General features: G+C 68.6%; 40 protein-coding genes (1 of these 40 cut by a window edge). 26 read left to right on the forward strand and 14 right to left on the reverse strand.

Features of this window, described 5'->3' with window-relative positions:
* Positions 1-2,433 carry the 3' portion of a glycoside hydrolase gene (locus tag ITJ57_RS15315; protein WP_194670911.1) on the forward strand. 1,470 nt of this gene lie to the left of the window's left edge, so the window shows 2,433 of its 3,903 coding nt (coding positions 1,471-3,903); its start codon lies off the left edge, out of view; its stop codon occupies positions 2,431-2,433.
* A 450-nt stretch (positions 2,434-2,883) separates the two neighbouring features.
* On the opposite strand, the gene ITJ57_RS15320 is transcribed toward ITJ57_RS15315, so the two are convergent.
* The 7 genes from ITJ57_RS15320 to ITJ57_RS15350 form a co-directional block, all read right to left on the reverse strand.
* Complete coding sequence (locus ITJ57_RS15320) at positions 2,884-3,153, reverse strand: HPr family phosphocarrier protein (RefSeq protein ID WP_194670912.1); 270 nt, start codon at positions 3,151-3,153, stop codon at positions 2,884-2,886.
* Between the two features lie 85 nt (positions 3,154-3,238).
* Entirely contained in the window at positions 3,239-5,296 is a 2,058-nt protein-coding gene (locus ITJ57_RS15325; protein WP_194670913.1) for a fructose-specific PTS transporter subunit EIIC, read from the reverse strand.
* Positions 5,297-5,354: 58 nt separating this feature from the next.
* Positions 5,355-6,380 carry a 1-phosphofructokinase family hexose kinase gene (locus ITJ57_RS15330; RefSeq protein ID WP_194670914.1) on the reverse strand — a complete coding sequence of 342 codons (1,026 nt, stop codon included), beginning with the start codon at positions 6,378-6,380 and terminating at the stop codon, positions 5,355-5,357.
* Positions 6,377-7,165: a DeoR/GlpR family DNA-binding transcription regulator gene (locus ITJ57_RS15335; RefSeq protein ID WP_194670915.1), complete on the reverse strand. Its 789-nt coding sequence runs from the start codon at positions 7,163-7,165 to the stop codon at positions 6,377-6,379. The genes ITJ57_RS15330 and ITJ57_RS15335 overlap by 4 nt, the downstream gene beginning before the upstream one ends.
* 284 nt (positions 7,166-7,449) lie before the next feature.
* Positions 7,450-8,493 (reverse strand): HTTM domain-containing protein, encoded by a 1,044-nt coding sequence (locus tag ITJ57_RS15340; protein ID WP_194670916.1) that lies wholly within the window; start codon positions 8,491-8,493, stop codon positions 7,450-7,452.
* Positions 8,490-9,347 carry a DUF5819 family protein gene (locus tag ITJ57_RS15345; RefSeq protein ID WP_194670917.1) on the reverse strand — a complete coding sequence of 286 codons (858 nt, stop codon included), beginning with the start codon at positions 9,345-9,347 and terminating at the stop codon, positions 8,490-8,492. Before ITJ57_RS15345 ends, ITJ57_RS15340 begins: the two co-directional genes overlap by 4 nt.
* Positions 9,348-9,677: 330 nt before the next feature.
* Complete coding sequence (locus ITJ57_RS15350; RefSeq protein ID WP_194670918.1) at positions 9,678-18,362, reverse strand: hypothetical protein; 8,685 nt, start codon at positions 18,360-18,362, stop codon at positions 9,678-9,680.
* Positions 18,363-18,771: 409 nt separating this feature from the next.
* On the opposite strand from ITJ57_RS15350, the gene ITJ57_RS19860 reads away from it, so the two are divergent.
* The 5 genes from ITJ57_RS19860 (at position 18,772) to ITJ57_RS15375 (ending at position 25,011) form a co-directional block, all read left to right on the forward strand.
* Positions 18,772-21,639, forward strand: coding sequence for a LuxR C-terminal-related transcriptional regulator (locus ITJ57_RS19860; protein WP_194670919.1), 2,868 nt, complete (start codon positions 18,772-18,774; stop codon positions 21,637-21,639).
* A gap of 204 nt (positions 21,640-21,843) precedes the next feature.
* Positions 21,844-22,488 carry a SipW-dependent-type signal peptide-containing protein gene (locus tag ITJ57_RS15360; protein WP_194670920.1) on the forward strand — a complete coding sequence of 215 codons (645 nt, stop codon included), beginning with the start codon at positions 21,844-21,846 and terminating at the stop codon, positions 22,486-22,488.
* Positions 22,489-22,508: 20 nt separating this feature from the next.
* Positions 22,509-23,156 carry a hypothetical protein gene (locus ITJ57_RS15365; protein WP_194670921.1) on the forward strand — a complete coding sequence of 216 codons (648 nt, stop codon included), beginning with the start codon at positions 22,509-22,511 and terminating at the stop codon, positions 23,154-23,156.
* Between the two features lie 10 nt (positions 23,157-23,166).
* Positions 23,167-24,462: a signal peptidase I gene (locus ITJ57_RS15370; RefSeq protein ID WP_370582448.1), complete on the forward strand. Its 1,296-nt coding sequence runs from the start codon at positions 23,167-23,169 to the stop codon at positions 24,460-24,462.
* A 3-nt stretch (positions 24,463-24,465) separates the two neighbouring features.
* Positions 24,466-25,011 (forward strand): hypothetical protein, encoded by a 546-nt coding sequence (locus tag ITJ57_RS15375; protein WP_194670922.1) that lies wholly within the window; start codon positions 24,466-24,468, stop codon positions 25,009-25,011.
* A gap of 119 nt (positions 25,012-25,130) precedes the next feature.
* Here the strand turns inward: ITJ57_RS15375 and ITJ57_RS15380 are convergent, their stop codons facing one another.
* The gene (locus ITJ57_RS15380; protein ID WP_194670923.1) at positions 25,131-26,129 is read right to left on the reverse strand and encodes a LacI family DNA-binding transcriptional regulator; all 999 of its coding nucleotides are present in this window, start codon (positions 26,127-26,129) and stop codon (positions 25,131-25,133) included.
* A 221-nt stretch (positions 26,130-26,350) separates the two neighbouring features.
* Here ITJ57_RS15380 and ITJ57_RS15385 point away from each other — a divergent pair, with 221 nt between their 5' ends.
* The 5 genes from ITJ57_RS15385 to ITJ57_RS15405 all read left to right on the forward strand — a co-directional run bounded on the left by ITJ57_RS15385 (position 26,351) and on the right by ITJ57_RS15405 (position 33,142).
* On the forward strand, positions 26,351-27,292 hold the full coding sequence (locus tag ITJ57_RS15385; RefSeq protein WP_194670924.1) for a carbohydrate ABC transporter permease: 942 nt from the start codon (positions 26,351-26,353) through the stop codon (positions 27,290-27,292).
* Complete coding sequence (locus tag ITJ57_RS15390; RefSeq protein ID WP_194670925.1) at positions 27,285-28,220, forward strand: carbohydrate ABC transporter permease; 936 nt, start codon at positions 27,285-27,287, stop codon at positions 28,218-28,220. Before ITJ57_RS15385 ends, ITJ57_RS15390 begins: the two co-directional genes overlap by 8 nt.
* A 154-nt stretch (positions 28,221-28,374) precedes the next feature.
* Complete coding sequence (locus tag ITJ57_RS15395; RefSeq protein ID WP_194670926.1) at positions 28,375-29,706, forward strand: ABC transporter substrate-binding protein; 1,332 nt, start codon at positions 28,375-28,377, stop codon at positions 29,704-29,706.
* 33 nt (positions 29,707-29,739) lie between these two features.
* Positions 29,740-31,068, forward strand: coding sequence for an ABC transporter substrate-binding protein (locus ITJ57_RS15400; protein ID WP_194670927.1), 1,329 nt, complete (start codon positions 29,740-29,742; stop codon positions 31,066-31,068).
* 319 nt (positions 31,069-31,387) lie between these two features.
* The gene (locus ITJ57_RS15405) at positions 31,388-33,142 is read left to right on the forward strand and encodes a glycoside hydrolase family 2 protein (protein ID WP_228507508.1); all 1,755 of its coding nucleotides are present in this window, start codon (positions 31,388-31,390) and stop codon (positions 33,140-33,142) included.
* Positions 33,143-33,454: 312 nt separating this feature from the next.
* On the opposite strand, the gene ITJ57_RS15410 is transcribed toward ITJ57_RS15405, so the two are convergent.
* Positions 33,455-34,315, reverse strand: coding sequence for a CPBP family intramembrane glutamic endopeptidase (locus ITJ57_RS15410; protein WP_194670929.1), 861 nt, complete (start codon positions 34,313-34,315; stop codon positions 33,455-33,457).
* On the reverse strand, positions 34,312-34,734 hold the full coding sequence (locus ITJ57_RS15415; protein ID WP_194670930.1) for a hypothetical protein: 423 nt from the start codon (positions 34,732-34,734) through the stop codon (positions 34,312-34,314). Before ITJ57_RS15415 ends, ITJ57_RS15410 begins: the two co-directional genes overlap by 4 nt.
* Before the next feature lie 301 nt (positions 34,735-35,035).
* On the opposite strand from ITJ57_RS15415, the gene ITJ57_RS15420 reads away from it, so the two are divergent.
* Complete coding sequence (locus ITJ57_RS15420; RefSeq protein ID WP_194670931.1) at positions 35,036-35,215, forward strand: hypothetical protein; 180 nt, start codon at positions 35,036-35,038, stop codon at positions 35,213-35,215.
* A gap of 72 nt (positions 35,216-35,287) precedes the next feature.
* Here ITJ57_RS15420 and ITJ57_RS15425 read toward each other — a convergent pair whose 3' ends face one another.
* The 3 genes from ITJ57_RS15425 to ITJ57_RS19865 all read right to left on the reverse strand — a co-directional run bounded on the left by ITJ57_RS15425 (position 35,288) and on the right by ITJ57_RS19865 (position 38,630).
* Positions 35,288-35,836 (reverse strand): hypothetical protein, encoded by a 549-nt coding sequence (locus tag ITJ57_RS15425; RefSeq protein WP_194670932.1) that lies wholly within the window; start codon positions 35,834-35,836, stop codon positions 35,288-35,290.
* Between the two features lie 146 nt (positions 35,837-35,982).
* The gene (locus ITJ57_RS15430; protein WP_194670933.1) at positions 35,983-37,332 is read right to left on the reverse strand and encodes a DUF4012 domain-containing protein; all 1,350 of its coding nucleotides are present in this window, start codon (positions 37,330-37,332) and stop codon (positions 35,983-35,985) included.
* 551 nt (positions 37,333-37,883) lie between these two features.
* A complete protein-coding gene (locus ITJ57_RS19865) occupies positions 37,884-38,630 on the reverse strand; it encodes a CPBP family intramembrane glutamic endopeptidase (RefSeq protein ID WP_194670934.1) in 747 nt (248 codons plus the stop codon).
* Positions 38,631-38,781: 151 nt separating this feature from the next.
* On the opposite strand from ITJ57_RS19865, the gene ITJ57_RS15440 reads away from it, so the two are divergent.
* The 8 genes from ITJ57_RS15440 to ITJ57_RS15475 all read left to right on the forward strand — a co-directional run bounded on the left by ITJ57_RS15440 (position 38,782) and on the right by ITJ57_RS15475 (position 47,527).
* Complete coding sequence (locus ITJ57_RS15440; RefSeq protein ID WP_194670935.1) at positions 38,782-40,164, forward strand: polysaccharide biosynthesis tyrosine autokinase; 1,383 nt, start codon at positions 38,782-38,784, stop codon at positions 40,162-40,164.
* Positions 40,161-40,763 carry a low molecular weight phosphatase family protein gene (locus tag ITJ57_RS15445; RefSeq protein WP_194670936.1) on the forward strand — a complete coding sequence of 201 codons (603 nt, stop codon included), beginning with the start codon at positions 40,161-40,163 and terminating at the stop codon, positions 40,761-40,763. Before ITJ57_RS15440 ends, ITJ57_RS15445 begins: the two co-directional genes overlap by 4 nt.
* On the forward strand, positions 40,760-41,746 hold the full coding sequence (locus ITJ57_RS15450) for a hypothetical protein (protein WP_194670937.1): 987 nt from the start codon (positions 40,760-40,762) through the stop codon (positions 41,744-41,746). Before ITJ57_RS15445 ends, ITJ57_RS15450 begins: the two co-directional genes overlap by 4 nt.
* Positions 41,747-41,924: 178 nt before the next feature.
* Positions 41,925-43,433, forward strand: coding sequence for a sugar transferase (locus tag ITJ57_RS15455; protein ID WP_194670938.1), 1,509 nt, complete (start codon positions 41,925-41,927; stop codon positions 43,431-43,433).
* Entirely contained in the window at positions 43,433-44,578 is a 1,146-nt protein-coding gene (locus tag ITJ57_RS15460; protein WP_194670939.1) for a glycosyltransferase, read from the forward strand. Before ITJ57_RS15455 ends, ITJ57_RS15460 begins: the two co-directional genes overlap by 1 nt.
* Positions 44,575-45,528: a glycosyltransferase family 1 protein gene (locus ITJ57_RS15465; RefSeq protein WP_194670940.1), complete on the forward strand. Its 954-nt coding sequence runs from the start codon at positions 44,575-44,577 to the stop codon at positions 45,526-45,528. The genes ITJ57_RS15460 and ITJ57_RS15465 overlap by 4 nt, the downstream gene beginning before the upstream one ends.
* Positions 45,528-46,427: a glycosyltransferase family 2 protein gene (locus tag ITJ57_RS15470; RefSeq protein ID WP_194670941.1), complete on the forward strand. Its 900-nt coding sequence runs from the start codon at positions 45,528-45,530 to the stop codon at positions 46,425-46,427. Before ITJ57_RS15465 ends, ITJ57_RS15470 begins: the two co-directional genes overlap by 1 nt.
* Positions 46,424-47,527 (forward strand): glycosyltransferase, encoded by a 1,104-nt coding sequence (locus ITJ57_RS15475; RefSeq protein ID WP_194670942.1) that lies wholly within the window; start codon positions 46,424-46,426, stop codon positions 47,525-47,527. Before ITJ57_RS15470 ends, ITJ57_RS15475 begins: the two co-directional genes overlap by 4 nt.
* A gap of 73 nt (positions 47,528-47,600) precedes the next feature.
* Here the strand turns inward: ITJ57_RS15475 and ITJ57_RS15480 are convergent, their stop codons facing one another.
* Positions 47,601-48,983 carry a hypothetical protein gene (locus ITJ57_RS15480; RefSeq protein ID WP_194670943.1) on the reverse strand — a complete coding sequence of 461 codons (1,383 nt, stop codon included), beginning with the start codon at positions 48,981-48,983 and terminating at the stop codon, positions 47,601-47,603.
* A gap of 257 nt (positions 48,984-49,240) precedes the next feature.
* Between ITJ57_RS15480 and ITJ57_RS15485 the strand changes: the two genes are divergently transcribed.
* From ITJ57_RS15485 to ITJ57_RS15510, 6 genes are all read left to right on the forward strand, one after another.
* Positions 49,241-50,311: a glycosyltransferase gene (locus ITJ57_RS15485; protein WP_194670944.1), complete on the forward strand. Its 1,071-nt coding sequence runs from the start codon at positions 49,241-49,243 to the stop codon at positions 50,309-50,311.
* A complete protein-coding gene (locus ITJ57_RS15490) occupies positions 50,308-51,570 on the forward strand; it encodes a hypothetical protein (RefSeq protein WP_194670945.1) in 1,263 nt (420 codons plus the stop codon). Before ITJ57_RS15485 ends, ITJ57_RS15490 begins: the two co-directional genes overlap by 4 nt.
* Before the next feature lie 287 nt (positions 51,571-51,857).
* Positions 51,858-52,829, forward strand: coding sequence for a hypothetical protein (locus ITJ57_RS15495; protein ID WP_194670946.1), 972 nt, complete (start codon positions 51,858-51,860; stop codon positions 52,827-52,829).
* 73 nt (positions 52,830-52,902) lie between these two features.
* Positions 52,903-54,096: an acyltransferase gene (locus ITJ57_RS15500; protein ID WP_194670947.1), complete on the forward strand. Its 1,194-nt coding sequence runs from the start codon at positions 52,903-52,905 to the stop codon at positions 54,094-54,096.
* Positions 54,097-54,680: 584 nt separating this feature from the next.
* Entirely contained in the window at positions 54,681-55,751 is a 1,071-nt protein-coding gene (locus tag ITJ57_RS15505) for an acyltransferase family protein (protein WP_370582503.1), read from the forward strand.
* A gap of 144 nt (positions 55,752-55,895) precedes the next feature.
* The gene (locus tag ITJ57_RS15510; RefSeq protein WP_194670948.1) at positions 55,896-57,659 is read left to right on the forward strand and encodes an alkaline phosphatase family protein; all 1,764 of its coding nucleotides are present in this window, start codon (positions 55,896-55,898) and stop codon (positions 57,657-57,659) included.
* The last annotated feature ends 12 nt before the right edge of the window (positions 57,660-57,671 follow it).

Consider the following 57,671-nt stretch of genomic DNA (forward strand, 5'->3'; position numbering starts at 1 on the left):
CCGTCGACCTCGGCTCGGACGATCACCATCGACCTGTCCAAGTTCGCCAGCATCGCACCCGGCGCCACCGTCACTCCCGTGGTCACCACCGAGTCCCCCGCGGACGACGTCACCGCGAACGCCCTCGTGCAGGGCGCGGCCGTCGCGATCGACCCCGTCACCAAGCAGGCGACGTTGACCGTCCCCGCGAAGTCGGTCACCACCTTCCTCGTCGACGGCGCCACCGGTGTCGCTGCGGACGCCGCACCGTTCCAGGACGGACACGGCTACCAGCTCGTCGGGAAGCAGAGCGCGAAGGCGTTCACCGCGTCCAACTCCACGGGTACGGTCCCGGCCGGCACGATCGCGCCTCGCGCGTCCGACGCCGCCACCGGCGCCGCCCAGGTCTGGACCGCCGAACTCCTGTCCGGCGGGGGCACCAGCACCGCCCGGTACGCGATGCGCAGCGGTTCGGGCGCGCTCCTCGCCGCGAGCTCGGCCGGGACGTCCCTGGCGACCGCGACCCGGGAACAGGCCGCGACCGACCCGTCCCTGCAGTGGATCCCCACGACGACGAACGGCGCCGAGTGGAGCCTCGTGAACGCGGGCACCAGTCAGGCACTCGAGGTCGGCGGACAGTCGACCACGACGGGCGCTGCCGTCGGTGTCTACCAGTCGAACAACGGCGCGAACCAGACCTGGGCCTTCGTCGACATCGCGCTCACCGGCGTCCAGCCGGTCGTGGCGCAGACCATCGCCGGTGTGCCTGCCGCGCTGCCGAACACCGTCGTCCCGCTCTACGGCACCGTGCAGGGCTCGCCCGTCCCGGTCACCTGGGACACCTCGGCCGTGGATTGGAACACCCCCGGCACGATCGTCGTGACCGGGTCCGGCACTGACGGGTGGGGAACGGCCTTCACCGCGCAGGCGACCGTCGACATCGGCGGGTTCACCACCACGGAGCCCGTCTCGCTGACCGTCGCGGCCGGCACGCCGGCGAGCGCCGTGATCGACGCCGTCCCGGCCACCGTCCCCGCGCAGATCGGGGCGAGCGTCAACCGCTTCGACGCCGCGGTGACGTGGGTTGTCGACGCGTTGACCGACGAGGACTTCGCCGAACCCGGCGTGGTCCGGGTGACGGGCACCGCGGTCTCCAACGACCCGGCGGCCGCACCGATCGACGCCCTCCTGTCGGTCATCGTGACGGCTCCCGGCGAGCGCAACATCGCTCCCGACCCGACGACCGTCGCGAGTGCGACGTCGATGGAGTCGGGCTACCCGGCGAGCAACACGAAGAACGGCGTACGCACCGACAAGGGGTGGTCGAACTGGCGGTCGTCGGACAAGCCGGCGGGCGACACCCTCAGCTATGAGCTGGGTTCCGCGCAGACGGTCGAGCACGTGACCTTCTACGCCTACAAGGACGGTGGGACGAACAGCTGGCCGAGTGCGCTGACGGTGCAGTACCGCGACGCCGACGGGACATGGATCGATGCGCCGGGCGGAGCGGTCACCGTGCCGGTTCCTGCCGGCGGGACGGCACCGGTCGTCGACGTCGACCTCGGCGGCGTGTCGACCTCGGCCGTGCGCGTCGTCATGACGGCGTACCCGAACACGCACCTCGTCGTCTCGGAGGTGGAGATCTACGCGCTCGCGCCGTCGGTCGCCACCGAAGCCGGCCTCGCGGCCCTGCGGGTGAACGGCACACCGGTCGAGGGCTTCGACGCAAGCGTGCTCGAGTACGAGGTGCCGCTGGCCGGCTCCGCGGATCCCGTGATCGACGCGATCCCGGCCGACCGCGACGCGACGGTCACGATCGAACCGCTCGCCGCTGCTCCGGCTGCGGCGGCCCGTGCTGCGGCTGACGCGAGCGACGGTGTCGTCATCACGGTGACGGCGGCCGACGGCGCGACCACGCAGACGACGACGATCACCTTCGCCAGGACGGCGGTCGCGACCGCGACGTTGGCGAGCGTGGCGCGCGAAGGGGTCGCGACGACCGCGGCGGTCGTCCTCGACCCGGAGGACGCCACCGTGGTCTACGCGTGGCTGCTCGACGGCGAGGTGCTGGACGGGGCCGACACGGCGACGTTCACCCCGCCCGTCGGCAGCGCCGGTGCCGCGCTCTCAGTGCGGGTGACGGTCTCGGCCGACGGCTTCGCACCCGTCGAGACGACGTCCGCACCGGCGACCGTCCTGGCCGCCGTGGTGGACCCGGGAACCGATCCCGGCACCGACCCGGGGACGAACCCCGGGACCGGGCCCGGCACGGGTTCCGGCGGCACGGTCGGGAGCGGTGACGGCACGAGCTCGCCCTCGGGTGGTTCGGCCGCGGGCGCCGACTCGCTGTCCCGCACGGGCGTCGACGTGTCGACCGTCGGGCTCGTCGCGCTGCTCCTCGGCCTCGTCGGCTTCGGCTCCGTGCTCGTCGCGCGACGCCGACGCTCGGCCTAGCCGACCGCACCTCGACAGGCTCGGTGACCGGACCCCCTCTGGTCCCTGAGCCTGTCGAAGGGATGCAAACGACAGAACCCGCACTTCGACAAGCTCAGTGACCAGAACGGCTCCCGCGGAGAACCCCGGTCCCTGAGCCTGTCGAAGGGCACCCGACCGACACCGCACTTCGACAAGCTCAGCGACCAGAATGATCCCCGCGGAGAACCCCGGTCCCTGAGCCTGTCGAAGGGCACCCGACCGACACCGCACTTCGACAAGCTCAGTGGCCAGAATGATCCCCGCGGAGAACCCCGGTCCCTGAGCCTGTCGAGGGGCACCCGACGAACACCGCACTTCGACAGGCTCAGTGACCGGACCCTCCGGCCCCTGAGCCTGTCGAAGGGCAGCAACGACGGAACCCCGCCACCCGAGCTGACTCGGGTGGCGGGGTTCCGTCGTCGCAGGTGACTACTCGGCGTCGAGGTCCGTCTCGAGGAGGCCGGCAAGCTCAGCGAGCGCCTCGTCGGCATTCTCGCCCTCGGCACGGAGGGTGACGACGTCACCGTTCGTGGCACCGAGGCTCATGATCGTGAGGATGCTCGAGGCGTCGAGCGGCCCGGAGTCACCGAGCTCGATCGTGACGGGCACCGGCTGGCGCTTGACCGTCTCGATGAAGAGCTTGGCGGGGCGGGCGTGCAGCCCGACGCGGCTGGCGATGGTGGCTTGGCGTTCGGCCATGGTGATGCTCCTTCTCAGGTTCGATGTCGAGTGGATGGGCCTGACCAGTGGATCAGGTCCGGCTGTGGATCAGGCCCGGAGTGGGTCAGACGGTGGCCGGGCGGACGGTCGCCTGCTCGGTGCCGACGGCGGGGGTTGCGGTGTCCGCACCCTCCACCGGGCGGCGGCGGGCGAACCGCTTGAGCAGGACGACGGCGACCGCGGTGATGACGGTGCCGACGAGGACCGACACGGCGAACATCGCGAAGTTGCCGATCGCGAAGAACACGAACACGCCACCGTGCGGTGCCTGTGAGGTGACGCCCGTCGCCATGATGAGCGCACCGGTGGCGGCACCACCGAGGATCGATGCCGGGATGACGCGGAACAGGTCGGCGGCGGCGAACGGGATCGCACCCTCGCTGATGAACGCGGCACCGAGCAGCCAGGCGGCCTTGCCGTTCTCCCGCTCGACGGCGGTGAACGAACGACGGCTGAGGACGGTCGAGGCGAGTGCCATCGCGAGCGGCGGCACCATACCGGCGGCCATGACGGCGGCCATGATCTGCCACGGCGCCTGGTTGGCGAGCGTGCCCGCACCGAGACCAGCGACGGCGAAGGAGTACGCGACCTTGTTGACGGGGCCACCGAGGTCGAACGCCATCATCGTGCCGAGGATGACACCGAGGAGGATCGCGGAGACACCGGTGAGGCTGGACAGCCATGTGTTGAGGCCGCCCATGAGCGCGGCGATCGGGCCGCCGAGGACGAGGATCATCAGGCCGGAGGCGACGATCGAGCCGATCAGCGGGATGATCACGACCGGCATGAGTCCACGCAACCAGCGCGGCACGTTCAGACGACCGAGGCCGTAGGCGACACCACCGGCGAGCAGGCCGCCGACGAGACCGCCGAGGAAGCCGGCACTCATGAGGAGCGCGACGGCACCGGCGACGAACCCGGGCGCGATGCCCGGTCGGTCGGCGATCGCGTAGGCGATGTACCCGGCGAGGGCCGGGACGAGGAAGGCCATCGAGGCGTTGCCGATGGAGAACGCGACGGCTCCGAGGTAGGTGCCGAGGCCGCCCGCCGGGAGGTTCGCGAGGCTGTTCTCGACGATGATCTTGCCGGCGTTCTCGGTGATGTTGTATCCGCCGAGGAGGAAGCCGAGGGCGATGAGCAGACCGCCACCCGCGACGAACGGGATCATGTAGCTGACGCCCGTGAGGAGCCAACGCTTGATCGACTGACCGACGTTCGCGTCCTTCTTGTCGGACGTCGAGGCGGAGGCCTCGCCCGCCGCAGCAGCGACGCGCGGTGCGTTCGGGTTGGAGATGGCGGCGACCGCGTCGTTGATGAGCTGCTCGGGTGCGTCGATGCCGCGCTTGACCGGCGCCTTGATGACGGGCTTGCCGGCGAAGCGGGTGACGTCGCGGACGTCCACGTCGACGGCGAAGATGACCGCCTGCGCCTTCGCGACGACGTCGGCGGGCAGCGGGGTCGCGCCGGACGCGCCCTGCGTCTCGACGTGGAGTTCGACGCCGAGACGCTTGGCGGTCGCGGCGAGCGAATCGGCCGCCATGTAGGTGTGGGCGATGCCGGTGGCGCAGGACGTGACCGCGATGAGGACCGGGCGGTTCGCCTCGCCGGCGGACTCGACGGGAGCCGAGGCTGCGCGCTCCGCAGCGGGTGCCGCGGCGGCCTTCGGGGCGTCACCGAGAGCACCCTCGACGAGGGAGACGACGGCAGCGGCGTCGGGGGCCTCACGGAGCGAGGACACGAACTCGGGCTTGATGAGCGAGCGCGCGAGCTTCGACAGCAGCGCCAGGTGCGCCTGATCGGCGCCGTCGGGAGCGGCGATGAAGAAGAGGAGGTCGGCCGGGCCGTCGTCCGAGCCGAAGTCGACGAGCGGCGAGACACGTGCCATCGCCAGCGTCGGCTCGGTGACGGCGGCGGAACGGCAGTGCGGGATCGCGATGCCACCGGGGATACCGGTGTCGGTCTTGCTCTCACGAGCCCACGCGTCGGCGAACAACGCGTCGGTGTCGGTGGCGCGGCCGGCCCGGACGACGAGCTCGGCGAGGGCGCGGATGACGCCCGCGCGATCGGTGCCGAGGTCGGCGTCGAGGGCGACGAGGCCGGTGGTGATCAATGGGGTGGACATCTGGGTTCTCCTTCGAAACGGATGCTGCTGCTGCTTCGGTTGGTGCGTGGTCGGTGGATCAGGGACGCGAGAGGTGCAACGCCCGGTCACCGAGGTGGTCGAGGTGCGGAAGCGGGCCGACGTCGATGGCTCCGGCGTCGGTCTCGCTGAGCGCCGGGACGTCGCTGCCGGGAAGCGCCGCGGCTGCGGCTCCGTGGGCGACGGCCTGCGCGAGGCGGGCTGCAGGCGGGAGGCCTGCGGTGTGCGCGATCAGGTAGCCGGCGAGGGAGGAGTCCCCCGCGCCGACGGTGCTGCGCGCCACGATCTTCGGGGCCCGGGCGAACCAGGCGTGGTCGGCTTCGACGAGGACGGCGCCTCGCGAGCCGAGGGTGACGAGGACGGCGACGACGGGGCCGGGTGCCTCGGCCGAGCCGACGAGGGTCGCAGCGACGGCCGCGGCGAGCGCCGGGTCCGCCTCGATCTCCTCGCCGGACGCGGAGCCGGTGAGTTCAGCCAGTTCGGCACCGTTGGGCTTGATGAGGTCGACGCGCTCACCGGTGTCCGCGAAGGCGGCGAGGAGTGCCGCGAGCGGTGCGCCGGAGCTGTCGACGGCGACGAGCGGACGACCGTCGGCGGCGAGCGCCCGCGCGGCCCGCACGACCCTGGCGTAGAAGTCGGGTGCGAGGCCGGGCGGCAGTGAACCGGCGACGACCAGCCACTCGGCGCCGGCGGCGGCGCGGGCGGTCGCGTCGACGAGCCGGGTGGCGTCGTCCTCGGTGAGGAGCGGGCCCGGCTCGTTGATCTTCGTCGTCGTGCCGTCGGGCTCGGTCAGCGTGATGTTCCGGCGCACCGGCTGTCCGGTCGGGACGGCGAGGACGTCGATGCCCTGGTCGCGGAGCGATTCGACCATGGGGTCGCTCGACTCACCGGGGAGCACGGCGACGGTCGACAGCTCGGCGGCGGCGACGGCCCGGGAGACGTTGACGCCCTTGCCGCCCGGCTGCTCCCGACTGGCGAGCGCGCGGAGGACCTCGCCGCGCTCGACGACGCCCGGCAGTTCGACGGTGTGGTCGAGGGAGGGGTTGGCGGTCAGGGTGATGATCATGCGACGACCACCTCGACGCCGGCGCCCTCGAAGGCGGTGGCGAGCTCCGGCGAGACGGGCTCGTCGGTGATCACGGTGTCGATCTCGTCGAGGGCGGCGAAGCGGATGAGCGCCTCCTCGCCGAGCTTGGCGGCGTCGGCGAGGACGACGGCACGGCGGGAACCGCGGACGATCGCGGACTTCACGGCCCCTTCGCGCTCATCCGGCGTGCTCAGGCCGAAGTCGGCGCTCACGCCGTTCGCGCCGACGAAGGCGATGTCGGGACGGAAACGGCCGAGCTCGTCGACGGTGGTGCTGCCGACCGCGGCGCTCGTGATGCCGCGGACCCGACCACCGAGCAGGTGGAGCTCGACGTGGTCGCAGTGGTGGAGCGTCGCCGCGATCGGCACGGAGTTCGTGATGACGGTGAGCGTCTGGCCGGCGACGGCCGGCCTCCAGGTGACGAGGAGGTCGGCCAGGTGTGCCGTGGTCGTCCCGGCGTCGATGACGATCGAACCGCTGAAGGTGTCGGGGATGAGGCGGAGGGCGGCGCGGGCGATCGTCGCCTTCGCGTCGCGGCGCTGGTCCTGGCGTTCGGCGAGGCTGGCCTCGGCGACGGACGCGCGAGCTGCGGAGACGGCACCGCCGTGGACCCGGCGCAGGATGCCGGAGGACTCGAGCTGGTCGAGGTCGCGACGGATGGTCTCGGCGGTGACGCCCAGCTCCCGGGAGACGTCGGCGACGGAGACCCGTCCGCTCGTCTTCACCCGGCTGGTGATGTGCTCGTGCCGCTCCGTCGCGTACATGCGTCGTCCTTGACCTTCGTTTCCGGTGTTGCAGGCTTGCAGTGCGAAGAAAGTATCACACAAACACAGAGAAACACAGATCCGATTGGGCAGGTTCAGCGACCGATCAGGTGGCCCCGGTCCGCGAGTGCGCCGAAGGACGGCAACCAGCCCCGGTCCCTGAGCCTGTCGAAGGGCGGGTCAGCGCGGGCGCACCGGAACCGGACGACATGGGGCGGCGGTCGGCGCAACCGTAGCGCCGACCGCCTGTTCGTCTCGCACCCGAACGCGCGAGACGGCTGGAGTCACGACGGCGAAGCGGCCGTCGTCGTGACAGGTTGTTCCGCTGCCTCGCGCCCCTGGGAGGCAGGGCGGTCGGGCAGCAACTGACGGAGCACTCCCCCGGCGTGCGTCGCCCAGCGGCCGGCGGCCACCCAGGTGCGGTCGCGGACGAACAGCAGGTCGAGGGCGATCATCGCGAGCGAGAACGGCCACAGCCCGAGGAAGAGTCCGATGCCGAGGTGCATGAGGATCGTGAACCCGAGGGCGACGATGCGGGTCGGTCGCCACAGGACGAGGACCGGGAACAGCAGCTGCACCCAGACCGACAGGAAGGTCGCCACCCAGACGAACGGGGCGATCTGCCAGGCCAGGTCGCTGAGCGCCGGAAACGGCCGGAACACGTCGAGCACGAGCGAGTAGTAGAACGCCGTCCCCTCCCGCCACTCCGAGCCCATGAGCTTGTAGATGCCCGAGTTCACGTACACGAGCATGATCTGGTACCCGCAGAGCAGCACCGCGGTGTTGTTCGCCGCGTTCCCCAGCCACTCGGGGATAGCGAGACGCCCCCGCAGGATGGGTCGTGGTTCGCGTCCGCGCCGACGTGCGAGCCAGGCGTCGACCGACCAGTGCCGTGAGAGGTTCGCGAACACGAGGAAGAGGAGCGTGATGCGGAGGATCGTGTCGCCACCGTTGGTGAGCACGGTGCTGTTCGTCGCGAGCCCCACCCAGAACACGAGGAGGACGGGCGTGACGAAGCGGGTCTGCCACCCGATGAGGAACAGGACGCCCAGCACGAGCAACGCCCCGTAGGCGAGGTCGAAGAGGAAGGCGCTGTCCTTCGTGAAGACCACCTCGAACAGCGGGAACCAGGCGCGACGCCTGGCCTCCGGATCCACCCACCGGGACGCGACGCCCCACAGGTAGTGCCGGTCGGCGAGGCTCGTGAGGAGGAAGCTGACGATCGCGATCCCGTAGAGGATGCGGAGCGCGGAGAGGCTGTAGCCGGCGTGCTTGGCACCCGTGACCCATCCGGTGAAGCGGTCGAACCCGGTGCGGACGGCGTTCATCGTGCACCTCCGTAGCGGCTGATCACGTCGCGGTACACCGCGAGCGTCTCGGCGTCGATCACGTCGTCCACGTGCCGCCAGCCGAAGGTGACGGTGGTGGCGTCGAACTGCTGCTCATCGGAGAACCGGTTCTCGAAGTCGTTCGGGCGGGTGCGATCGATCCGCCATCTGACCCGTTCGACGTCCTCGTCGAAGTACGCCGTGGAGAACGCGGTCGCGTACTCCTTCAGCATGTAGTCGTAGCGGAGGAACCGGACGATGTCACCGCGCCCGGTGCTCGGCGTCCCGCCCACCGCCTCGAGGTCGGCGATGAGCGACTCGGCCGACTGGGCGCGGTAGCCGCCTCCGTCGGCGCGCTGGATGAAGGTGTCGCGGACGAGCTCCCGCTGCTCGGCGTCGAGCGCGAGGTAGCGGGCGTTGTAGGCGAGCATGGCGTTCCACGACGACTTCTGGATGCGCGACGGCTCGGCGTGACCGGGGACCGCCTGCTGCTCGAGCTTCGTGACGTTGACCCAGTCGGACTTGACCAGCGCGCCGTCGGCGTCGCGCCACTGCGCCTGCACCGAGAACGTGATGTTCGTCTTCATGATGCTCGGCGCGAACACGTTCCACTTCTGCGTGAAGTACGGCCCGGCTGCAGCGACCACCGCACCACGGACCGGCGTGGTGGGCGAGACGATGACGAGGGTGCCCGCGACGTACACGCCGACGAGCGCGAGCGAGACGGCCGCGGCGATGCGGGCGGCGCGCTTCGGGGGTGCCGGCGTCGCTCCCCCGGGGTGCCGTCGGGCGGGCCTGCCCTGCCCGTCGACCGGCTCAGCGGACAGTCGCTCGGGGTGGGGTTCCTCGAGCAAGCCCGGGCCCTCATGGTGTGCCGGCCCCTGCTCTTGTGCCGGTCCCTCAGCTTGTGCCGGTCTCTCAGCTTGTGCCGGTCCCTGCTCTTGTGCCGGTCCCTGCTCTTGTGCCGGTCCCTCAGCTTGTGCCGGTCTCTCAGCTTGTGCCGGTCCCTGCTCTTGTGCCGGTCCCTGAGCTTGTCGAAGGGCGGCGGATGGTCGTGTGATCGGAGTCACGGTTCCTCCTGGGTGATTGGTGATGAACCACGGCGGCTCCGGTTCGGCGAAACCATCCGTAGGAGAAGGAGCAGGCCGTGCCGACCCGAATGCGGCACGGCCTGCTCAGTGGGGTCACTCCATACGCGCCCGCCGCGTAGCCACGAAGACGCCTCCGAGGAGGAGCATCATGGTGCCGAGTCCACCGAGCCACAGGCCGTCGAAGCCGGTGCTCGGCAGACCGGGGCGTGACCCCGGTGCTGCGGCGACTGGCGCGGTGACCGTGAAGGCCGTGGCCTCGCGGTCGAGCGGCAGCTCACCGGTCTCGGATCCGGAGACCTCCACCCGGTGGGCACCCACCTCGAGCGACGAGGAGTCGACCGAGAAGGTGAGGGTGGCGTTTCCGAAGGCATCTGCGACGACGGGCGTCAGCGCGAACGGGGTGGAGAACACCGTGGCCGAGATGGTCTCACCGGGCTCGAAGCCAGTGACGTAGACCTCCTGGACCACACCCGTGTCGACGACGATCGTCGGGTACTTGACGGTCGCCTGACGCTCGTCGCCGGCGTCGGTGTCGCCGTCGGCGTCAGCCGCAGTGTCGGCGTCAGCTGCGGTGTCGGCGTCAGCTGCGGTGTCGGTCGCGGCATCGGCGTCGGTGTCAGCGGCGGCGTCCACATCGGCGGCAGCGTCGGTGTCAGCAGCGGCGTCCACATCAGCTGCGGCATCGGTGTCAGCAGCAACATCGACGGCGTCCGTGTCAGTAGCAGCATCAGTGTCAGCCGCAGCATCCACATCGACTGCGTCAGCGTCAGCGGCAGCGTCCACATCAGCGGCAGCATCCGCATCGGTAGCAGCAGCAGCGTCGGCGTCAGCAGCCGCATCCACATCAGCAGCAGCGTCCGTGTCAGCGGCGGCGTCTACATCAGCAGCAGCATCGGTGTCAGCAGCAGCGTCCACATCGGCAGCAGCATCGGTGTCAGCAGCGGCATCCACATCGGCGGCAGCGTCGGTGTCGGCGGCAGCGTCCGCATCGGCGGCAGCGTCCACATCAGCCGCAGCATCCACATCAGCAGCAGCGTCTACGTCGGCAGCAGCATCGGTGTCAGCAGCAGCGTCCACGTCCGCCGCAGCGTCGACATCGGCGGCAGCATCGGTGTCGGCGGCAGCGTCCGCATCGGCGGCAGCGTCCACGTCAGTAGCAGCGTCCACATCGGCCGTGGCGTCGACATCGGCGGCAGCATCGGTGTCAGCAGCAGCGTCCACATCAGCAGCGGCATCGACATCGGCGGCAGCATCGGTGTCGGCCGCAGCGTCCACGTCAGCAGCAGCGTCCACATCGGCCGCAGCATCCGTGTCAGCAGCAGCGTCCACATCAGCGGCAGCGTCGGCATCGACATCAGCGGCAGCATCCACATCAGCTGCGGCGTCCACGTCGGCCGCAGCGTCGGTGTCGGCCGCGGCATCCACATCAGCGGCAGCGTCTACGTCAGCGGCAGCGTCCGTGTCAGCGGCGGCGTCCACATCGGCAGCAGCATCCACGTCAGCAGCAGCGTCCACATCGGCAGCAGCGTCGGTGTCAGCAGCGGCATCCACGTCGGCAGCAGCGTCCACATCGGCAGCAGCGTCGGTGTCAGCAGCGGCATCCACGTCGGCTGCAGCGTCCACATCGGCAGCAGCATCCAGATCAGCGGCTGCGTCTACATCGGCTGCAGCATCGGTGTCAGCGGCAGCATCCACGTCAGCGGCAGCATCTACATCGGCTGCAGCGTCGGTGTCGGCGGCAGCGTCCACATCAGCAGCGGCGTCTACGTCAGCGGCAGCATCCACATCGGCAGCAGCGTCTACGTCAGCCGCGGCATCCACGTCGACGTCAGCAGCCGCGTCCACATCAGCCGCAGCATCGGTGTCAGCGTCCACGTCAGCGGCGCCGTCGGTGTCCACATCGACGTCCACGTCAGCCGCGGCGTCCACATCGACCGCCGCAGCGTCCGTGTCGACGTCGACCGCGCCGTCCTCGATCGTCACGTCAGCCTCGGCCGGCGTCTCGGAGACGTCGCCCTCGGCGGTGACCGTCACCGGGCCCGGCGTGAAGTCGTCCGGAATGGGCAGCTCGACGGCGAAGGAACCGTCCGCGTTCGTCACCACGGTGACCGGCGGTGCACCCGGGACGGAGACCGTGACGGTCTCGTTCCCGGCGAAGCCCGTCCCGTCGACCGTGACCGACTCACCCGGCAGCACCGAGGACGGGTCGACCGTGATCGCCGTGTCGTAGGCGAGGACCTCGATGGTCGTCGTCGCCGGCTCGTCCGATGCGACCCCGAGGGCCGTCACCGTGACGTCACCGAGGGCGTAGCCGGCGGGCACCGGCAGCGTGGCCGTGAAGCCCCCGCCGGCGTTCGTCACCTGCGTGACCACCGGAGCGCCCGGGATCGACACCGTCACCGACTCGTTGGCCGCGAAGCCCGAACCCGTGATGACCGTGGAGTTGCCCGCGATGAGCGCGGCGGGATCGGCGGTGATGACCGGCGTGAACACGATGGCCGTCACGGTGACGGTCGCCGTGGCGGGCGTCTGCGACACCGCACCCTCGGCCGTCACGACCAGCGGACCAGCGGTGGTTCCCGCCGGGACGGTGATGCCGACCGAGAACTCACCGGCACCGTTCGTCGTCGCGGGGACCGCGGTACCACCGGGCACCGTGACCGTGACCGACTCGTTGGCCGCGAAGCCGCTGCCGGTGATGAGCGTCGCCCCGCCGGCCGTGACCGTGCCGGGGTTCGCGACGATCGCAGTGGCGTACGCCTCCACGGTGAGCTCGGCGTCGGCGGGCGTCGCCGAGGTCTCACCGACGGCGATCACCGTGACCGAGCCGGCAGGCGTTCCGGCCGGCACCGGCAGGGTGGCCGTGAAGCCGCCCGCACCGTTCGCCGTCACCACGACGGGGTCGCCGCCGGGGATCGAGACGCTGACCGACTCGCCCGGCAGGAAACCGGAACCGGTGACCGTCGTGCTCTCGCCCGGGTTCAGCGTGTCCGGCGTCAGCGTGATCGCCGTGTCGTAGACCGTGGCCGCGACCGTGACCGTGGTGGTCGCCTCCGTCGCGGACACGACACCGAGCGCGGTGACCGTGACCGGGCCGGTCGCGAAGCCCTGCGGCACCGCGAACGAGGTGGTGATCTCACCGTCGGCATTCGAGGTGACCGTCGCCGGGGCGAGCCCCGGGAAGGTGACCGTGACGCTCTCGGTGGGCGCGAAGCCCGAACCGGTGATGACCGTGGACGTCCCACCGGCGACCGTGGCCGGATCGGCGTCGATCGTCGGCGCGTAGACGACGTCGACCGTGAGGTTCGTCGTGGCCGGGGTGTCTGACGTCGCACCGAGTGCGGTCACGACGACCGCGCCCTCGGCGTAGTCGGCCGGCACGGGCAGCGACACCGAGATGGTGCCGGTGCCGGAGGCCTGCGTGGTGACGGGGTCGGCACCCGGGATGGAGACGGTGACGTCCTCGCCCGGCGCGAAGCCGGTTCCGGTGATCAGCGTGCTCGAGCCGGCGACGACCGTGGCCGGGTCGGCCGAGATCGCCGTGACGTAGACCGTGGACTCGACCGTGAGGGTGGCCGTGGCCGGGGTGGCCGAGACCACACCCGTCGCCGTGACCGTCACGTCACCGATCGGGAAGTCCGCGGGGAGCGCGATGCTCACCGAGATCTCACCGTCCGCGTTCGCCGTGGTCGGGAACGGGTCGACGATGCCCGGGACCGTGACGCTCACGCTCTCGTTCGCGGCGAACCCGGTGCCGGAGACGGTGGTGCTCCCACCGGGGGCGACCGTCGCCGGGTCGAGCTCGATCGCCGTCTCGTAGGCGAGCACGGTGACGGTGGTCGTGGCGTCGGTCGCGGAGAGCACGCCGGTCGCGGTGACGACCAGGTCGCCGGCGGCCGTGCCCGAGGGGATCGGCAGCGCGACGGTGAAGCCACCGGTGCCGTTCGTCGTCGTGACGACCGGGGTACCGCCCGGGATCGACACGGAGACCGACTCGTTCGGCGCGAAGCCGGTGCCGGTGATCGTGGTCGAGGTGCCCGGGAGCAGCGACGTGGGGGCCGCGGTGATCGCGGTCTCGTACGCCTCCACGGTGACGTCGGCGTCGGCCGGCGTGTTCGAGGTCTCACCGGTCGCGGTGATCGTGATCGGCCCAGCCGGGGTGCCGGCCGGGATGGTGACCTCCTGCGTGAAGTCGCCGTCGCCGTCCGTCGTGACCGTGACGGGGTCGCCGCCGGGGATCGTGATCGTGACGGTCTCGTTCGGTGCGAAGCCGGTACCCGTGACGGTGGTGGTGCCGCCGGGGTTGGCGGTCGTCGGGTCGACGGTGATCGCCGTGTCGTAGACGACGGCCTCGACCACCACGGAGGTCTGCGCCGGGGTGAGCGAGAGCGCGCCCGTGGCCGTGAAGACCACGGTGGCCGGCACGAATCCGGCCGGGAACGCGACGACCTGGCTGATCTCACCGAGCCCGTTCGCGGTGGTGACGACGTCGTCGAAGCCGGGGGCCGAGATGGTCACCGATTCGTTCGCGACGTAGCCGGTCCCCGAGAGGATCGTCGAGTCGCCGGGGTTCAGCGTGGACGGGGTCGCCGTGAGCGTGGTGTCGAACGCCTGGACCGTGACCGTCGCGGTGGCCGGCGTGTTCGAGACGGCTCCGACCGCGGTGACGACGACGGGTCCGGCCGGCGTACCGGGGAGGATCGGCAGGATCGCGGTGATGCCGCCGTCGGGGCCGGCCTCGACCACGACGGGCGTGCCGCCGGGGACCGAGACGGTGACCGACTCGCCGGGCAGGAAGCCCGTACCGGTGACGGTGGTGCTGCCGCCGGGCAGGAGCGCGTCCGGGTCCGCGGTGATCGCCGTGTCGTAGACCGTGGCGGTGACGTCGACCGTGGTCGTCGCCTCGGTTGCCGAGACGACGCCGAGCGCGGTGACCGTCACGGGACCGACCGCGAAGTCCTGCGGGACGGCGATGGTGGTCGTGATCTCACCGTCGGCGTTCGACGTGACCGTGACCGGGTCGAGCCCCGGGAAGGTGACGGTGACGCTCTCGGACGGGGCGAACCCGGTGCCCGAGATCACCGTGCTCGTGCCGCCGGGCACGGTGGCCGGGTCGGCGGTGATCGCCGGGGTGTAGACGACGTCGACCGCGATGTTCGTGGTGGCGGGGGTCTCGGAGACCTCACCGAGCGCGGTCACGACGACCGCTCCCTCGGCGTAGTCCTCGGGGATCGGGAGGAGGACCGAGATGGTGCCGGTCCCCGTCGCCTGCGTGGTGACCGCTGGCGCGCCCGGGATCGTGACGGTGACCGTCTCGTCCGGTTCGAAGCCGGTACCGGTGACGAGCGTGCTCTCACCCGCGACGACCGTCGTCGGGTCGGCGGTGATCGCCGTGACGTAGGTGGTCGCCTGGACCGTGAGGTCCGCGGTGGCCGGCGTGGCCGAGACCTCGCCCGTCGCCGTGACCGTCACGTCGCCGAGCGGGAAGTCGCCGGGCAGGGTGACGCTGACGGAGATCTCACCGTCGCCGTTCGCGGTGGTGGTCACGGGGGTGGTGAGGCCGGGGATGGTGACGGTGACCGTCTCTTGCGGCACGAAGCCGGAGCCGGTGACGACGGTGCTGCCACCGGGTGCGACGGTCGCCGGGTCGAGCGCGATCGCGGTGTCGTAGGCCTCGACGGTGAGGTCCGTCGTGGCCGGGACACCGGAGACGGCACCGGTGGCGGTGACCGTCAGCGTGCCTGCCGGGGTGCCGGACGGGATCGGGAGGACCGCGGTGAACCCGCCGTCGCCGTCAGCCGTCACGACCACCGGTGTGCCGCCCGGGTAGGAGACGGAGACCGACTCGTCCGCCGCGAAGCCGGTACCGGTGATCGTGGTGGCGTTCCCGGGGAGCAGCGTCGCCGGGTCGGCGGTGATGGCCGTGTCGTAGGGCAGGACCTCGAGGTCGGCGGTCGCCGGCGTGGCCGAGGTCTCGCCGGTCGCGGTGACGACGAGCGTTCCGGCCGGGGTGCCCGCGGGGATGGGGAGCTCGATGGTGAACTCGCCGTCGGCGTCGGCCTCGACGGTCACCGGGGTGCCGCCCGGGTACCCGACGGTGACGGTCTCGCCGGGCAGGAAGCCGGAGCCGGTGACGGTCGTCGACGTGCCAGGGATGAGCGAGGTCGGGTCGAGGGTGATGTCGGTGTCGTAGATCGTCTCGGTGACGGTGACGACGGTGGTCGCCTCGGTCGCGGACACGGCGCCGAGTGCGGTGACCGTGACGTCGCCGACCGCGAAGCCCTGCGGAACCGCGATGGGGGTGCCGATCGCGCCGAGCGCCGTCGCCGTGACGGTGACCGGGTCGAGGCCGGGGAACGTCACGACGACGTCCTCACCGGGGGCGAAGCCCGCACCGTTGATGATCGTGGTCGTCCCACCGGCGATGGTGTCGGGGACGGCGACGATCGACGTGTCGTAGGCGACCGCGAGGTTCGTCGTGGCCGGGGTGTCTGAGGTCGCACCGACCGCGGTGACGACGATCGAGCCGGTCGGGTAGTCCGCGGGGACGGTGAGCTCGACCTCGATGTCGCCGTCGGCGGTGGCCGTGGTGGTCACCGGGTCGGCGTCGGGGATGGTGACGGTGACCGTCTCGCCAGCGGCGAAGCCCGAACCGGTGACGGTCGTCGTGCCGCCAGCGAGGACACTCGCCGGGTCGACGGTGATCTCGGTGACGTACTGCGTGGCCTCCACGGTGACCGTCGTGGTCGCCGGGCTGGCCGAGGAGGCGCCGGTCGCCGTGACCGTCACGGGTCCGAGCGGGAAGGCCGCCGGGAACGTGAGGCTCGTCGAGATCGTGCCCGTGGGCGTGGCGGTGGTGACGACGGGGTCGGCGATGCCGGGCACGGTGATCGACACCGACTCGCCGGCCAGGAAGCCGGTACCGGTGATCGTCGTGCTGCCGCCGGGGGCGACCGTCGCCGGGTCCGCGGTGATCGCCGTGACGAACGGTGCGACGACGAGGTCGGTGGTGGCCGGGGTGGCGGAGGTCTCCCCCGTGGCGGTGAACGTGACCGTCGCCGGGGTGAAGCCGACCGGGATCGCGACCGGCTGGCTGATCTCGCCGGTGGCGCTCGCCGTCGTGACGACCGGGTCGAAGCCCGGCGCGGTGAGCGTGACCTGCTCGTTCGCTGCGAAGCCGGAACCGGTGATGACCGTGGATTGCCCCGGGTTGACGGTGGCCGGCGTCGCCGTGATGGACGTGTCGAAGACGACGAGCGTGCCGCGCACCGAGGACGACGCGAGGTTGACGGTGGCGAGCGAGATCGCCGGGACGAGGGAGACCTGCACGGCGCGGACCGTCGACGATCCAGCCCCGAGGTCACCGGTCGCCGGTTGCACGTTCGCGGTGACGTCTGCGACGAGGCGCACGATGTTGAGGATCGGGCCGACGACGTTCGTGGCCAGACCGCCGGTGATGGTGTTCAGGCCCGTGTTCACCGTGCCGAGCCCGGTGAACGCGGTCGCGACGGTGTTCTTCACGAGGTTCAGGACGAGGTTGACGACACCATCGAGGGTGAGCCCGAGGGTGGCGAGGATCGGGTTGAGCACGTTCGGCAGGAGGCCGGCCGACGTGAACGCGGCGGTGCCGTTCTGGACGGCGCCGAGCGTCGAGTCCAACGAGAGCGAGATGACCGGCACCTGCGTGACGACCACATTGGTCGTGACATTGCCGGTGACCTGGATGCGCGTGTTGTCCACGAGCGTCTGCAGGCCGGCGGACACGGCGGTGATCTGCGCGGTGACGGCCGAGGTGATCGCGGCGGCGATGGCAGCCCCGATCGGCCCCGACAGCAGCGAGGTGTTCGGCGGGAGGTCGTTGAGGTCCGGCAGCGTGGGGTCGTTCGCGAGCAGCGTCGCGAGGTCGACGGTGACGGCGCCCGTGAGCAGGTTGACGGAGACGCCGGTCGCTGCGGTCTGCGACGCCTGCGTGGTGAGGATCGTGTTCACCGCGGTCGCGAGGTTCGGCGGGGTGACGGTCGCCGTGGCGCTCACGCGGAGGACGCCGATGAGGTTCGCATTCAGCGCCGTGTTGAGCGCCGTCGTCAGGCCGTTGAGCGTGGTCTGCAGTGGCGGGAGCAGCCCCGTCACCTGCGTGCCGACGTTCTGCACGAGCGGGCTGGTGAAGTTGAGGGTCGCACCGGAGATCTGGTAGTCGGGGACGGCCGTGGCGCCGCCCGTCTGCGAGATCGTCGAGGCGAGGGCGCCCAGGCTGAGCGAGAGATCACTGAGGACACCACCGGTGGGCGTGCCGACCCGGCCGAGCAGACCGGTCAGGTTCAGGTCGGCGTCCGCGGGCGGAGCGTCGGGCCCGCCGATGGAGACGCCGCCCTGGTCGGTGACCGCGCCGGAACCGGCGTACGCGTCACCGTTGGTTGCTGCCGCACCGTACTGGGCGACCGCGCCGAGCTCGATGACGCCGTTGGTGCCGAACAGTTGCAGCGAGCTGCCGAGGTCGACGCCGAGCGTGTTGAGCACCTCCGCGGACAGCGGGTTGGCGGCGACCGGGTAGACACCGCTGGGGTTCTCCGCCCGGGCTCCGGCGACCGCCGCGAGGGCGTCGAGGTTGATCCCGGCCGCCTGCCCACCGAGGAACCGGCCGAAGCCGTCGGAGACGTCCGAAGGGGCCGCGGTGGCCGCCGTCGTCGACCCCATGGCGATGACCGTGCCGACCACGGCCATGGCCGCGACCTTCCACGCACGGCCTCTGCCGAGGATGCTTCGTTGCTGTTCCCCCACGGTGGAACCCTTTCTTCGGTGCACGGGCGGACCCGTGACTGGCGTCAATCCCGGCCAATCTAGAGCCGCGGACACCTGTCCCCCACCGGGGGGACAGCAACCCCGGTAGTGCAGGGATCGAAACCGGTATTTCCCCCCGCAACGACGCCGATCGCGGCCGATTCGGCCAGGGGTACGAGATAACCCCCATGTGGGGTACGTAGTTTCTACTGAGAACCCACAGCTAGGTCACCTGGAGCGCTCAGCGAGTACGGATAATGGGGGCAGTCCGACGGAGGATTCGCAGCATCCCTAGTGGTGCGGATCCCCGTCGGGTGCTGACGGAGCTTGAGGGGGCTGCGATGGATGGACTGTTGGCAACGGCACGACCGCATGAGCGATGGCCGATCTCGCGCGAGCAGGTGCTCCCGTGAGCGCCGGCGGACACCACTTCGGTGGCGGGAGTCGATCGGCCGGTGCGGCGCTTCGTCGCTCGGGCGAGTTCCGGCAGTCGGCCACCCGAGCGCCGGCCGCCCAGAGCAGCCGGGCCGCGGCCATCGCCCGCGTCGCCACCCTGATCGACGACCGGGCCAGCACGCTGCTGGTCGGCCCCCACGGCTACGGCAAGACCCACGTCGCGGAGCACATCGGTCGCCGGATGCACGAGCAGGGGCGCTCCGTCATCCGTCTCTCGGACTCCTCCCTCAACGCCTCGAACGCCCTGGGCGGGTGGCGCGAGGCCCCGAGCGGTGCCGTCTTCATCATCGACGACGGTGCGGACCTGCACCCCTCCAGCCTGAGCGACCTCGTCGATCTCGCGCGATCGAGGGACCAGGTCGCCCTGGTCACCCTGGAACAGGAGCGCACCGGCCTGCAGGGGCGGCCCGACGAAGCAGCACAGCGCCTCCTCGCCGTCTGGCGGAGCGGCGCACTCACCCGCATCGACCTTCCGGCCCTCGACGGCTTCGAAGCCTCGGCGCTCGCCGATCTGGCGGCCGGCGATGCGGTGCTCGACGACATGGCCAAGGCCGTGATCGTCCGCCTCAGCAACGGTTCACCCCGACTCGTCCACGAACTCACGAAAGACGCGCTCGAGACGGGCGGGGAGTTCTACCTCCCCCGCAGCATCCTCTCCCTCGGCGTCGCCGGTGTCTCCCCGCGCGTGCACGACCTGACGGAACCACAGCTCGCACGCCTCGAGGACGAGGAACGGTACGCGCTCGTCATGTTGGCGAAGCTCGGGACCGTCCCTTACGCCCGGGCGGCACGTCTCCTCGGCGAACACCCGCTGCACGCCCTGATGCGGCTCGGACTCGCCCGGAACGACGGCACGGGCCAGGACCGGATCGTCGCCGACGAGCTGCACGCCTGGTCGGCGCTCGCAGAATGGCGGCACAGCGGTCGTCTGCACCGCCACGACCGCGTGCAGCGGACCCTCATCTCCGACCTGCGATCCGGCAGCCGTCTCACCCCCAACGAGGCGTTCATCCTCGGTCGCTACTGGCTGACGACGAGCACGGACCACCTCGATGAGGGCCTCAAGTCCTGCACCGTTGCCCGCGTGTTCCTCGACGCGGCGCATGTCGCGAACGTGGCGGGGCTGGCCGAGGACGCCCGATCGCTCGCCGAACGTTCCGCCGCGTTGCATCCCTCGGTCGCTGCGGCGCTCCAGTGGTCGCGGTCGCTCGCGATGCTGGGTGACGTCGTCGGCGCGCAGCGCGTCCTTGAGGTGGATGCCTCCGCGGCCACCGACGACGAGATGCAGTCGGAGGTCCTCAGCTGGCGGGCGACCCTCGACCGGTGGAGCGAGCGCACCTGCGCACAGCAGCTCACCGAACAGGAGGAGGACAGTCGCGTCCTCTCGCAGCGCATCCTGATGATCGAGACGTGGCGGGACCAGCACGAGCAGGGTCCGAGCGTCAGCGACGCGGTCTTCTGGAAGGTCCTGCGCGACACCGAAGCGTCGCAGTCCTCGCGACTGTACGCGGCAGCCGCGCTCCTGACTCGCCTCGGCATGCGCTCCACCCCATCCGAACTCCGTGACCTGTTCCAGCTGGGCGACGCGGTGTACCGGGCCGTGCCGTACAGTTCCGCACGCCCCCTCTCCCACGCGATCCGGGACGCCAGCGCGATGTACGTGCTGGCGGCGGGCACCATCCGTCTCTTCGTGGGGCTGTCCTGGGCCGGCTTCGCCCGGTACCTCGACGAGTTCGCGGAACGGGCCGAACGGGGTACCGGCCGGTTGTCGACCATCGATCAGAGCATCGTCGGGATCCTGGGCGCGCAGTTGGCGTTGTTCGACGGACGACCGGAACGGGCACTGGCCGACCTCCGGATCGTCGAACGGATGCTCGACTCCACCGTGCCTCCGGAAGTGCACACGCAGCTCGGCCTGCTCATGGTCAGCGCACTCGCCCAGACCGGTCACCTGGACGAGGCGATGGAGCGTCGCACCGCCGAGGACCAGCAGCTCATCGACTCCTCCACGGCCCTCTCCTACTTGGCCGACATGGCCGACTTCAGCCTCCTGATGTCGAACGGCAAGCTCGACGCAGCGCGGGTCCACCTCCATCGCTTGGCCCAGTCCGCCGCGAAGCCACTGACGGAACGGCTCTACGCCGCCTGCCTCGTCTCGGCGGTGGGCGCGGAGCCGGCGGAGGCCTTCGAGTGGGTCGCCGACGCCCGGGCGAACGAGCTCACCCCGCTCCAGGGCGCACTGCTGCTCCTCCTCGAGGCGGGGGCTGCCGGCGACGCGACCCGAGCCGAGGAGGCGGCCTGCTCCCTCGAAGAGTTGGGCGCACGCCATCGGGCCATCGGCGCGCATCAGCTCGCCGAACGGCTCCACACCGCTCAAGGCAGGCCGCAGCACGCCCGTCGGTGCGCCGAGCGGGCCGCCGCGTTGACCGACGCCGCTCCGAGGGCGTCATCGGAGGTCGTGCTCGGTTGGACCTCGGTCGCGCCGCCGTCGCCGGTCTTCGTCTCCTTCCGGAACGACACCGCCGCGGTCCCGTCGATCCCGGCGCCTCCACCGTCGCACGCGCCGCTCGCCTACCTCGAGACCGACACCGGGACCAGCGAGGGCGGGGAATCCGCGGACCTCAGTTCGCTGACCCGACGCGAGCTGGAGGTGGGGATGCTCATCGCCCAGGGGCTCAGCAACCAGGAGATCGCGACCCGACTGTTCCTCAGTGTGCGGACGGTGGAGTCGCACGTGCTGCAGGCACGGACGAAGGTGGGCGCCGGACGCCGACGGGACCTCGGCCGGATCGTGGCCCAGTCGGTGCAGCGCGAGGCGTGATGCCTGCGGCGCTGCGGCGGCGCGGTCCGTCTCCGCAGTTTTCCCGGTAGCGGCGACGGATCACCAGTACCCCACTACTGGTGACAACACCAGGGCGTCCTGCTTATCGTCCTGTGAGTGTCGAGAGATGCGTGGAGGACGTCTCCCCGTGCCAGACACCAGCAGGTGGCACGAGGTGCCATCGCCGGACTCCAGGGGGCTTCCATGACCATCGACACCACCACCGAAGCCCCAGCGGCGAACGCTGCAGACTCGCCGGCGCGCGGCCTCCGCAGCAAGCGGGCCAAAGCGATCCTCGCGGGCGGGCTCGTCCTCGGTGTCGGTGCGGCGATCACCCTCGCCGCTTGGAACGACTCGGAGTTCGCGACGGGCGTCTTCGCCGGAGGTGCGTTCAGCATCGAGGGCAGCACCGACGGCACCGCGTTCACGGAGCACCCGACCGACGCAACCGCCGCTCCCCTCACCTTCGCGGTCGAGGCCGACAACCTGGCCCCGGAGGAGCCCGTCTACGCCGGCTTCGCCGTGCAGCTGACCGCCGCGTCGACGTATGCGGCGACGGTGGACATCACCGCGTCCAGCGCCGCTCCGATCGCCTCCTCCCTCACCTACTCCGTCGTGGAGACCGACACCTTCGGGTGCGACGCGACGAGCTTCGCTGCGGGTGAAGCGCTCGTGACGGACGCCGCGACGACCACGAGCACAGCCGCCGACATCTTCACGCTCGGGGCCACGACGGCACCAGTCTTCCTCTGCTTCGAGGTCACGCCCGCCGCAACGCTGCCCCAGGCCTCGCCGAGCGGCACCGTGCTCTGGGAGTTCTCGGCCGTCTCCACGACCCCGCTGCCGTAGTCGCGGGACGGACGGGCATCATGGGACGCCACTCGCCTGCCCTCGGGCGGCACCATCGCACGGAGAGCCCTCGTCGGGGAGGCCGGTACACGCGCACGCGGGCCGCCCTGGCCGGGGCGCTCGTCCTCGGTGTCGGCACCTCGCTGACGTTGGCGGCCTGGAGCGACGACGAGTTCGGTGCGGCGACGTTCGCGGCGAGCACCTTCGCCGTGGAGTCGCAGACCGCGACGTCGACGTGGGCGGCACATGAGGCGGCGAACCCGGCCACGCTGGCGTTCAACGCGGTCGCGATGTCACCGTCGCTCTCGCAGTACGCGACCATCGACATCCGCACCACGGCGGCCACGAACATCGGCGGTACCGTGGCACTCACCTCCACGTCGACGGCGACCGGGTCCCTGCTCCCTCAGCTCGAGTACCGCGTGGTCGTCACCCCCGTCGCCACCGCCTGCAACTCGGCGGCCTTCACCTCCGCGACCGTCCCCGCGTACACGACGACGCTCGCCGTCGGTACGGCCACGCCGACGGCGTCCGGGGCGCTGGCCGCCGCGGCCGGTTCCACGGTGCGGTTCTGCTTCGACGTGCGGGTCAAGGCGAACGCCCCGTCCTCGGCGCAGGGTGGGACGGCGTCGGTGACGTGGCAGTTCACCAGCACCTCCAGTTCCTGATCGGAGCACCGTGACCCGGACCCTCGCGGACACCATCGACGTCACCGGACGGCAGCGGCCCCGCCGTTCGGTGGCGTCGGTCGTCGGGAGCACCCTGTTGAACCTCGCGGCCCTCGGCGGCGTGGTCTGCATCGTGCTCGTGATCCTCGCCACCTGCTTCAACATCACGCTCATCATGTTCAAGACGGGTTCCATGAGCCCGACCATCCCGACCGGTTCCCTCGCTCTCGTGCGTGAGATCCCCGCGTCGGAGATCCGGGTCGGTGACGTCGTGACGGTCGACCGCCCCGGGCAGCTGCCCGTGACCCACCGGGTCACCTCGGTGACGGACGGCGGCACCGGTGCGCCGGGAACGCAGCATCTGATCACGATGCAGGGGGACGCGAACCTGTCCGAGGATCCCGAGCCCTACCGCGTGGACACGGTCAGGATCGTCCTCGCCTCGGTGCCCGGCCTCGCCGCCGTCGTCATCTGGTTCTCCAACCCGTGGGTCCTCGGCGGCCTGACGCTCGCCTGTTCGGTGCTCGTCGGCTGGGCGTTCTGGCCACGTTCCGGACGGAACGACCCGCCCGGCGGGACCAGTGGTCGGCGCTCCACGGCGGCCAAGGCTCCGGAGGCTCCGAACCGGCGTCCCGCTCGACACGCCGCGCTCCGCTCCACCCCTGTCGCCGTGGTCCTCGGGACGGGGCTCGCGCTCGGCGCTGCGGCTGCTCCGGCGCACGCGCAGCCGCGAGTCGACGTCGTCTCCGGTGAGGTCGTCGTCCTCACCTCGGTGGGCGACCCGGCTGCCATGCAGAACCTCGGCCCCGGCCGATCGACACCCTGGCAGGTCGGCATCCACACGAAGCCGGCGGCGACCCCCGGGTCCATCGACGTCTCCATGGTGGGATCCGGTTCGTCCGCACTCGGCCTCGTCATGGAGGTCGACGCCTGCTCCGTCCGATGGACGGCGAGCGGCTGCGACGGCACGGCCACCCACCTGTTCGACGAGATGCCCGTGCCGGTGGACGGTGTCGAACGCGCTGTCCTGTCCATGCGCAGCAGCGAGGCCTGGTGGGTCCGCTTCGACGTGCGGATGCCGGCCGCCACCCCGGCTGCCGACGCCTCGGTCGCCCTGACGGTCGTGGCGGACGGCATCGGTGACGACGTGTCCGTGTCGGCCTCGCCCATGACCACCCTCCCCCGCACCGGCGCGAACGTCGAGCTCGCGATCTGGGCGGCGGCCGGAGCCGTCATCCTCGGACTGGTCGCCGCCTGGGTCGGCGCTCTGCGTCAGCGGTCCCGCCTGGCGAAGGCCGGTCGATGAGGGATGCGCGCTGAGACGGTGGTGACGGATCGACGTTGGCGAGCGGGCTCGACCCGGCGCCCACACGGGAGACACCGCCGTCTCCTCGTGTCGATCGTCGGTCTCGCCGCGCTCCTCCTCGCGGCGCAGCCCGCGCCGGCGCAGACCGAGGCGGCCTGGGCGGACGTGGAGCTGGGCTCCGGGAGTTTCACCGCGTTCAGGGTGCCGTCACCGGCGATCACCAGCTGCACCTTCAACCCGAATGTGGTCGGGCTGCTGTCCTCGTACACGGTCGTGTACACGATCCCCGCGGGCTACACCATCAACTACGCGTACTCGTCGAGCGCGGCGTTCACCTCGCCCACCGTCATCTCGCCGACTTCGACGAGCGGGACCACCACGGTCACCTCGACGTTCAGCCTCGGATTGCTGGGCGGACTCCTCGGGTCCAACGTCTACGTCGGTGCCCGGCTGACGCTCCCCTCGACGAGCTGGTCGTCGCCCTACCGACTGGTGAACGGGACATCCAACGCCCTCGGCACGAGCGGCAACTGCGCGATCGTCCCCTGAGCGCCTCCGGTCCCGGCCTCTGAGCGCTTCCGGTCCCTGAGCCTGTCGAAGGGCCCGGCCACTGGTCCCTGAGCCTGTCGAAGGGCTCGGTCCCTGAGCGTGTCGAAGGTCCCCCGACCTCACCCGGCCGACGACTCCCGCACGATGAGCTCGAAGCCGGCCGGCACGCGTCGACCCGGCCCGACGTGCCCGCCGACGCGCTCGACGAGCATCGCGACGGCCTCCCGGGCGATGGCCTCCTTGTCGGGGGCGATCGTCGTCAGCGAGCGCATCGCGAAGCGCCCGTCCTCGATGTCGTCGAAGCCGACCACTGCGAGGTCGCGGGGGATGTCGACGCCGCGGTCCCAGGCCGCGCGCATCGCACCGAGCGCCATGAGGTCGTTGAAGCAGAAGACCCCGTCGGGCGGTTCGGCCGCGTCGAGCATGCCGCCCATGACGGCCGCGCCGCTCGCGCGGTCGTATTCCCCTTCTGCCATATACCGGTTCGGGTCGAGTCCGGCTTCCTGCATCGCCCGCGTGAAGCCGTCCACACGCTGCTTCGCCGTGCCCGTCGAATGCGGCTGCCGACCGATGGCGCCGATCCGCGTACACCCGCGTTCGATCAGATGGCGGGTGGCGACGTAGGCCGCTTCCGCACCGTCGACGGCGACGTGGTCGGTGCTGTCGCCGTAGTCGCGCTCGCCGAGGAGGACGATCGGCTGGGTGGCCGCGGCGGCTTTGATGTCGTCCTGCGTGAGACTGAGCGCATTGAGCAGGACCCCGTCGAAGGTCGACGACACCGCGCCCCCGGTCAAGACCGCGCGCTCGCGCTCAGGGTCGCCGTTCGTCTGGTCGACGACGAGGGTGAGCGAACGCTTGGTGAGCTCGGGGATCAGGCAGCGAGCGAGGTCCGAGAAGTAGGGCACGTCGAGCTCGGGGACGACGAGCGCGATGAGCCCACTGCGGTTGTTCCGGAGGCCTCTCGCGTGCGGGTTGGGCCGGTATCCGAGTTCATCGATGACTGCTTGCACCCGTTTCCGGGTCTCCGCGCCCACGCGCCCGGGCAGGTTCACGACGTCGGAGACGGTGCGCTGGGAGACGCCGGCAGCGCGGGCGACGTCCCGTGCGGTCACTGCCATCGGCGCCTCCTCAGCGTTTGCGCGCCCTCCACGGCGCGTCCCTCGAGGTAAGCGTACTCGTCCGACAACCGCGGCCCAATGAGACGGCAACCGATTTCCAACACGGTCTTGTGCTACGTAGCACAAGCGGTTAGCGTGTCTCCCTGTCAGCACGGTCGCAGCGAGTCGAAGGAGATGCGCAGCATGTACGAGAACCCACCACCGAACCTCCGAGCCGTCTCGTGAGCGCACTCAACGAGCTGCGTGCCCTGCGGACGCCGAAGGGGGCGGTCAAGCACCGCGACGCCTCCGAGTTCCGGGACAACCGGGTGGCGCTGCTCTTCCTGGGGCCGTGGATCATCGGGTTCCTCGCCATCACCCTCGGCCCGGTGCTCGTCTCCCTGTACCTGTCGTTCACCGACTACAACCTCCTGCAGAACCCGAACTTCACCGGGTTGGAGAACGCGCAGCGGATGGTCGAGGACCCACGCCTCCACCAGTCCCTCGGCGTGACCCTCACCTACGTCATCGTCTCGGTGCCCCTGCAGCTGATCGTGGCCCTCGGGATCGCAGTCCTCCTCGATCGCGGGCTGCGAGGCCTCTCGTTCTACCGCTCGGTGCTGTACCTGCCGTCGCTCCTCGGTGGCAGCGTCGCGATCGCCGTCCTCTGGCGGCTCGTGTTCGGCTCCAGCGGCCTCGTCAACGCCCTGCTCGCCGTCTTCGGCATCGAGGGGCCCGGGTGGATCTCGGAGCCCGACACCGCGCTGTCGACGCTGATCATCCTGCACGTCTGGACGTTCGGTGCTCCGATGGTGATCTTCCTCGCCGGCCTGCGCCAGATCCCGCGTCAGTACTACGAGGCGGCGTCGACCGACGGCGCCGGGCGCTGGACGCAGTTCCGCTCGATAACGCTGCCGTTGCTCAGCCCGATCATCTTCTTCAACCTCGTGCTCGGCATCATCGGCGCCTTCCAGTCGTTCACGCAGGCCTACGTCGTGTCGAACGGATCGGGCGGACCTTCCGACTCGACCCTGTTCATCACGCTGTACCTGTACCAGAAGGGCTTCGGCAGCTTCCAGATGGGGTACGCGTCGGCGATCGCGTGGCTCCTGCTCATCATCATCGCCGCCGCCACGGCCATCAACTTCTGGGCCTCGAAGTATTGGGTGTTCTACGATGACTGACCTGCAGACCCGACCGTCCGCTGCTGACGACGACGGTCTCTCCCCCGACGCCGCCGCCCGACGCGCCCGCGGTGACGTACAACGTGCCAAGCTCCTGCGCCGGCAACGGATCTCGAGCATCGGCAAGCACGCGGGCCTGATCCTGCTCGGCCTCCTGATGCTCTACCCGGTGCTGTGGATGGTCGTGTCGTCCCTCCGCCCGAACGGCTTCATCTTCGACAACCCGGGGCTCGTCCTCGACACCTTCGAGGCGTCGAACTACACGAACGGGTGGAACGCGCTCGCGCAGCCCTTCGGCAGCTACCTCGCGAACTCGGCAATCGTCGTCGTCGGCTCCATCATCGGCAACCTGCTCACCTGCTCGCTCGCGGCGTACGCCTTCGCCCGGCTGCGGTTCCGGTTCAAGCGCTTCGCCTTCGCGGCGATGCTGCTCACGATGATGCTGCCGATCCACGTGCTGATCATCCCCCAGTACGTGATCTTCGCCCAGCTCGACTGGATCAACACCTACCTGCCGCTCATCGTCCCGAAGTTCCTCGCGACGGACGCGTTCTTCATCTTCCTCATGGTGCAGTTCATCCGCGGCATCCCCCGGGAACTCGATGAGGCAGCACGCATCGACGGCGCCGGACACCTGCGGATCTTCGGGCAGATCATGTTGCCGCTCATGACGCCGGCGCTCGCGACCACGGCCATCTTCACCTTCATCTGGACGTGGAACGACTTCTTCGGACAGCTCATCTTCGTCACGGACCCCGACAAGTACACCTCGTCGGTCGCCCTCCGCTCGTTCGTCGACACCCAGTCGCAATCCGACTACGGCGCGCTCTTCGCGATGAGTGTAGTCACCCTCCTCCCGGTGTTCCTGGCCTTCCTGTTCGGTCAACGCTTCCTCCTCCGGGGCATCGCCACGACCGGCGGCAAGTAGTCGCGCCCGCCCTGAGTCGCCTCCGACCCCTGAGCCGCCGCCGGTCTCCGGTCCCTGAGTCGCCACCGGTCTCCGGTCCCTGAGCTACGACCCCGGTCCCTGAGCTTGTCGAAGGGCCGTCCTCCATCCGTTCCATCCCTCCCGAAGGAGCATCATGCAACGCCACCCCCGATCCCGTTCCCGCATCCTCGCCGCTGCGGCGACCACCACCGTCGCGGCCATCGCCCTGAGCGGCTGCGCCGTCGGCGGCGCCGGGAACAGCGACGCCGCCCTCAGCGACGAGGACGTCACCATCTCCTTCGCGTGGTGGGGAGCCAGTGCGCGCGACGAGCGCACCCGTGCAGCCATCGACCTCTTCGAGGAGGAGTACCCGAACATCACCGTGAAGGCCCAGTCCACGGAGTGGGGCGGGTACTGGGACAAGCTGGCGACGACCGCGGCCGGCGGGAACGCGCCCGACGTGATGCAGTTCGACCAGACACACCTCTCCTCCTACGCCCAGCGGGGTGCACTCGCGAACGTGGACGAGTTCGGCGAGGTCCTCGACACCTCCGAGTTCCCGGCGGCGCTGCTCGACCAGGGTCGCGTCGACGGCTCGCTGCACGGGGTCCCGGCCGGCGTCGGCTCGACGGGCGTCCTGGTGAACACGACCGTGCTGGCGCAGTACGGCATCGAGCTCCCCGACCCGACGACGTGGACGTGGGACGACCTGACGGCCACGGCACTCGCGGTGACGGAGGCCTCCGGCGGCGCCGTGCACGGCATCTCGCCGTTCGGCGGCGACATGCCGACGCTCACCCTGTGGGCTCGGCAGCACGGCAACGACGTCTACGACACCGAGGGCGAATTCATCCTGGAGGAGTCCGTGCTGTCCGAATACTGGGACTACGCCCTCGGCCAGATCGAGAGCGGTGCAGCGCCCTCGGCGTCGCAGCTCGCCGAACAGTCGGGCTCAGCGCTCGACCTGTCGGACATCGCGACAGGTCGGACCGCGTTCACCTTCGCCCCGTCAGCCCTCGTCACCGCCTATCTGGCCGCCGCGCCGGGCACCGAGTTCGACCTCGTCCCGATCCCGGCCGACGCGGATGCGACCGACGGCTACATGTACGTCCGGCCGTCGATGTACTGGACGGTCTCGTCGCAGTCCGAGCACCCGGCGGAAGCGGCGCTGCTCATCGACTTCCTGACGTCCGAACCGGCCGTCGCGAAGCTGTTCGGCACCGAGCGCGGTATGCCGGCTACGCCGACGTTCCAGGAGGCGGTCGCCCCGGACCTCACGCCAGGGGACCGGATCGTCGCCGACGCCATCGAATCCGCGACGGCGTTGTCCGGCGATGCCCCCGGCATCACGCCGGTCGGGGCGGAGGACGCCGAGGCGATGCTCGCCCGGTACAACCAGGACGTCCAGTTCGGCCGGAAGACGACCGCCGAGGCGGCGAAGGCCTACATCGAGGAACTGCGCGCGGCGATCACCGCCGCGAGCTGACCGTCCACCATCCACCCCATGCAAAGGAGCATCATGCAACGCCACCCACGATCCAGGTACCGCTTCCTCGGCTTCGCGGCCGCCACCGTCGTCTCCGCCCTCGCCCTGAGCGGCTGTGCCGTCGGCGGCGGGAACAGCGACGCCGCGCTCAGCGACGAGGACGTTACCATCACCTTCAACTGGTGGGGTGCCGCCGCCCGCGACGAGCGCACCCGCGCGGCCATCGACCTCTTCGAAGAGAAGTACCCGAACATCACCGTGAAGGGGCAGTCGACGGAGTGGGGTGGCTACTGGGACAAGCTCGCCACCACGGTCGCCGGTGGCGACGCTCCCGACGTGATGCAGTTCGACCAGCTGTACCTCGCCTCGTATGCGCAACGCGGCGCGCTCGCGAACCTCGACGAGCTCGACGAGTTCCTCGACACCTCGGCCCTCAGCGACGAGGTGCTCGACCAGGGCCGTGTCAAGGACGAGCTGTACGGCGTCCCGATCGGTGTCGGCACCGTCGGACTCATGGTCAACCGCTCCATCTTCGAGCAGTACGGCATCACGCCGCCCGACTCGACCACGTGGACGTGGGACGAGCTCAACGAGGTCGCCCTGCAGGTGACGGAGGCCTCTGGTGGCGCCGTCCACGGCATCTCCCCCTTCGGTGGCGACATGCCGACCCTCACCCTCTGGGCCAGGCAGCACGGCAACGACATCTACGACAAGGACGGCAAGGTCATCCTGAAGCCCGAGGTCGTGGAGGAGTACTGGCAGTACGCGCTCGACCAGATCACGAGCGGTGCCGCCCCCGGTGCCGCGCAGCTGGCTGAGGGCAACGGGGTCGCGATCGACCTCATGGACATCAGCACCGGCAAGGTCGCGATGAACTTCCAGCCGTCCGCCGTGCTCACAGCGTTCCAGGCCGCCGCGCCCGACCACCAGCTCGACCTGCTGCCGTTCCCGGCCGCGCCCGACGCCTCGGAGGGCTTCCAGTACCTGAAGCCCGCAATGTACTGGTCGGTGTCGTCGACCTCGGAGCACCCGGCGGAGGCCGCCCTGCTGGTCGACTTCCTCACCACCGACACCGAGGTCGCGAAGCTGTTCGGCACCGAGCGCGGCATGCCCGCCAACCCGGCGTTCCAGGAGGCGATCGAACCCGACCTGACGGCCACCGACACGATCGTCGCCGGTGTCGTGGACGCCGCCCGTGAGGCGTCCGGACCGGCTCCCGCGATCACGCCCGTGGGTGGTGGTGACAGCGAGGAGATCCTCGGTCGGTACAACCAGGACGTGCAGTTCGGCAAGACCACGCCGAAGGAGGCGGCCGAGGCGTTCGTCGCCGAACTCACCAAGGCCGTCGACGACGCCAGGTAGCGCCTCCCCGACCGCCCTTCGACAGGCTCAGGGACCGAGGACCGCATCCGGTCCCTGAGCCGCATCCGGTCCCCGAGCCGCACCCGGTCCCTGAACCGCACCCGGTCCCTGAACCGCACCCGGTCCCTGAACCGCACCCGGTCCCTGAACCGCATCCGGTCCCTGAGCCTGTCGAAGGGCCCACCACCCGCAACGACCATCGGATTGACACATGACGCACCCGCTCCGCTTCCCCACACCGCTTCCGAACGGACGGCCCGATGCCGGCCCGACGCCGCGCCCCGAGTACCCGCGGCCGCAACTCGTCCGTGACGGCTGGATGAACCTCAACGGCTTGTGGGAGTTCGAGATCGACGCCGGTGACAGCGGCCTCGAGCGAGGACTCCTCGGGCGTGAGCTGTCCGATCGGATCCTCGTGCCGTTCGCCCCGGAGTCGAGCGCGTCCGGGGTCGAGCACACGGACTTCATGGAGGCGGTCTGGTACCGGACACGGTTCACGGTCCCGGCCGACTGGCCGGGCACACGCGCCGTGCTGCACTTCAGTGCCGTCGACCACGACACGACGGTGTGGGTCGACGGCGTGGAGGCGATGCGGCATCGGGGTGGGTTCACACCGATTCGCGTGCCGCTCGGCGCAGTCGAGCCCGGCCAGGAGCTGGAGATCGTCGTCCGGGCTCGCGACTCCCGGCATGAGCTGAAGGCCGGGGGCAAGCAGGCCACCTGGTACGGCAACACCGACTGCTACTACACGCGCACCACCGGCATCTGGCAGACGGTGTGGGTGGAGGCCGTCGACGAGCTGCACCTGCGGCGGTTCACCGCCGTGCCCGATGCTGACGCGGGCCGCTTCGACTGCACGCTCGTCCCCAGCCGGAACCGTGCAAGCGCGACGGCGACCGTGACGCTGTCGGCCGACGGGGTCGTCGTCGCCGAGGAGACCGTCGGCCTCGGTTCGACGATGTCGCCGTCGCTCCGGCTCGACGTCCCGCGGGAGCACGTGCGGTCGTGGAGTCCGAGCGACCCCTTCCTCTACACGCTCGAGATCGTCATCCAAGACGGCGCGGGCGAGGTCACCGACCGGGTGTCCAGCTACGCGGGACTCCGGAGCATCGCGATCGACGGCACCGCCGTGCTCATCAACGGCGAGCACGTGTTTCAGCGGCTCGTGCTCGACCAGGGCTACTGGCCGTCCTCACTCATGACGGCACCGGACGACGAGGCGCTGGTCGCCGACATCACGCTCGGGATGGAGGCGGGGTTCAACGGTGCTCGGCTGCACCAGAAGGTGTTCGAGGAGCGCTACCTCTATCACGCGGACCGGCTCGGCTATCTGGTGTGGGGCGAGTTCGGCGACTGGGGGGTGTCGGGTGCCGGTACCGTCGGCCACAACCAGGGGCCGACCGCGTCGTTCATCACGCAGTGGGTCGAAGCCTTGGAGCGTGACGTGAACCACCCGTCGATCATCGGCTGGTGCCCGTTGAACGAGACGCACCAGACGTTGCACGACCGCCTGACGGTGCTCGACGACGTCACGCGCGGGATGTTCCTCGCGACGAAGCTCATCGACCCGAGCCGTCCCGTGATCGACGCATCGGGTTACGCCCACCGGGTGCGCGAGACCGACGTCTGGGATGCGCACTCCTACGAGCAGGATCCGGCGGCCTTCGCGGTCGAGCAGGGCGGTGTCGGGGCGGGCGAGCCGTTCACGAACCTCGAGGACGGACGGGTCATCTCCCTGCCGTACGAGGGGCAGCCGTTCTTCGTGTCGGAGTTCGGCGGCATCTGGTGGAACGCGGAGCTCGCCGCGGCCGATGCCGATGGGGATTCGTGGGGGTACGGAGCACGGGTGGCGTCGGTCGAGGAGTTCCACGAGCGGTTCGCCGGGCTCGTGCGGGTGCTCACCGACGACGAGAACATGTTCGGTTACTGCTACACGCAGCTCACCGACACCTTCCAGGAGCAGAACGGGATCTTCGACTTCGAGCGTCGCCCGAAGTTCGATCTGGCCCGAGTGCGTGCCGTGCTCGCCGCGGATGCCGCCTACGAGCGTCGGGAGCGGCACCCCTCGTCCTGACCCACCCCCGGTCCCGGAGCCCGTCGAAGGGCGCCGTGCTCCGGTCTCTGAGCCCGTCGAAGGGCACCAACCCCGGTCCCCGAGCCTGTCGAAGGGCACCACCCCCGGTCCCCGAGCCTGTCGAATGGCGCCACCCCCGGTCCCTGCGCCTGTCGAATGGCCCCACCCCCGGTCCCTGCGCCTGTCGAATGGCCCCACCCCCGGTCCCTGCGCCTGTCGAATGGCGCCACCCCCGGTCCCTGAGCCTGTCGAAGGGCGCCACCCCCGGTCCCTGAGCCTGTCGAAGGGCACACGCTCAGGGACCGCGGCCGGTCAGCTCGTCCCGCCCCCGGCGATCACGAGCGCGGCGGCCATGCCGTTGAACCACATGTGGGTCCAGATGCCGGGGCCGAGTCGCTTGGTGGTGGCGGCATACACGCCGTTGACGACGCCGAGCACGAGGATGGTGAGGCCGAGGGTCACCATGGTGATCGGGCTGCCCCAACCCTCGTAGAGGTGGACGGCGGCGAACAGGAGTGCGCTCGCGCCGACGGACACCACGGCTGCGGTGCGGCGTCGTGAGGTGGATGGGGTCGCACCCGCGCCACCGCGGACGGCGCTGGACGCTCGCCCGCGCAGGATGGTGTTCCGGAAGCCCCGGAGCAGCAGCCCGCGGAAGAGGAGCTCTTCGCAGATGGGGGCGACGATGGCGACGGCGATGACCGAGTTGAGGATCACCCACCCGATCTCGGGGGCCGGGGGCGCCAGGTTCGACTTCGGCGTTCCGCCCATGAGGGTGATGACGAAGCCGTCGATCATGCCGGCGATGAGCCGGATGCCGATCGCCGAGCCGAGGCCGATGAAGACGTCGAACCAGCGGAACTGCAGCCCGAAGTCCGTGACCCAGGATCCGGTGCCAAAGCGTTTGCAGACGATGGCCAAGGCGATGAGGATGCCGCCGTAGAAGACGGTCCAGAGCAGGAGGTCGGCGAGTTGGGTGTCGCCGAGGACGGCGGGGAGCGCGCCGCGCAGGACGGCGAGGAGCGCCAGGGTGATGACGAGGACGATCAGGGCGGTGCCGGCTCCCCATCGGCTGCCGTCCGGTGGGGTGTAGGGCAAGGCGGCGGTGGCCCGGCGGTCCTCGGCTCGTCGCTGACGTGGGGTCGGTGACGGCTCGGTCTGTCCGGTGGTCATCGGACGGGTCGGGAGAAGTGCGCCCGTGCTGCCGGGAGGTACATCTCGACGACGGCGACGATGGTCACGATGACAACGATGATCGCGAGGATGTTGCCGACGAAGATGGAGGCGATCGAGCCGAGGACGGACAGCACGCCGAAGATCGTGAGGATCACGCGGGCCCAGTTGCGTCCTTGCGCCATGAACCAGGCAAAGAGCACGTGGAGTGCGGCGCCGATGAACGAGCCGATGCCGGAGGAGATGGTCATGACCTCGGTAGGCACGGGCAGGTTGAGGCGGGCGGCGGCGGCCTCCTCGGCGGGTGAGGTGGCGGTGAGGATGCCGGAGATGACGAGGAGGACGGCGACGACGACCCACAGCCAGAAGGAGATCGCGATGGGGGTGGGGACGGACTTGTTGCCGATGTTCATGGTCATGATGCTCGTTTCGGGTCACGGGAGGATCCGACGGCCGGACCCAGGCTGGTCGAAGGGTATTGCCCATTGCCTGACCCCTGGAAGGGGGTATGTCCCGGCTGTCCACGTTTCGCAGGCCCATCTCCGGTCCCTGAGCCCATCTCCGGTCCCTGAGCCCGGCTCCGGTCCCTGAGCCCGGCTCCGGTCCCTGAGCCCGGCTCCGGTCCCTGAGCCCGGCTCCGGTCCCTGAGCCTGTCGAAGGGCACCCGCGCATCCTGTCAACCCTGCTCGTCTCCGGAGCTGTACCTCTTAATCTCTCCCCATGACGAACGAGACGAACGACACCGACAGCACCTCGAGTGAGGGCACCCCGAAGCCGGACGGCCTGGGCGAGAACCAGACGATCCCCAACAGCGAGGACGGCCTGGCGGTCGGCCACGACCCCGACGCCTCGAACTTCAACCAGGAAGAGGATCCCGACCATCCCAGCGACGACGCGTAGGTGTCGGGAACGACAGAACGGCCGGTGCATCTGCACCGGCCGTTCTGTGTTGGTCCGTGGACCGAGAGGGTGTTACGCGGCGAGGCCAGCGCGCTGACGACGCATCATCACGAGGACCGCGATGAGTGCTGCGCCGAGGACGACTGCACCAGCAGCGCCCCACACGAGGAAGGCCGGGGTGTTGAAACCGGTGTCGGCGAGGCCGCCACCACCGGTGCCACCAGCGCCGCCACCAGCAGCTGCACGGACCGTGACGGTCGTGGTGCCGATGATCTGCGAGGAGAGGCCGGTGCCGGTCACCGTGTAGGTGCCGGTCGCGTTGGTCGGGAGGGTGACGGTCAGCGAGACCGAGCCAGTGGCCGAAGCCGTCTTGACGAGCGTCTTGGTGTCGACGGCCGCGAGGGTCGCACCGGTCGCGTTCTCACCGGTCAGGGCGAGCGAGACGTCCTCGTTCGGCTGGAAGGCGCCGTCCGTGAAGGTCACGACGAAGGTGCCGCCGGGCGTGACATCGCCGGTGACGACGATGTCGGCGCCGGGAACGTACGAGGCGTTCGCAGCGAGTGGAGCGACGAAGAGGCCAGCGAGGGCCAGCGCGAAGACCGCGGTGATTTTCTTGAGCATGTGTGGATTCCCCTTGGAGACTGGTCGGTTGACAGTGCTGTAACTGACAGAGCTGTAGCTACCGCCACGACCAGCCGCGTCGTGACGAAGAGTAATTGCGTCGTATCCGAAGCCCCCCGAAAACGGTTCAAATCCGACAACACGCATCACTGTACGGCAAATTCGCAGGTAAGCGCCAGTTGTTGTGTTTCGAAAAGATGAAGTTTGGGGGTCGAGACGACAAATGGCTGCTTCGACACGCCGGAGGTGGAGACCGCGACGTCGATCGTCGTGCTCTCACCGGGGGCCAACTCGAGTCGGAACTGTGACAGCGGGAAGTCGCCATCCAGCGCCGGCTGCACCGGGAGATCCGCACCATCACGCTGAATTCCCTCGGTGTACGACCCTGGCGGCGAGTAGACCGCGACTTTGAAGTTGAAGTTCCCTGGCGTGACCCCATAGATGCCTGCACCCGTGATGTAGTCACTCAACGACGTCGCAGCATCCGCCGGCGCCGTGTTCGTAAACTTCAGACGCAATCCGAGGACCTGTCCCCCGGAACCACACTGTGCTATGCCACTCTCCGTCTGCACGTCGAGGTAGTAGCCCATCTTGCTGCCGGTCGCGTCGTTGATGTAGACCCCGAAGGCGTCCGCCTGCTGCTCCTTCGTCGGGAGCATGTCGGTCAGGCTCGTATCGGCGAGGAGGAGCTGCTCCTCCTCAGACGCGTTCCACACCAGTACCCGGCGCTCGTCGCCCGCCTTCGCGAGTGCTTCCACCAGCTTCGTGGCATCGAAGTTCCCCGTTGAGATGCGGGTGAAGACCGCGGCAGACGCTGCGGCGAAGAAGGCGTCCTGTTCCGCTCCAGCCGGGTATCGCTGGTAGACCTGGTTGAGCAACAGGTCCGCCGCATTCTCAGCCGTCAGTTGGTCACCCGACGGCAGGTCGATTGGACCGGTTGCCGCCAAAAGATACCCCAGGGCGACCGGGTCGATGCTAAGCACGCCGTCGGCTCGCGTCCCGAACCGCTGGAACCACATCTCCGATGCGAGTTCAGCCGAAACGTCGAACCGGGGGGTGAGTGTGACGTCCTGGATGAAACGCCCCGTGATATTGCCGTAAATGCCTGCGGTCTCAGTGGTCAGCGGCAGGACGGGCTCGGGGAACCGAGGGAAGTCGCCTGACGTCGCCTGCTGAAGGAGCGAGATCCGACCCCCGTCGGTTCCGATGAGCGCGAGGGCTCCGGGGTTGCCGCCGCCCGCGCGTGGCTCGGCCGGGTTCTGGAACATGATCAGGTAGTTGCGCGGGCCATTCGCACCGAGCATCGCCGGGAGGAGGTCGATCGCGCGGCGTGCAGCGTCGACCGTGTCCGCCGTCTCTGTGAGCACCGGCCCGAGCTGATCGACGGCTGCAGACACCTGGCTGATCAGCGAGGACTGGTCGATGCCGCGGACGCGCTGAGCAGCGCTCTCCAGGGCATCGTCGGCGGAACGGACGTCCTGCTGCGCGTCGATCATCGGCTGCAGTGGCACCGCGCCGTCGACCGGCTTGAAGAGGTCGGGACGAAGAGAACCGGAGAGGTTGACGAGCGGCGAGATGGCTCCGACGGCGACCTCGTCGGTCGCACCGGCAAGGTTGCGCACGGCCGAGAGGTTGGGTCCGATCCACGGCACGATCTCGGCAGCGCGCCAGATGGGGTCGCTCGTCAGCGCCGCAGCCTCACGCGCATGCGAGGCGAGCTCACGGGCGGTCTTCCCAGCGGCAGGGGCGTCTCCGGCGAGGACCTGCTCCCGGACCTGCTGGGCGAGGGGCACTGCGGCCTCCAACTCCCCCTTCGCGAGGAACGCGCGAACACCGATCCATGCGACGGCAGCAAGAAGCAGGACGAGCACACCCGACACGATGAGGGCCGTCCGACGACGGCGTGCGCGGAGGCGCTCCGGGTCTGCATTTTCCCGGCGGCGGGCACGCGAACGAGCATTCGTGCTTCGGCGACTCCGCGACGAGGATCGGGAGGAGCTTGAGGAGGATGAACGACGATTGTCGGGTTCGGGTGCCGGCATGGGGGTTATTCAATCACGACGCCGGTACCACCGGTCACGGCGGTAAGACCGAGAGCGAGGATCGACGTGTTGAAAACGACGTGCGTGACGATCGCCGGGCCGAGTCGACCAGTCACGACGGCCAAGCTCCCCGCGGCCAGGCCAACGAGTAGGGTTCCGACCCCGACGACGATCGCCTGGGCGACGGTGGTCACGACGAGGAGGTGCAGGATCGCGAAGAGCAGACCGCTGATCACGACAGCGATCCAGCGACCGCCCCGAAGCGTTCCGATCACCGAGGGCAGGACGAGTCCGCGGAAGAACAGCTCCTCGATGATCGGAGCGAGCGCGACCGCGGCGAGGAGGGCGACGATGAAGAACATCACCTGATCGACGGTGTCCAACGGGACGGCACCGCCGGCCGTCGCCGGCAGCCCGCCGTAGAAGAGGATCTCGAGGGAACTCACCGCGATCCGGAGCACGAATCCGGCGGCCGCGCCCCACAGGAGGTCGATGGGCCGGATGCTCCAACGGACCGCCGACGTCACCAGGCGCCATCGCGGCGTGAGCCCGACGACGAGCAGCGTCACTAGGAGCGGCAGCCAGACGAGCAGGTAGCCGCTCAGCGGGGAGAACGGCCCGGGGATCCGAACACCGGCGGGGAACGCCAGCACGAGGATCACCGTCGCAACGAACCCGATCGACGCGATGACGAGTCGTGATCTCGCGATGGGCTGATCATCGTGCTGGGTCGGTTCACCTGGGTTCGTCACGAGAGCAAACTACGGCAATCGATCACCTTCATGACACGGCCGCTCGGGAACAGGCGTCGGTTTATGGCAGCATGGCTCCCAACGCCCTGTTCGGGGCACGCCTTGGCAGCAGGGCGAACCGCTCTCCTCCTCATCGATCGGAAGCCACCGCGTGGAGCTCAGTGACTACCTCCGTGTCCTTCGCAAGTATTGGGCGCTCATTGTCGCTCTTGCTCTGGTCGGTGTCGCCGCCGCAGCTGCATACTCGCTCGCCAAGACTCCCGAATACAGCTCCTCGGCAAAGGTGTTCGTGTCCACGCAGTCGAGCGACAACGTCTCCGACCTCGCCCAGGGCAACACCTACTCGCAGCAGCGTGTGAAGACCTACGTCAACCTGGTGAGCACGCCGATCGTCCTGCAGCCCGTCATCGCGGCTCTCGAGCTCAACATCACGGTCGGACAACTGGGTGGGCAGGTGTCCGCCGTCGCGACGCCAGACACGACGATCATCCAGATCACCGCAACGAGCGAGGACCCGGTGCTCGCGGCAGAGCTGGCCAACACCACCGCCGAGAGCCTCACCGGCGTCGTCGCGAAAATCGAGAGCACGGACGACGGAGCAACCAGTCCGGTGAAACTGACCCGCGTGCAGGAGGCCAATGTGCCGACGGCGCCCGGCAGTCCGAACGTGCCGCTGAACCTCGCCCTGGGCGTCCTGGTCGGACTTGCCCTCGGGATCGCGTTCGCGGTCCTCCGCGAAACGCTCGACACGCGCATCCGCAACGAACGCGATGTCGAGTCGCTGACCGACATTCCGCTCATGGGCGGCATCGCCTTCGACCCGAAGGCGAAACAGCGCCCCCTCATCGTCCAGGCCGACCCGAAGAGCCCCCGCGCCGAGTCGTTCCGCAGCCTGCGCACCAACCTGCAGTTCCTCGACGTCAGCGATCAGCCCCGCAGCTACGTCATCACCTCCTCCATCCAGAGCGAGGGCAAGAGCACGACAGCGGCGAACCTCGCGATCGCTCTGGCGGATGCCGGTCACCGCGTCATCATCATCGACGCGGACCTCCGCCGTCCGAAGCTCGCGTCGTACTTCGACCTCGAGGGCGCTGTCGGGCTCAGCGATGTCCTCATCCGTCGGGCGACGCTCGAGGACACCATGCAGCCTTGGGGCCGCGGTGCGCTCACCGTCCTCCCCGCCGGCGCGATCCCCCCCAACCCGAGCGAGCTGCTCGGCTCGAGTGTGATGCAGAAGCTCATCTCCGGTCTCGAGAAGCAGTTCGACTACGTCCTCATCGACGCACCGCCACTGCTCCCCGTCACCGACGGCGCACTCCTCGCCCGGCACACGGGCGGCGCGCTGGTCATCGTCGCCGCCGGCCGGACGCACAAGAACCAGTTGAAGGGCGCCCTCGAGTCCCTCGCGCACGTCAACGCCTCGGTGTCCGGTCTCGTCATGACCATGGTCCCGACCAAGGGCCCCGACGCCTACGGCTATTCGCGCTACGGGTACGGAGCCGGCTACGGCTACACCGAGGATGTGAAGGCGTGACCGACGGCACGACGGCGACGGGCACGCGTCCGTTCTCGATCCTGTTCGTCTGCACCGGCAACATCTGCCGCTCCGCACTCGGGGCTCAGCTGCTGACCGCCCGACTCGACGAGGCAGGGGTCACCGCAGGCGGCCACCTCATCCGCGTGTCGAGCGCCGGAACGGGCATGGAGCCCGAGCTCGTCATGCCCGCAGAGGTCATCGAGCAGTCCCGCCGCTTGGGAGGGGATCCGAGCGGCCACGTCCCGCGGCAGCTGGATCGCGACATCGTCGCCGACGCCGATCTCATCCTCACGGCGACGAGAGCGCACCGCAGCGACGTCGCCCGACTGCTCCCCCGCGCCTCCCGGGCCACGTTCACCGTGCCACAGTTCGCTCGCCTCGTGGCCGAGACCGAACCCGCGGATGATCTGTGGGCGCTCGTGGCGGAAGTGGCCGCTGAACGCGGGCTCGTGCCGCCTCCCGAGAACCCCGAGGACGACGACATCGAAGACCCGTACCGCCGCAGCACCGAGACGTACGAGCGGGTCGGCGAGCAGATCCGAGGCTTCATCGACACCATCGCAAGCCGCTTGGCACAGTCGGGCGATCGACGGTGAGCACGAAGCGTGGCCGCTCGACCTTCCGCTCCGCGAAGGGCCGATCACGGTGGCGTGACTCGCTGAGTTCCAGCCAGCGGGTGCTCGTCCTCGTGGGCCTCGCTCTGTTCCTGATCGTCGATGTGATCCTCGTCGGACTCGCCCTCTCGGCGAACCAGGTGCCGAGCGCAGAACGCACACCGCGTCCGCTGGTCACCTTCAACTCGACTCCACAGCCGGCGCCTGCGCCCGTTGCATCGGCCGAGCCGACGGCTGAGCCGGCGGCGGACGGCAAGCGGTTCATCACAACCATTGACGGCCAGACGCTGTGGCGTGCGACCGCCGGCGCGTGTGCCTCCACGCCCGCGGTCGTCGAGCGGAGCGTCGACGCCGGCACCACGTGGACGCCGTTGGCGACGAACGCCTTCGACCTCCGGCAGGTACTCACCCTGACGACCGGCGAGGAGGGCGAACTCGAGATCATCGGCGCCACGGGCGACGCCTGCGCTGTCGGCGGGTTCTCCTCCACCGATGCCGGGGACACCTGGGCGCCGGACGCAGCGCTTCCAGGCGAGGTCGGCTACGAGACCCCAGACGGAACCTCGATCGTCGTCGCAGGTCAAGGGGTCGGCCTCCCCTGTCCGGCTGTCGAGGTCATCAGTGCACGGACCGATCGAACCGTGGCCGCTTGCGCCGCGGTCATGGCGGAGTGGGATCCAACCGCTGGCGCATGGAGCACGACGCCCTATGCCGGCGTACACGGCCTCGCGACCGAGGGCGACCGCCTGATGTTCGTCGCGCGTGGTGTGCCAGGGTGCAACGGCCTCGGTGCACTGGCGATCAACGGCGTGCCGGCCGCAGTCTCGAGCGCCCCGCTCGTCGGATGCATCGAAGGAGCCGATGGGTCGGCACCCGCCGCGCTCACGATCGCCGGGCAGGGCGCATGGCTCTGGGTCGGCGACCGGCTGTACCGTTCGGCCGATGGAGGCGCGACTTGGAGCTAGGGTTTTCCCTACAGTTGTAGCTCAGGGACCCCGGCTGGGGGCCAATCGCTAAAAGGAGGACAGATGTCGGCTGCCTCGACCGCTATCCTCAGCAACAGGATGGATACATCCGCGTATCGAACCACGAAGCTCTTCCCTCGTCACCCGTAGTAATTACGTGTCCCACCACGGAGACCGCATGTTGTCGCAGCCTTCCGTGCCGCTGCCAACGACGCCTGCGAGCACTCCCCCCGACCCGGCTCGCCCTGCCGCGCGCGATTGGCGTCGTGTCTACGCGCGCCGGCTCGCCGTCACCGACGCGATCGTCCTCATCTGGGTCGTGTTCGGCACCCAGCTGTTCTGGTTCGACTTCGACCAGGAGACGACATCCGTCGGCTTCGACATGGCCCGGGTTGTGGTGAACTACACGGTCATCTCGATCACGCTCATCGTCGCGTGGCTCGTCACCCTCCGCATCTTCGGCACCCGCGAGTACCGCGTGGTCGGCAGTGGCAACGCCGAATACCGGCTCATCGCCGACGCGAGCATCCGACTGTTCGGCATCATCGCGATCATCGCCTTCCTGGTGAAGCTCGACCTGGCCCGCGGCTACTTCCTCCTCGCGTTCCCCCTCGGCATCCTCGTCCTCCTCCTCTCGCGGTGGATGTGGCGCCAGTGGCTCTCGGTGCAGCGTGCGCACGGGCGCTACGCATCACTCGTCCTCCTCGTCGGCTCGGCCGACTCCGCGGAGCACATCGCGAAGGAACTCACCCGCAACACCGATGCCGGCTACCGCGTGGTCGGTGCATGTGTGCCGACCGGCAAGATCGGCGGCACCCTCGGCGAGACCGGCATCCCCGTCTCCGGCACGGTGGACACCGTGCTCGAGGCGATCGCGGTGACGGGCGCCGACACGATCATCATCACCAGCTCCGATGAGCTGACACCGGTGCGGGTGCGCGAGTTGAGCTGGAGCCTCGAGCCCGGACGCCAGCACCTCATCGTCGCCCCGAGCCTGACCGACGTCGGCGGCCCACGCATCCACACGCGACCCGTCGCCGGGCTGCCGCTCATCCACGTGGAGACCCCGCGCTACGAGGGCCGGAAGCGGTTCTCGAAGCGCGCGTTCGACATCCTCGGTTCCGGCGCGATCCTCCTCGTCGCCTCCCCCATCCTGCTGGTCGTCGCACTCCTCGTGAAGTTCACGAGCCCAGGTCCGGTCCTCTACCGACAGGAACGGATCGGCCTGAACGGCGAGCCGTTCCCCATGCTCAAGTTCCGCTCCATGCGGGTCAACGCCGACGCCGAGCTCGCCGCGCTCCTCGAGCAGCAGGGCACCAGCGACCGCCCGCTCTTCAAGGTGCAGAACGACCCCCGCCTGACCCGCGTCGGCGCGACCCTGCGGAAGTTCTCGCTCGACGAGTTCCCGCAGCTCATCAACGTCTTCCGGGGCGACATGAGCCTCGTCGGCCCGCGCCCACAGCGCGAGGGCGAGGTCGCGCTCTACGACTCGGCAGCCAAACGTCGCCTCATCGTGCAACCCGGCATGACCGGCCTCTGGCAGGTCAGCGGTCGTTCCGCCCTCAGCTGGGAGGACGCCATCCGTCTCGACCTGTACTACGTCGAGAACTGGTCCCTCACGGGCGACGTCATCATCCTGTGGCGCACGATCCGGGCGGTCGTCGCGCCCGGCAAGGAAGCCCACTGATGGCGGGTCTCATCGTCCACGAGTGGATCGAACGCCACGGTGGCTCGGAGAACGTCGTCGATGCGATGGCCGCCGCCTATCCCGACGCCGACATCCACTGCCTCTGGAGCAACGCCCCGGACCGCTTCCCCGGCCACGCGGTGAGCGAGTCCTGGCTCTCACGCACCCCCCTGCGCAGGAGCAAAGCGGCCGCCCTGCCATTCATGCCCCTCACCTGGGCGCGCACCGACGTCTCGCACGCCGACTTCGTCCTCATCAGCTCACACGCCTTCGCGCACCACGCCGGAGGGAGACAGCCCGCCGACGGTCCCGATCGCTTCGTCTACGTGCACACGCCGGCCCGCTACCTGTGGGCTCCGGAACTCGACGTCCGTGGCGGGAACCTCGCCGCTCGCGCCCTCGCACCGGCGCTGCGCCGGGTCGACCGCAAGCGTGCACAGGACGGCGCGACCTTCGCCGCGAACAGCGACTACATCCGGCAGCGGATGGAACGCTCCTGGGGGGTCGAGGCCGAGGTCATCCACCCGCCTGTCCGCGTCGAGTACCTGCAGAGCGTCCCGTCGTGGGCCGATCGCCTGAGCACCGAGGACGCGTATCTGTTCTCGACGCTTCCGACGGACTACGTCCTCGGTGCCTCGCGCTTCGTCGACTACAAGCGTCTCGACGTCGCGATCCGAGCCGGTGAGCTGGCCGGGCTGCCGGTCGTGCTGGCTGGCGCTGGCCCGCAGCACGCCGAGTTGCAGGCGCTCGCAGACGCCGCATCGGTGCCGGTCATCATCATGACGCGGCCGAGTGACGAACTCCTGTTCGCGCTGTACGAGGCCGCTTCCCTGCTCGTGTTCGCGGCGATCGAGGACTTCGGCATCATGCCGGTCGAGGCGATGGCGCTCGGCACCCCGGCGCTCGTGCTGTCCGAGGGCGGGGCCTCCGAGAGCGTGCTCGCCATCGACGGCGGGGTGGTCGTCGATACGCTCGACGACGCGACGCTGCGCGAGGCCGTCGAACGCGCGCTCCTCGTCGACATGGCACCCGCGCAGGACCGGGTGAACGCCCTCTTCGGATCGGCCGCCTTCGCCACCAAGCTCACGAACTGGGTCGGACATCCTGTCTCCGCCAGTGGTACCGATCGGACCGTCGCCTCATGATCCTCGCCGACACCAGGTGGAGCGGCGTCCACGGCATCGGTCGTTATGCGTCCGAAGTGCTCCCGCGTCTGAGCGTCGAATGGTCGGCGCTCGAGGTGGGCGGCAAGCCGTCCGACCCGCAGGACTTCCTCCGGGTGCGCCGCACGCCGGCCGGTGAGACCATCTACTCCCCCGGCTACAACGGGTTCCTGGCGCGTTCGCCGCAGGTGGTCACCGTGCACGACCTCATCCATCTACACCCCACCACCGGTCGCCGCGCCGTCTACCTCGCGCACTACTCGACCGTCCTGCGCCCGATCATCCGCCGCAACCGCCTCGTACTTACCGTCTCCGAGACGTCGAAACGCGCGATCGAGGAGTGGGTGGACGACGACCGCGTCCGCGTCGTGAACGCCGGGAACGGTTTGTCCGAGGCGTTCCACCCGGGGGACGCCTCGGCCACCGCCGATGACGCTGCTCCCTACTTCCTCTACGTCGGGAACCTGCGGGCACACAAGAACGTCGATGTGGTGTTCCGAGCCCTGGCGCGCGTCCCCGACGCGAGACTCGTCGTGGTCATGAACGACCGCGAAGGTGCGGTGCGTCGCGCCACCGAGCTCGGTGTCGCCGACCGGGTCGAAGTGCGCAGCGGACTGACGGACCCGGAGCTCGCCGAGCTGTACCGTGGCGCCGTGGCGACCGTCTTCCCGTCGCTGGTCGAAGGTTTCGGGCTCCCCGCGGTCGAGAGCATCGCGTGCGGCACGCCGGTGATCTTCTGGGAAGGCTGCGAGTCGATCGCCGAGATTTCGAGCGAGCAGGGGTTCCCGGTCGGTGACGCACACGACGACGTCGCGTGGGCCGGAGCAATGGAGCGCGTCCTGTCGGAACGCCCCAGCGCGGCTCCTCTCGCCGCGGCATACAGCTGGGAGCGGACGGCCGAGCTCGTGTCGAACACCCTCCGGGCACGCTGATGGTCGCAGAGCGCGACGAAGCCGCCACGTCCAAGCACACGGTCGCCGCGGTCGTCCTGAACTGGCGCGACGCGTCCAACACGACCGAGTGTCTCGCCTCGCTCGCGCAGGACGCTGAGCTGAACCGAATCGTCATCGTGGACAACGAGTCCGATGGAACGTTGAGGCAAGCGCTCAGCACTCCCGGGACGCCTGAACACGTCCTGCTCGAGCGCGCGGAGAACGGCGGATTCTCGGCGGGCGTGAACGTCGGACTCCGACACGCACTCGAAGCCGGTGTCGACTTCGTGCTGGTCATCAACAACGATGCCAGGCTCAGCCCCGGCGCCGTGTCGACCATGCTGGCGGAGTTCGAGCGCGACGCGACCGTGGGCATCGTCGGCCCGGCGATCGTGAACGAGGACGGGTCGCCTCAGGCGCTCGGTCCGCGCATCAGCTTCCCGCTGCGCATCGACGAGACCGCCGGTTCGGCGCATCCGGACTTCGTGACCTGGGCCTGCGTCCTCGTCTCCCGCCAGCTGTTGGAAGCCGTCGGTCTGCTGGACGAGACCTTCTTCATGTACTGGGAGGACGTGGAGTTCGGTTACCGCACTCGCGCCGCAGGATTCCGGCTGGCGGTCGCGCCGCGCGCAACCGTCGCCCATGCGGTCTCCTCCTCGCACAGCATCGCGGGCGACCGCGTCCAGCTCTACTCTGCCTACGGCCTCGGACGGATAGCCGCTCGGCACCGTCCCTTCCTCGTCGCCTCCGGTATCCGAGCGGTGCTTCGGGTGGGCAAGCGGCTCGCCGCACGACGGGTACGCTTCGCCATGGACATCTGGCTGGCCTACCGCGATGGGCTGCGAGAAACGGAACAACCCGCGTTCGAACGGGTGACGAAGGAGTCCTGGCCACGATGACGCAGCGGCCCATTGCGCGGTACTACCGCGGTGCACGCACAACCCACCTCGAGCGTCTCCACGACAGCACGCCGGGCGACTTCTTCTATCAGAAGCCGATGTACGACTTCGACGTCTCGCGAGCCCCGGCAGGTGCCAGAGTCGAACAGACCTCGTTCCTCCAGGTCGCGGTACTCGTCCTCAAGGGGACGTACGCGAAGCTCGAGATCGTCGAACCGTACGCGCCGAGCGCTCTGCCCCAGAACCTGGTGCTCGCCCTGGCGTCGCGGGTCGGGCGGGTGTTGCATCGTCGGCCGACACAGCTCGTGACGTATGCGATCGAGAACGCGGACCTGCCGCGCAAGGTCGCTGCGAGCACCCGACTGCCCGTCGCGGTGACCCGCGCGCTGCTTCGCATGACGGTCGGGTTCTGTTACCGGTCGCTGAGTCGCGTGGCCTTCGGTACCGCAGACGCCGAAGCGAACTACGCGGCACTGCTCGGCGCTCGAACGAAGGGTGGTTCACCCGAGACGACGCTGATCTGGGGTCTCCCCACCGCACACCCGACGGCTTCAGCCATGACGGCGACAGCAGCGGGCGCGACGGTGCTGTTCGTGGGTGCGCTCGACGAACGTAAGGGGATCCGACAGCTCATGGGCAGCTGGTCGGACGTGCTGGCCGAGCTACCCGATGCCACCTTGCACATTCTCGGCAAAGGACCGCTGGAGGCTGAGGTCGTCGCCTGGGCGAAGACCGCCTCGCACACATCCATCCTCATCGATCCTTCCCGCGAGGTGATCCTCGATGCCCAGCGCAAGGCCGACGTGCTCGTGCTGTTGTCGCAGCCCTTCACCAACTGGAAGGAACAGATCGGCCTACCGATCGTCGAGGGTCTGAGCGTTGGGACGGAGATCGTCGCGAGCACGGAGACAGGGATCGCAGGGTGGCTGGAGGACCACGGACACCGTGTCCTGGCACCAGACGCTCCTCGCACGGAACTGGCCGGCGCGATCACCGGCGCCTTGCGCTCTCGTCGGTCTCGCTCGGCTGTACTCGCCGATCTTCCTGAGGTCGACGGCCGGCTGGCCGCAGACCGGTGGTTGTTCGCACCGTCGATCTAGTCTCCAAAACGGCGGCACCGTGGTCGAGCCGCCGCCCACATCGAGCGTTCTACGAGGTGACTCCGGTCGGTTGTCAGGCCGAGGACTCCGCCGAAGCTACGCCGGCGGGAGCTCTGCGAGATGCGAAGATCACTCTGCCCGACGAGGGAAGATGCGCGTCGACGGGATGTGCCTGGTCCTCATCAGTGCGAACAGGAGCCGTCACGGCTGCGGCCGCGAGCGCTGCGGGAAGGAACCACGTGGGGAAGAGCATGTAGCTTGAATCGATGCTCGCTCCGATGGCGAGCGTCAACCAGACGACCCACATACCGCTTCGACGCGAGATGGAACGCGCAATGATGGTGATGAGCAGGACCATCCCGAAGATGCCGATCTGCATCATCATTCCGATGAATCCCTCTGCCGGAGTGCGCCACGTCGCCATCCCGAAGAAGTACTCAAGTGGCGTCAACTGTGACAGCACCATGGACCACACGTCACTTCGGCCAGCACCTCCCGATGCCAGGATATTGTCGATCGAGTAGCGCTCGATGAAGCCGGGCTGAACGGTGATCACCGTCATCACGACTCCCACTGCCACGGCAGAGATAGCCAGCTTGCGGCTCAGGCTTCCGCCACGGAGGAACACGACAAGTGTCACGATGACGGCCGCGAGAATGGCGGTCCGTGAGCCGGAGAGCGCGATCGCCGCGAGCGCACCAAGGAGGACGACGACGTCCTGAACACTGGATTGCTTCTTCGCAATCCGCAGCAGTGCGGCCGAGAAGAACACCGCAGCCGCCAGACCAAAGATGTTCCCGTTCTGGTACGTCGACGGAATCTTCGAGAAGTCGGCAACGGTGCTCGAGTAGATGACGTTGTTCTTTTCCAGGATGTCATCGCCAAGTGCGTAGGAAAGGCCGGGAATCGCGGTCTCGACCACCCCACCGACGAACTGGACGAGCGCGTACACGCAGGCAACGAGGAATCCACGCTCCAAACTCTTGCGGATGGGCGTGCCGTCTCCCTTGAGGTGAGTCGTCATGACGAGGAGGACGACTGGGATCGCAGACCAGGCGAGCAGCTGGAACGCAGGTGAGAAACCGGCCGGGAGCCCGACGGCGACCACCCGGCACAGTACCCAGACCAGGTAGATCAGCAGCAGGATGTCCATCGTCGGGGCGCGACGCTTCCATCCGAGAGCGATCGTGGCGAGCGCGACGGCGAGGATGAGCCCGAACAAGAACACAGGAAACGGGAATCCGTCGACTTTGATCCCGGCTTTCGGGAACGCCGCCGTCAAGAAAGCGAGGACGCACGCCGCCTGCAGTGGTTTGAAAAGTGCCCACACGATGAGCAGTCCCGCCCCGAGGAGCAGCAAGGAGATCACTGGTGAGAGAAAACGAAGACATGCGAGCACAAGAACCGCCGTAGCGATAGCACCGCCGATCCCCCAGACCACCCCGCGATTGTTCACTGGTCCAGTATGACTCACCTGACGAGTGGTCCCGAGAGTTCTCTCCGCTGTCGCGGGCACGAATGACACCCCGCAGAATGACAGGCATCCCGGACGAGTGCGGCGACGTTCAGCGATGTGGCCCCTTGGTAGGCTGAGGCGCACCATCACGCTCAGGACAGCGCTGAGATCACGCCACTTGTTCCCGCTTCGCCCTGAAAGGCATCTTGTATGGGTCGGCTGCCACTTCCGGAGCTCTCGCGATGTGAGGACGACGCATGAGAATCGCGATCTTCACCCCCGACATCACGTCGAACTCGCTCGGTCGCACCTACTGCCTGTGGCTGCTGATGCGGGCCAATGGCTGGGAGACCCAGGTGTTCGCCCCACGCGGTGGAGATATCTGGGGGCCGCTCCGCGGCGGAGACTTCGCCGCGAATTGCCGCACCGTCGACGAGGGCGATCCGGAACTCTTTGCGGCTGTCGAGGCTGCCGACCTGGTCCTCGCAGTCAAGCCGGTCGAGACTTCCTTCGGTCGTGCGAAACGGCTAGCCAGTGCTGCAGAGCGACCACTCCTCCTCGATGTCGACGACCCGGATCTCGAAGCCGCGCTGTCCTGGCGGCGACCGCTGCGGCGCTTCGCGAAGGGCATCCTGAAGTTCGGCGCCGTTCGCAAGAACAAAGAGCTGAAACGGCTCGCCCTGCAGGCGGACACCATCGTGAGCAATCCGGTCCTCCAAGCCATCTACGGCGGGCCAATCGTTCCCCACGTCCGCGACGACCGTGGCTTCGGAGCACCGCACACCAGCTCCAAGCCCTCCATCGCATTCGTCGGCACGAATCGGAAGCACAAGGGCGTCGACATCCTGCGGGATGCGGTCGCGAACCGTCAGGATCTTGAAGTCACGCTCAAGCTCACTGACGAAGCGCCTGAGGATGCCCGACCCTGGGAGCAGTGGGTCGGCATGACATCCTTCGATGAGGGCCTGGCCCTGGTCGAGAACGCGGACATCGTGGTGATCCCGAGCAAAGACGACGGATACGCCCATGGCCAGCTCCCGGCGAAGTTGATGGACGCCATGCTCGCCGGTCGCGCGGTCATTGTGAGCGACATCGAACCCATGACCTGGGCGGTGGGGTCCGGCGGTCTGACGGTGGAACCGTCGTCTGTCTCGGCGCTCGCTTCGGCGATCGGGGAGGTGTCGTCTCCGGACACCCGGACATCGTTGGGAGAGCAGGCAAGGGAACGAGCCCTCGCGTTGTTCACGGTCGAAGCACATCAAGCCGCATTTCGGGCGATATGCGAGGGCGCTGTTCGTCGGTTCTCGCAGGAGACGGGTATCAAATGAACGCTGCTCTCAACCAGGTGCGGACTCTTGCGATGCGAGCCAGACGCAAGGCGAAGCGGGACCGGGTCGAGCGGGGCTTCATCGAAGCATCCGCTCGGGTGCCGGGGGCCAACGCCTTCGTAGGCCTCAACCCGATGAGCCTCGCGGTCGCATCGATCCGACCGAGCGACCAGGTCCGGCCCCGTGTTTCGCTGATCGTGCCCGAGATCAAGGCCGAAGCCATCTTCGCCGGAATACGCACAGCGTTGGAGGTCAGCGTGGGTGTGGCGAACTCGCTTGAGCTACCACTCCGCATCTTCGCGCTGTGGGATGAGCCCAACCCGCAGGCGTCCGCCATCATACGAGCGTTCCTGAGGGACGAGTTCGGTCTGTCACGTTGGGCCGAGGTCGAGGTCCTCCACGTCGCGGCGCTCACCGGTCTGTCCGTCAGCGCGGACGAACTGTGGATCGGCACGCATTGGACCACCGTCCACCCACTCGATGTCGCATCTCGACTCACGGTGATCAGTCCGGACCGCGTCATCTATCTCGCTCAGGACTATGAGCCCGGTTTCTATCCCTGGTCGACGGAATTCGCCCTTGCTCGAGCCACCTACCACGCCGGTTTCCGCCTGGTGGTGAACTCCGAACCGCTCGCTGCATACCTCCGGGATGCAGAGCATCTCGATGTCGATCCAGCACTGGTGTTCGCACCGAGTCTCGATCTTGGACGCCTCGAGGATTCGGCTGTGAATCGGCGGAAGTCCACTAAGCCTTCGGTGATGTTCTACGGGCGGCCGAACAAACCCCGCAACCTCTTCGCCATCGGAATCTCCGCCTTGAAGCTCTCCGCCACATCGAAGGTGGGAAGCGGAGTCGCGTATTCGTCCGTCGGAGAGTCGCACGCTACCGTCGCACTGTCGGACACCACCACGCTTGCGTCGCGCGGGAAGTTGTCCTGGCAGGGCTACTTCGAACTGCTCTCGAGCACGGACGTGATGTTCTCACTGCAGCACAGCCCACACCCCTCTCATCCACCCCTCGACTCAGTCGTCTCCGGTGGCATCACTGTGACGAACGAGCTGGCCGGCACCCGAGCCGCTCTGCACCCACGACTGCTCACCGCCGAGCCTGACCCCACTCTCCTCGGCCAGCGGTTGAACGATGCCATTGAGATGGCCCGATCGAGCGAACCCGCTGGATTCGATTCCTCGTTCATCACGAAACTCGGCGCGCCGCTGACCGACGTCGTGAAGCACGCCAGCGCGTTCGTCGCCTGACCAGGATGCGTGCCTAACATCTGATGAGAAGACTGCGCCAAGCCTCGAACCTCCTCCTGTACCTGCTCATCCCGGGCCTCGGAGCGGCTACTCCGCTGCTGGTCTATCCGGCGTTGACTGCCCAATACGGGAGCACTGGTTTCGCCGCGGTCGCAGTCGCGCAGTCGCTCGGACTTGCGGGCGCGACCATCTGCGAGCTCGGATGGAGCGTCCTCGGGCCACAGCGTGTTGCGAGAGCGCAGACGGCTGAGCGCGCATCGCTGTACCAATCGGCGTTGGCGACGAAGTTGCTCGCGACCCTGATCGGAGCGCCGATCGCGGCTGTGGCAGCGGCCGTCATCGCGACCGACTACAAACCCGCCGCCGCTGTCCTGGCCGCTGCTTCGGTGGCAACCTGCCTCAGCCCGGGTTGGTTCCTTGTCGGGGCAAACCGTCCGCTCGCCATTCTGGCGTTCGAAGGCATCCCGCGGCTGCTCATCATGGCGGCGGTCGCCGGCCTCCTCCTCGCCGGCGCACCGCTCCTGGTTTACGGTATTGGCACCCTCGTCGCGGTCATCTTCACGCAGGTCGCAGTCTCGCTTCGCTTCGGCCAGCGCCTCCTCCCCCAGCTCTCGGCATTCACCAGCGGCGGGGCCATCATCAAGCAGCAACTCCCGTTGACCGGCGGCCGCGCTGTCAGCGTGGTCTACACCTCGCTGCCGATCGCGATCGTGGGATTGGTGAATCCTTCCGCCGTGGCGGTCTTCGCTGCCGTCGACCGACTCATGCGCATGGCGCTCGCCATCCTTGGCGGCGTGCCCAGCCGATTGCAGAGTTGGGTCGGCAGCGCTCCCGAGGATGGACGCGTCAAACGAAGTCGCCAGTCGCTCCTGATGAACGCCGCTCTCGGCGCCATATCTGGCGTCGGGTTCGCGGTCCTCGTCCCGTTCGTCGCAAACCTCGTCTTCTCGGGGACGATCGACATCGTCTGGCAGGTCGCCGTGCTTGGTGGCGCGATCCTGTTCGCGATCTGCGCTTCACGAGGGTTCGGATTGTCGCTCGTGGCTGAGGGTCGCGCCAACTGGATCGCCCTGGCAAACGTCCTCGCGGCTGTTGCTGGTGTGGCGACCACGTTCGCGCTCACGGGCCCGCTCGGTGCACCAGGCGCACAGCTCGGCGGGCTTGGTGCGGAAGTCGTGGGCATCGCCGTGCAGGCGTTCTGTCTCTTCCTCATGAAGCGACCGCCGCGCGACGCGACGACCCTGCGTGACAGTCGGTGAATCCGCGGCCGCCCGACTGTAGCCACCCGAGGACCTGCATCACTAACTGCCACCCGGCTTCATGGAGAGAACAGTGACTGCTACGAACACCATTGCTTTCAGACCCTCTGCTCGAATATCAGGACTCGACGGGCTACGTGGGATTGCAGCATTCGTCGTGCTGGTGCACCACTCGCTGCTGTTGTCTCAGCCGTTCATCGAACCGTACCGAGATCCACGCGCCGGGGGAAACGACGGGCTCATGTGGTGGCTCACCTACACGCCGCTCCACCTCCTGTGGGACGGCACTGTCGCAGTCTTCATCTTCTTTGCCCTGAGCGGATTCGTACTCGCGTTGCCTGCTCGAAAGGGACATACGAACTGGAAGGCGTACTACCCCGCTCGAATGGTGCGCCTGTATCTCCCGGTGTGGGCTGCGGTTGCCCTCTCGTTCGTCTGGGCCGTCGTACCTGCGTCGAACCGAGGGAGTGACTGGGTCCAAGGGCATGTGACTCCGGCGCCCGGTGGAGTACTGCGCGATCTAATCCTCCTCGTCGAGGCCCCCGGTGCGACCAACAGCGCCCTCTGGTCGCTGAGGTGGGAAGTGCTGTTCTCGCTTCTCCTGCCTCTGTACGTCCTGTTCGCGATGAAACTGCGTAGGTGGCTCTGGCTGAAAGTCGCCATCCTCATCGCGCTCCTGGTCGTAGGGGCGTACCTCGGACCATCGGCACGCCCCTACTCGCTCGGCCCGCTATTCCAGCTTCCGATCTTCGCCCTTGGCTGTCTCCTTGCCTTCGAGTGGGAGATCGTCAAGCGGTCCATCGACCGCACGAGGATGCACCCGGTGGCGATCGCCGGCGCGTGCGCACTGACCGCGCTTCTGTTGTCCTCCTATTGGTTGATCTACGCCTTCCCCTTTGGGAGTGACCTCCAAGACGCTGTGGCGCCGGCGTCTCGCGTTCTTCAGGTGTTCGGAGCGCTCGGCCTGGTTGCGCTTGTTGCAGCTGTGGTCCCATTTGGACGAGTGCTCAGCACGAAGCCGCTGCTCTGGCTCGGGCACCGTTCATTTAGCCTGTATCTCGTGCACGAGCCCATGGTCGTGGCATTGGGTCGCCTCCTCGGAGAGCGAGCATCTCCGATCCTCACACTCGCGATCAGTATCCCTGTGGCGTTCGTGCTTACAGAATTGTTCTACCGGTTCATCGAGGCGCCGAGCATGGTACTCTCTCGACGAATCTCCGCGCGTGTTCGCCAGCGGCATCCACGGCCCCCAATCACGGGCGGCTAAACCGCCAGGACGCCTCTCCTTCAGCGCGCTCGTAGGTCTAGTACTGTGCTTTGGAGCTGACAGGCCTCGCTGCCGAAGCGACCCCGAGAAGTACGGCTGGTGACAAAGGATGAGAGCAGCGGCCCAGCTCCCGACCATGCGTCACCGTCCGACTCACTCATGCGCCCGAAGTCGCCACCTCTCGCCGAGAATTCCCGCGACCCCGGCAACCCCGCTCTCGGCGCCATTGCCGGTGTCGGCTTCGTTCGCGATCTGCGCGTCACACGGTTTCGGGCCGCCGCCCGTAGCTCAGGATCGGGTCAGATGCATCCCCCGGGGCGAAGGTTCCCCGGCAACCGCCGGGTTAGCAACCACCGACGCGATTAGGGCCGAGTCTTCACAATAGGCGCAGGTCGTCGGTTTCGTGGTGCAGACGTTCTACCTCTTCCTCAAACGACCTCCGCACTACGCGCGCTTTACTACTCGAGCAAGATGGTGACCGGTTTGAAGCCTTTGCGAGAATATCGCTACGCGGTCCATTTACACGCTACACTGAGCGCGTACTCAGGGGGAATATCACAAATATCACGGGCCGCTTTCATGGCATAGACGGACTCCGCGCGTTCGCAGTAGTCGCCGTAATTGCCGCTCATGCCCACGTCCCCTGGTTCCATGGCGGCGGCGTGGGCGTTGAAGTATTCTTCGGCATCAGTGGGTTCCTGATCACCTATCTCCTGATCCAGGAGCAGAAGAAGAACGGTCGGATCGCTCTCGGCCTGTTCTGGCTTCGCCGGCTAGTTCGCCTCATGCCAGCGTTGATTCTCCTTCTCGTTTGCATCAACGGATTCGCGATTGTGATCGCGCCTTTCACTTCCAATGATTACCTGAATCAATCGGTGATAGCCACACCGTCAGTGCTGTTCTACTTCGCGAACTGGATGGTCGTAGCGACCAACTCGGCGTTTCTCGGCTGGTTTGGCCCGCTATGGTCCCTGTCAGTAGAAGAGCAGTTCTATTTTGTATGGCCCATCGTCGTCCTGCTGTGCTTCCGTTTTAAGCACTCCCTACGGGTAATCGGAACCGCGGCCGCAGTTATTGCGACCGGTGCAACGATCAACCGCTTCGTCATCTTCGACGGCACGAATTTGTACCGAACGTTTGGCACCGACTTCCGCGTCGACATGCTGCTGGCCGGGGTTCTACTCGCGGTCGGTCTCCATGCCGGGGGAGCCCCGGTGATTAGGAGAGTGTCGAAGGTCCTGGCAGGTCCTGCGGCGCTGTTCCTGCTCGTCATTTGTGTCATCGTGCCGGATTTCCCCAGCGCAGACTCCCCAGATGGTGCGCGCCTGTACTATACGCTCGGACTGCCGTTCGTGGCCCTCGCAACCGTATCGGTTATCGGGTATCTTGTAACCCATCAGAGCGGTCGAGTTGTTCGAGTACTGTCCTGGCGCCCACTCGAGTACACGGGACAGATTTCGTACGGTATGTACCTCTGGCACTACCCGGTCGTCGAGCTTCTTCGAGCCGCCGTGAGCAACACGACGCTGATCTTTGTGCTTTGTATGCTGGGAACGTACATCGCCGCGACGCTCTCATGGGTACTCGTCGAGCAGCCGCTTCAGCGACGCTTCCATCAACGACTGAAGCCGCGCGCTACCCTTGTCGCAACATAGCGACCGCCCGCATCAAGAGGCACGATCTCTTGTTCGGGCGGAAAACGTCCCAGGCCACGCTCTCACGAATCCGAGGCGCCCGTACGCTAGTCAAAACGAGTAGCGGCCCTCAGATGAGTGAGCCGCAGATCTGGGGCTCAGGTGATGCACGACGAGGAACCACCTCCGGACTCTGAACACGAGCCAACCCCCGCTCCCCACCGCAAGCGCCCCGCCTCCCGCCGCGACTTCTTCCGCGCGGCGGGCTTCGGCGTCGCCGGCCTCGCGGCGGGCGGTGCCGTCGCCGGGGGCATCGCAGCCGCGACAGCCGCCAACCCGCAGGAGGACTACGGCTTCACGCCGCTGCCGAAGCGCAGCGAACCGGGGTTCGACCACGTCGTGGTCGTCATGTTCGAGAACCGCTCCTTCGACCACATGCTCGGCTGGCTCTACCCCGCGGGCGGCGAGCCGGCCGGGCAGACCTTCGACGGCCTCGCGCAAGGCGACTACAGCAATCCCGGCGAGTCGGGCGAAGCGGTCCCGGCCCACGTCTACAGCGGGCCTACGGACAGGATCATGGCGCAGCCCGACCCGGACCCGGGCGAGTTCTACCCGCACGTGAACACCCAGCTGTTCGGCACGATCGATCCCGAGAGCAACGGCGACCTCCGCAACCCGCTGCAGCCACCGTGGAACCTCCCGGCCGACACCTCGTCGCCCACCAATGACGGCTTCGTGAAGGACTACATCGTCAACTCCACGCTCGCCCGCGGCCGGAAACCCACGCCCGAGGAGTACGCGGTCGTGATGGGCGGTTTCTCCCCCGAGATGTTGCCGGTGCTCTCCACTCTCGCCAAGAACTTCGGCGTGTACGACCACTGGTATGCGGCGGTCCCGTCGCAGACGTTCTGCAACCGCTCCTTCTTCCACGCGAGCACGTCCCACGGCTACGTCACGAACATCGAGGGCGACGGCATCGGCAAGTGGTTGAGCGCCCCCGCCGTCCCGACCGTGTTCAACCGGCTCGAGGAGGCCGGCAAGACGTGGCGGGTCTACTACGACGCGCAGCAGGTCGTCTCGCTCACCGGTCTGCTGAGCGCCCCATCGATCGAGCAGTACTGGAAGAGCAACTTCCGCAGCATGGAGCAGTTCCACGAGGACGCGGCGAACGGCGATCTACCCGACTATGCGTTCGTCGAGCCACGCATGGTGTTCGACCACAACGACATGCACCCGCCGGTGGTACGACCCGACAACCCTGGTCGGGACGACGTCGATCCGGAGCTCGACTCCGCCTACTCGGACATGCGCGCCGGCGAGCAACTGCTGGGCGAGGTCTACACGGCGGTCAAGCAGGGTGCGTCCACAACAGGTTCGAACGCGATGAACACCGTTTTGCTCGTCACCTTCGACGAACACGGCGGCATCTACGACCACGTCGCCCCGCCCAAGGCGACGCCGCCGTCCGGTGAGCCCGAGGCCGGCGAGATGGGGTTCACCTTCGACCGATTGGGTCTCCGCGTGCCCACCATCGTCGTCTCGGCGTACACGAAGGCCGGCAGCGTCATCAACGACGAGATGCACCACGGCTCCCTCATGAAGACGCTCGCCGAGCTGCACGGCCTCGACCCCCTGACCGAACGCGACCGGACCGCCACGAGCATGTTCAACGCGGTGAACCTCACGACGCCGCGGCAGGCAGTTCTGTGGCCGACGGTGACCCCCGCCTACGTCCCGCCGAACCCCGAGGCGAACGCGCGCGCCGATCGCGACAAGGACCGCAAGCGTCCGCTGACACCTCCGGCGCTCGGCCTCATCGGCATCCTCCTCGCGAAGTACGAGCCCGGCGCTCCACTCCCCGACAACTATGCCGACGCATACGCAGTCCTCATGAAGCACGGAGACGGGTTGTTCGGCACGCGCGGCTGAAGCCGGCGATCC

The sequence above is a fragment of the Plantibacter sp. VKM Ac-2880 genome (assembly GCF_015351235.1).
GTDB lineage: Bacteria > Actinomycetota > Actinomycetes > Actinomycetales > Microbacteriaceae > Plantibacter.

What these genes read in the sequence shown, in the direction of transcription:
- ITJ57_RS15320 (WP_194670912.1), bottom strand. Translation starts at nt 3,153, where the DNA reads ATGGCCGAACGCCAAGCCACCATCGCCAGCCGCGTCGGGCTGCACGCC.
- ITJ57_RS15325 (WP_194670913.1), bottom strand. Translation starts at nt 5,296, where the DNA reads ATGTCCACCCCATTGATCACCACCGGCCTCGTCGCCCTCGACGCCGAC.
- ITJ57_RS15330 (WP_194670914.1), bottom strand. Translation starts at nt 6,380, where the DNA reads ATGATCATCACCCTGACCGCCAACCCCTCCCTCGACCACACCGTCGAA.
- ITJ57_RS15335 (WP_194670915.1), bottom strand. Translation starts at nt 7,165, where the DNA reads ATGTACGCGACGGAGCGGCACGAGCACATCACCAGCCGGGTGAAGACG.
- ITJ57_RS15340 (WP_194670916.1), bottom strand. Translation starts at nt 8,493, where the DNA reads ATGAACGCCGTCCGCACCGGGTTCGACCGCTTCACCGGATGGGTCACG.
- ITJ57_RS15360 (WP_194670920.1), top strand. Translation starts at nt 21,844, where the DNA reads ATGACCATCGACACCACCACCGAAGCCCCAGCGGCGAACGCTGCAGAC.
- ITJ57_RS15365 (WP_194670921.1), top strand. Translation starts at nt 22,509, where the DNA reads ATGGGACGCCACTCGCCTGCCCTCGGGCGGCACCATCGCACGGAGAGC.
- ITJ57_RS15375 (WP_194670922.1), top strand. Translation starts at nt 24,466, where the DNA reads ATGCGCGCTGAGACGGTGGTGACGGATCGACGTTGGCGAGCGGGCTCG.
- ITJ57_RS15380 (WP_194670923.1), bottom strand. Translation starts at nt 26,129, where the DNA reads ATGGCAGTGACCGCACGGGACGTCGCCCGCGCTGCCGGCGTCTCCCAG.
- ITJ57_RS15390 (WP_194670925.1), top strand. Translation starts at nt 27,285, where the DNA reads ATGACTGACCTGCAGACCCGACCGTCCGCTGCTGACGACGACGGTCTC.
- ITJ57_RS15395 (WP_194670926.1), top strand. Translation starts at nt 28,375, where the DNA reads ATGCAACGCCACCCCCGATCCCGTTCCCGCATCCTCGCCGCTGCGGCG.
- ITJ57_RS15400 (WP_194670927.1), top strand. Translation starts at nt 29,740, where the DNA reads ATGCAACGCCACCCACGATCCAGGTACCGCTTCCTCGGCTTCGCGGCC.
- ITJ57_RS15405 (WP_228507508.1), top strand. Translation starts at nt 31,388, where the DNA reads ATGAACCTCAACGGCTTGTGGGAGTTCGAGATCGACGCCGGTGACAGC.
- ITJ57_RS15410 (WP_194670929.1), bottom strand. Translation starts at nt 34,315, where the DNA reads ATGACCACCGGACAGACCGAGCCGTCACCGACCCCACGTCAGCGACGA.
- ITJ57_RS15415 (WP_194670930.1), bottom strand. Translation starts at nt 34,734, where the DNA reads ATGACCATGAACATCGGCAACAAGTCCGTCCCCACCCCCATCGCGATC.
- ITJ57_RS15420 (WP_194670931.1), top strand. Translation starts at nt 35,036, where the DNA reads ATGACGAACGAGACGAACGACACCGACAGCACCTCGAGTGAGGGCACC.
- ITJ57_RS15425 (WP_194670932.1), bottom strand. Translation starts at nt 35,836, where the DNA reads ATGCTCAAGAAAATCACCGCGGTCTTCGCGCTGGCCCTCGCTGGCCTC.
- ITJ57_RS15430 (WP_194670933.1), bottom strand. Translation starts at nt 37,332, where the DNA reads ATGATCGACGCGCAGCAGGACGTCCGTTCCGCCGACGATGCCCTGGAG.
- ITJ57_RS15455 (WP_194670938.1), top strand. Translation starts at nt 41,925, where the DNA reads ATGTTGTCGCAGCCTTCCGTGCCGCTGCCAACGACGCCTGCGAGCACT.
- ITJ57_RS15460 (WP_194670939.1), top strand. Translation starts at nt 43,433, where the DNA reads ATGGCGGGTCTCATCGTCCACGAGTGGATCGAACGCCACGGTGGCTCG.
- ITJ57_RS15465 (WP_194670940.1), top strand. Translation starts at nt 44,575, where the DNA reads ATGATCCTCGCCGACACCAGGTGGAGCGGCGTCCACGGCATCGGTCGT.
- ITJ57_RS15470 (WP_194670941.1), top strand. Translation starts at nt 45,528, where the DNA reads ATGGTCGCAGAGCGCGACGAAGCCGCCACGTCCAAGCACACGGTCGCC.
- ITJ57_RS15475 (WP_194670942.1), top strand. Translation starts at nt 46,424, where the DNA reads ATGACGCAGCGGCCCATTGCGCGGTACTACCGCGGTGCACGCACAACC.
- ITJ57_RS15485 (WP_194670944.1), top strand. Translation starts at nt 49,241, where the DNA reads ATGAGAATCGCGATCTTCACCCCCGACATCACGTCGAACTCGCTCGGT.
- ITJ57_RS15490 (WP_194670945.1), top strand. Translation starts at nt 50,308, where the DNA reads ATGAACGCTGCTCTCAACCAGGTGCGGACTCTTGCGATGCGAGCCAGA.
- ITJ57_RS15510 (WP_194670948.1), top strand. Translation starts at nt 55,896, where the DNA reads ATGCACGACGAGGAACCACCTCCGGACTCTGAACACGAGCCAACCCCC.